The sequence below is a fragment of the Roseibium sp. genome, assembly GCF_048260565.1.
GTDB lineage: Bacteria > Pseudomonadota > Alphaproteobacteria > Rhizobiales > Stappiaceae > Roseibium.
Window position 1 is genome coordinate 111,105 of sequence record NZ_JBLXGP010000014.1, and the last position, 56,294, is coordinate 167,398.

Consider the following 56,294-nt stretch of genomic DNA (forward strand, 5'->3'; position numbering starts at 1 on the left):
TCGCCGAAGAAATGCTCGTGCCGGTCGGTCGACAAGCCGTTCCTGTCAAGCTCTGCGAACAGGGCCGGCACCTCGTTTTTCGGGAAGAAGTAGCACGGGCTGCCACCCTGAAGACGGGCGAGCGCACCGATGACCTCTGCCGTATTCTCGACCGGCTGGCTCAACCCGACCAGTCGTCCATAGAAGGCGAAACGCGGATCGTCGCGGACCAGCGACCAGAGCGCGGCACTCCGCTTCATCGCCGCCACGCTTTCAGGACTTCCGTAATATTCCCCATCGTCGGTCATCGGCCGCCGTCCCCCGTATATTCCGCGCGCAAGCCTAGCCCATGATCGGAAACGGAAAAAGCTTTCCTGCGTTCGGATCGGGACAGTTTATGATCGCCCGGGCGTATTCGAGGACGAAGAACAGCGTGAGGGCAGATCATGAAATTCGACAGGGAACTGATCTCGAATGGAAACCCGATAGAGGCTGTTGTCGGTTTCAGCCGCGCTGTCAGGGTTGGTCCATTCATATCGATCGGCGGAACCGCGCCAGTCGGGCCGGACGGCAAGACCGTGGGCGTCGGCGATATTGCCTCCCAAACCCGCCAATGCATCGAGATTATCAAAACAGCTCTCGAGCAGGCCGGCTCGGGCCTTCACGATGTGGTGCGAACCCGCGTGATCCTCACCGACATCGACAATTGGAAAGCCGCCATTGATGTCCGGAAGGAATACTTCAAGGACGTTCGCCCGGTAGACACGATCATGGCGATAGATCGCTTTGTGAACCCGGAATGGCTCGTCGAGTTTGAAGCGGACGCGATCATCGCGGACTGGGGCGAATAACCGGTTGTCGAAGGACAATCGTATGACGGCGAAAGCCAGTTTTTCGCGGATTGCCTCGTAACGGCCACATCCGCGCGGGGTGACTATGCCACCTTGCGCCAGCGCTCCGCGCGTACGAATTCGATCAAGTCGGCCGAAGGCATCGGCGCCGCGAAGGCATAGCCCTGCAGCGTATCGCAGCCGAGGTCGCGCAGGATCGTGACATGCTCCATGGTCTCCACCCCTTCCGCCACCACCTTGATGCCGAGCGACTGGCCGATATCGATGATCGAAGCGACCAGACGGCGTTGGCTTTCGGAGTGGATAATGGGCGTGACCAGCTGGCGGTCGATCTTCAGCCTGGACGGCCGGAGATGGATAAGGCTGACGATCGAGGCATACCCTGTTCCGAAATCGTCTATTTCAATGTCGATTCCCATGTCCCTCAGCCGCTCGAAATTGGTCATGATCATTTCATCGCCATCATCGAGGAAGATCGACTCCAGCAATTCGAACGATACCGTACCCGGCTCGATGGAAAGGCCGTCGAGGCTGCCCATCAGATCGGCGTCGTGCAACCTGCCCGCCGAGACGTTGACCGATAGACGCGGAATCGAGATCCCGACCGCATCCCAGCGCATCTTCTGCCACAAAGCCTGCTCCAGGATCGTCCGGTCGATGAGCGGCACCACATTGAGTTCATCTGCGATCTTGAGGAAGACGTCCGGCGTCAGGATCCCTTTGTCCGGATGCGCCCATCTGGCAAGGGCCTCGACACCGACGATCTCAAGTGTGCGGGCATCGAACTGGGGCTGGAAATAAGGCAGGAATTCCTGGCGCTCCAGCCCGCTCAGGATGTTATCGGCGACCTGCTTGTTGCGGACGATTTCCGCCTTCAGCGTATCGGAGAAGAACTCGAAACGGTTGCGGCCGTTGCTCTTGGCCCGGTAGAGCGCGATATCGGCATCGATGAGCATGCGTTGGCCATAATCGTCCAGACTTCTGTCGGCCATGGCGATACCGATACTCACCCCGAAGCGGCATTCGTGGTTCTCGAAGGGAACCGGCTGGCGCATCTCCTCGATGATACGCCCGGCCAGGGCGGACAATTGATATTCGTTCATCTGCTCCGTCACCGCGATGACGAATTCGTCGCCGCCGATGCGGGCGACGAAATCACTGGCGCCCGTATTGGCCTTGAGAACCGACGCGGCATGAACGAGCATGGCGTCGCCCGCCGCATGGCCCAGCGTATCGTTGATATGTTTGAACCGGTCGAGGTCGATATGCAGAAGGGCCGTGGGCGCCTTTCCGGCTCCGCCGTCCAACAACTGTTGGTCGACGAAACGCCGGTTCGGCAGGCCGGTCAGGCTGTCATGCAGCGAATTGTGCTCCATCTGGGAGCGGGCATCCTCCAGCTCGCTGTTCCTCAGCTCGGCATTCTGTTTGGCGGTTAGCAAACGCGTCTTCAGCTCGATGTCGGACGACACATCCCAATTGACGCCGACAATATAACGCTGACCGCGGATTTTGTTGTGCACGGCGCCGATGGCCCGGATCCACCGGACCGACCCGTCGGACAGAATGATCCGGAACTCGGAATGGTACATGTCGCCGGTTTCGATCGCGTGCCAGTATTCCTGCTCCGCCCGCTCAAGATCGTCGGGATGGAGGCGCTCGGACCATATATTGTAATGCGACGTGTCTTTGCTGGCGGGAATATCGTACAGCTCCCGCATCCGGCTGTCCCAGGTCAGGACGTTCGTATCGAGATTGAGTTCCCAGATCCCGATCTTCGACGTGTCGAGGGCAAGCTTGAGGCGCTGCGACAGGCGCTCCATCTCGTTCTGGCGTTGTTGCATTTCCTGGATGTGGACGCGGCGTTGATCATAAAGCTGCCCGGCAATCAGGATCGGCAGGATGACGAGAAGCCCCCCCGCCAGAATGACCAGCCGCACCACCCAGACGTTTTCGGGCATCTCCGACCAGCCGCCGCGCGGAATCGCGGCGATCCGCCACCGGCCGGTCGGCAGGGACACTTCGGAAATAACCGGGCCGTCGGCAAAAACCTCCCGCTGTCCGAAGAAAACGGTGTTATCCGCCGCGGCAGCATCGCGACCGGAAATGGCGATGTCTATCGGCAGGTCGGGATCGTAAAGGCCGCTGTCGGCGTAGAGACGCTCGACATCGACGACCGCCGAAACCAGCCCCCACAGGTGATCGGTTCCGTCCGGGTTCGCGACGAAGACCGGAAAACGCCCGATGAACCCCTGGCCGCCCTGCAACAGGTTGACCGGCCCGGCAAGCACCATCTGCCCGGTTTCCACTGCCCTCAGCGCCGCCTCGCGCTGTTGCTCGTTCTTCTTGTAGTCGAGCCCGATGGCCTTCTCGTTGCCTTCGATCGGATACATCAGGCTGACGACGAGGCCCGGAGCCGCGGCCACATTGCGAATCTGCGATTGATTGCCCAGGAGGTTGCCGGCGATACGGCCGAACTGCTCCTGATCGATGTCCGGATGGGTGGAGATCACGGCCACGAGGCCGCGCATCAGTTGAAGATTGCTGTTTATATTGCCCTCGAGCCGGGCGCGAACCAGGCCCAGTTGTTCGCTGACAGTTGCCCGCTCGCTCTGCCGGTGAACCGCCCGGTTCTGGACCTCAGCGAAAATACCGGTGACGACGGTTACGGCGAGCGCGATACCGACAGCGATGACACTGGGTCTCGACAAAAGATAACCTGCTTTCAACCGGGAAAAGAAAGTTATTGGCATCGCATCCTGTGAACTCGATAAATCTCCAATTCCCCCGAGCTTGGAGAGCGGACTTCGGTCTACATTGACGATAACGGGGAAATTGAAACAAATACCTAAGGGAAACTTCGCAACGCACAATTCGCCCGAGAAGTCGATCGGTTCGGCTTCGGATCGGTCCGGAACGCCTTCGAACGGAACTTTCCGCGACGGACGATCTTGCCAGCCCGGTCTTCTTCGCCTTAGATCGATTCTGGAAACGAATTTCTTGAAAAGGACAATTGCGATGGCCGGAAAGTTTGAACTCTACCAGGACAAGGCAGGCGAGTACCGCTTCCGGCTCAAGGCCGGCAATGGGGAAATCATCCTCGTCAGCGAAGGCTACAAGCAGAAGGCCAGCGCCGAAAACGGGATCGAGTCTGTCCGCAAGAATGCGCCGACGGATGAGCGCTATGAGCGCAAGGACACCTCGTCGGGCAAGCCGATGTTCAATCTCAAGGCCACCAACGGCCAGGTGATCGGAACCAGTGAAAGCTATTCCAGCGCGTCCGCCCGCGACAACGGCATCGAGTCGGTCAAGAAGAACGCGCCGGACGCCAAGCTGGACGACCAGACCGCCTGACCGCCGGGGCATCCGCCTATCGGCTGATTGCCGCGAGAGACATCCAAACGCCCCGCGGCTGATCCCGGGGCGTTTTTGCGTCTGCGTCTGCCCCGTTCAGGTCGGCTCCCGCTCCCTTTCGCCGGGCCACCCGTGCGGGATTAGGACTTGTGGTCGGCAGAGCCGCCTGAGAAGATGACCTCTCCCGCGCCCGACCCCGCATCGACAGATCCCGTTTCATGTTCCGCCCTCCACGCCACTATCTTTATCTCGATGCCGTCGCGCGGGCCGGGTCGATCCGGAAGGCCGCCGCAAAGCTTGGCGTTGCCTCCACTGCCCTGAACCGGAAGATCCTGGAAATCGAGGAAGAGCTCGGCATGCCGATGTTCGAGCGTCTGGCCAAAGGGGTCCGGCTGACGACGGCCGGCGAGGTCCTGATCGATGCGATCCGGCGAAATCTCTCCGATATCGATGCGGCCAATGCGCAGATCGAGCAGCTTCGCGGTCTGGTACGCGGCAATGTCAGCCTGGCGATTGCCCATTCGGTGGCAAACAGCCTCGTCCCCTCCGCGATCGCCGGCTATCAGGTCCATCACCCCCGGGTTAATTTTCAGCTATTGGTCGGCGGAACGGTGGATCTCGTGGCAGCCCTGTTGCGAGACGAAACCGACCTCGCCCTGGTCCATGACCCGGCGCCGACGCCGGATCTCAACGAGATCGCCTCGATCCGCCAGCCGCTGTGCGCCATCGTCCGCCACGATCATCCGCTCGCCGGTCGCAGCAAACTGCGCCTTGCCGACTGCCAGCCCTATCCGATCGCACTCGGCAACCGTACCTTCGGTGGCCGCCAGCTGATCGACCCCGTCCTCAAACGCACCAATCTCAACCTGAACGTCACACTGGAATCGAATACGGTCCGCTCGCTCATGGTCTACGCCAAGCAGACGGGCGCGGTCTGCTTCCAGTTCCAGATCGGAACGCTGGAAGACACGGCCACAGGCGAGCTCGTAGCGATTCCGCTTATCGACCCTGAGCTGACTAACGGCCGCCTGGTTCTGGTGAACCGGACCGGTCGGAAATTGTCGTTGCCCGCCATCAGTTTCGCTGAAACCCTGAAACAGTACATGGCCCGCGTTTGACCCCCTTGTCTTGGGCTTTGTTTCGGCATGGGGATGCGTATCGAGGGTTGCCGCTGAAGATAAGCACCACCTTCTTCGCCAGTTCGACTGAGATCTTTTAGATCACGAGTGCACACATTTTGCTCTCACTATGAGTGTTTTTTTGACCTATGCCGGGCCGGGGTTTCGCTCCAACCTGTGAGGCGAAACAACACATCAAGTGGGACGGCTTTTCTTGCAGGCGGACGTTTTCAAACTCTCCATGGACCATCCAGGCGATGTCTCGGCCCTGGCGAAGCTGATCGACAGCGGCGAGATCCACGCGGACCAGATCGTGGCCTTCATCGGAAAGACCGAAGGCAATGGCGGCGTGAACGATTTCACCCGCGGCTACTTCACCGACCGGCTGATGACCATGCTGTCGCGGCACCTGAACGAGCCTGCCGATGCGCTGGCCCGGCGCCTGCCCTGCATCCTGTCCGGCGGCACCGAGGGCGTCCTTTCGCCCCATTACCTCGTGTTCTGCCGCAAGCAAACGGATGCGCCCGGAACCGGTGCGCTCGCCATCGGCAAAGCCTTCTCCCCGGTGCTGGAGCACCAGCATGTCGGTACACGAGACCATGCGCTCAGCGTCGCCGAGGCCGTCAAGGCGGCGATTGCCGATGCCGGGATCGAGAGCATTGAGGATGTCCATTTCGTTCAGGTGAAGGCTCCCTGCCTGACGTCGGAGCGCATCGCCGGGCTCAGGGAAAAGGGCGTGCCGCTGCCGGCAACAAGCCCCGGCCAGTCCATGGCCCTTGCACGCGCCGCCGGCGCCTTCGGCGTGGCCCTGGCGCTGGGCGACATCACGTCAGAGGCTCTGTCGGCCTCCCTGTTCCTGGAGGACTTCAGCCGATTTTGCGACCGGGCCAGCGTTTCATCCGGCGTCGAGGTCGAGGCCAACGAGGTCATCGTGCTTGGCAACAGCGACACCTGGTCGGGCAACCTGCGCATCTCCCACCGGGCCATGGGCGATGCCATCGACCTGGCCGCCGTCCAGACCGTTCTCGCCGATCTCGGCCTGTCAGCCAAGTCACAGCTCAGCGCTGCCGAGCGCGACCGGATCCGGGGCGTTCTGGTCAAGGCGGAGCCGGACCGCAGCGGCAGGATCCATGGCCAGCGCCACACCATGCTGAATGACACGGACATCGACCCCCAACGCCACATCCGCGGCGCGGTCGGCGGGGTGGTCGCCAGTGTCCTCGGCGACACCCGAATTTTCGTCTCCGGCGGCGCGGAGCATCAAGGACCCGATGGCGGCGGACTGATCGCCGTGATCGCGGAAAACACGGCAGGGCACACGCCGCCGACACAGGACACAGGAGTATAAAATGCGGGTTGTCATCATCGGAGCAGGGGTTGCCGGATGCGTGGTCGCACGCGGCCTGAACCGTATGCCCGGCCTGGAAATCCACTGCCTGGAACGGGTCGAACCCGGCGACCACGCCGAAAGCGGCACCGGACTGAATATCGGCCCGAATGCGGTCCAGGCCCTGAGGGCCACCGATCCGGAACTGGCCGGCCTGATCGACGAGGCCTCGCTGGAGTGGAAGAACTGGCGCGTCTCGCTGACCGACGGCACCATTCTGTTCGACCTGCCGCTGAACGAGGTCTCGCCCAGCAACGGCTGGCGCCTGCGCTGGTCGGAACTCTACCGGGTGCTGCGGGAGTCCGCCGAAGGCCTGATCCGCTACGGCTGCACGGTTGAGGAAATGGGCAAGACCAGCGACGGCTCCGGCAAAACCTTCGTGCGCTGGAGCGACAAGGACGGCGCCCACGAACTGACCGACATCGATCTGCTGATCGCCGTCGACGGCCGGTTTTCCCAGACCCGCAACATCTTTGCCGGCGGCGTAAATTCCCGCCAGATCGGCGTGGCGATCTTCCGCACACTCATTCCCGACACCAGCGACGGCCTGATCACCGACTACGAACAGTGGTTCAACGGACCGAACCGGCTGCTCGCCTACCGGGTGCCACCGGGTTACATCTACATCGCCGGCACCTTCCCGATCGCCAAGGAAGGGGAAACGCCGGACGAGTTGAAGACGCCGGAAGCGCTGCGGGCGGCCTACACCCCGCGTACGGCCCCTCCCGGCGATCAGGCGAAGTGGATGATCGACACGATCTGCTCGCCCGACAGCGAGCTCCATTGGGCCCGGATCCAGGAATCGGAAGCCCGGCACTGCGAGCCGGACGTCAACGTTCTTTATCTCGGCGACAGTTCCAACGGCATGGTGCCGACGCTCGGTCAGGGCGCGACGCAAGCCATTGAAGGTGCCTGTGCGGCCCTGGCAGCCATCGAAAGCCGCATGGCCGCAGGCGACACCGACGTCCGCAACTGGCTGACCGGCATCGAGGCGTCGCGCGAAGACCGCATCCGCTTCGTCATGGATTTCTCGCTTGAAGCGAGCGACACCCTTCTGGCCGGCTCGGACCCGGTTGAAGGGACACTGAAGAAAAGAAGTCCGGCGTTCCTGGAAAAACTGAAGCGACTTTACAACGACATAGGAACGATCGGCTCGGCTCATCCCGAGGAGGAACGCGCCGCCGGCTGACAGGCCGAAGGCCCGGGGACAGAGACAACTTCCAGATACAGGGACTTCATCATGAACAAGACCAATTCCTTCAAAAGGCTGGTGACCGCCGGTCTGATCCTGGCGGCAACCGCCTGCGGCGCAGTGACCGCCCACGCGGCCGACAAGGTCAAAGTCGGTGTCTTCAGCGCCAGCTCCGCCCTGCCCTATTACGTCGGCCTGAAACGGGGCTATTTCGACGAAGTCGACATCGAGGTGGAAACCGTCGTCATCGGCACCCACCCGCTGATCGTCCAGGCACTGGTGACCGGCGACATCGACGTCGCCTCCAACGTCGTGACCCTGGAAGGCGCCAACATCGTCGCCCGCCGCCCCGGCACGCTCAAGTTCATCGCGCTCAACGGCCAGAACGCCGAATACATAATGGAGCAGTTCGTGGTAGCACCCGACAGCACCGCGAAAACCGTCGCGGACCTGAAAGGCGCGAAACTGTTCTCCGCCCCCGGACCGGCGAACCTTGGCGCCGCCAAGGCGGTTCTTGCAGCCGCCGGCCTGAAGGAAGGCACGGACTTCACCATCCAGGAACAGGGCATGGGCAACCACATGGGCGCCATGAAGGGCGGCACCTTCGATGGCGGTTACACTCTTGAAGCGCTGGCCAGCTCGATGATCGATCAGGGGATCGCGAAACGTCTGGAAGCCGGCGTCATCTCCAAGTACCTGCTCGAGGACGAAGAAGCCGAGGCCTATGCCGCCGGCGCCGCCGTCTCCGGCAAGATGCTCGCCGAGCGCCCGGATGTCACCGCACGCTTCGCCAAGGCCTGGGAAAAGGCGACGGCGGATGCGAACGGCGACCCGACCGCCCGCGCCTATATGGCTGAGGACATGCGGGTCAACCCGAAGCTGGTCGACACGGTTCCGCTGGCTCATTTCGTGATGTCCAAGGACCTGAGCGAAAAGCAGATCGAAGACTTCCAGAAATTCATCCAGATCGGCGTCGACCTCGGCGTTGTTGCAAAACCGGTCAAGGCCGAGGACCTTCTGGAAAAGGAATGAGAGTGCCCATCGAACAACAAGGCATGACAGGCGAAGCGGCGGTGCATCCGGCACCGCCGCCAGCCGACCCGGATCGCTTGCGCTGGTTTCCCAAGGGGACCCACATCACGGTCCGCGGCCTCACCAAGACTTTCGACGATGTCGTTCTCTACCAGGACTTCGACCTCGACATCCCGAAGGCCAAGGTCATCTCGGTCTTCGGCCCCAACGGCTGCGGCAAGAGCACGCTGATCAACATGATCTCCGGGATCATGGATTTTGACAGCGGCCAGATCCTGTTCGATGGCAAGACCGCACGCGAAACCCGTATCGGCTATGTGTTCCAGAACTACCGCGAAGCGGTCTTCCCCTGGCTCAAGGCGATCGACAACATCCGCTATCCGCTGCAGTTCCTGAACCTCTCCAAAGCCGAACGCGACGCACGGGTGGAGCACCTCCTGGAAAGTTTCGACGTCAAGATCGACCTGAACCGCTATCCGTACGAGCTCTCCGGCGGCCAGCAGCAGCTCGTCTCCATCATGCGGGCGCTGGTCGTTGATCCGGAGGTGCTGTTCCTCGACGAACCCTTCTCCGCCCTCGACTATGAAATGACCCTGTTCCTGCGCGACAAGCTGCAGAAGGTCCTAACCGAGCTTCAGGTGACGACCCTGCTCGTCTCCCACGATCTGGACGAGGCGGTTGCCATGGCCGACGAGATCCTGCTTCTGACCAAGAAACCGACCCAGGTCGCAGACCGGCTGATGTTCGATGCGCCCCGCCCCCGGACCGCGGAGACGACCCTGACCGCGGAGTTCATCGACGTGAAGACCCGCAGCCTGGAGATTTTCCAGCGCGAGGTGCGCAAATGAGCCGGAACACGAAATTCGCCAGGTTCATCCGCCAGATCCAGCCGTTGATCGGCGCCGCCTTCCTCGTGCTGCTGTGGTGGCTGGCAAGTGCCGGCAGGCTGATCGATCCGGTGCTGCTGCCCTCCCCGGCGGAATCCTGGCACGCTTTCATTTACGGCCTGACCGAGGGCACCCTCTGGCACGACTTTTCGCAGACCATCGTCCGCACCACCGTCTCTTTCGTCATCGCCATCATCGTGGCGGTGCCGATCGGCGTATTCCTCGGCTCGTCGGAAACGGTCTACCGCTCGGTGGAGTTCTCCGTCGATTTCTTCCGCTCCACGCCCGCCTCCGCGCTGTTCCCCCTCTTCCTGGTGATGTTCGGGGTCGGCGAGGAAGCCAAGATCGCGGTCGCCGCCTTCGGCGCGGCGCTGATCATCCTGTTCAACACCGCCTACGGGGTGATGAACGCCCGCAAGCAGCGCCAGCTCGCCGCCCGTGTCATGGGCGCCTCGAAGGTCCGCATCCTGACGGACGTCACCATCTGGGAATCCCTGCCGCAGACCTTCGTCGGCATGCGCTCCGGCATTTCCATCGCGCTCGTCATCGTGATCGTCGCGGAAATGTTCATCGGCTCCACCGACGGGCTCGGACAGCGCATCATCAACGCCCAGATGATCTTCGACATGCCGGAAATGTACGCGGCGATCTTCGCCTCGGGCGCCCTGGGTTACGGGCTCAACCTGCTTTTCATCATCCTGGAACGCCGCTTCGTCCATTGGGGCGGAAAGTAACGGCATCCCCACCTACGAAAGGACCGAGGCGCAGATGAAGGTCGGCGTACACAAGATCGCGATGGCGTCCCCGAACGACGTTTCCGAACTCATGGCCCTGATTGAAGACGGAACGATCGATCCCAAGGCCGTCGTCGCCGTGATCGGCAAGACGGAAGGAAACGGCGGCGCCAATGATTTCACCCGCGGCTATGCCACCCTGGCCTTCGCCCTGGCGCTTGCCCCTCACCGGGGCCAGTCCGCCGACGAGGTCATGGACGACATAGCCTTCGTCTGGTCCGGCGGCACCGAAGGCGTCCTGTCGCCACATGCGACCGTCTTTACCCGAACGACAACCGGGACAGAGGCAAGCCACCCGGACGGACGCCTCGCCCTCGGCATCGCCATGACCCGGGACATCCGCCCGGAAGAAATCGGCACCCTGACCCACGTTGAAGAAGTCGCCGACGCCGTCCGCCGGGCACAGCAGGATGCCGGCATCCCGGACGGGGCGGATGTGCACTATGTTCAGGTCAAGGGCCCCCTGCTCTCTCCGGAAAAGATCGCCGATGCGGACAGCCGCGGACGGCCTCTCGTCACCCGCGACCCGAACGGATCGAAGCCCTACGCCCGCGGCGCCATGGCGCTCGGCGTCGGACTCGGCCTTGGTGAAATCTCAGGCGAGACTGTCACCGCGGACACGATCGCGAAGGACATGTCGGTCTTCTCCCGCGTGGCGTCTACCTCCGCCGGCGGCGAACTGACCAAATGCGAGATCCTGCTGTTCGGTAACGCACCGAACTCTTCGAGCAATTGCCGGATCGGCCACGCGATCCTGAAAGACGCCATCGACGCGGGCGGAACACGGGCTGCCCTTGCCGATGCCGGTTATACGGACGAGGATGGCCCCGATGCCATCCTGGCCGTCTTCGCCAAGGGCGAGGCGGCCGCAAAGATCAGGGGTCGCCGCACCACCATGATGTCGGATGCCGATATTCATTTCGAACGCCACGCCCGCGCCGCCGCCGGCGCCGTGATTGCCTCCGTCACCGGCGATCCGGCGATCTTCCTGTCCGGCGGAACGGAACATCAGTGCGCTCCCGGAGAGGCGCCGGTCGCGGCGATCGTCAAGGCATGACGGCCCCGCTCTGGCAATTGTCGGCGGCCCGACTGGTCGAAGGCTACCGGGGCGGCGCCTTCACCCCGGTCGACGCGCTCAAGTCGGTCCTGGACCGCTGCGACGCCGTCAACCCGTCCCTCAATGCCGTCATCACCCTGGCACCGGAAACCGCCCTTGAAGCGGCGGAACTTTCCGCCGGGCGCTGGCACGCCGGAGCGCCGCTCGGGCCCCTCGACGGCGTACCGGTCTCCATCAAGGACAATCTCCTCGTCAAGGGTATGCGCGCGACCTGGGGCAGCCGGGCCTTCGCCGACTTCGTCCCCGATCACGACGAGGTTCCGGTGGCCCGCCTGCGGACGCAGGGGCTGGTCATCTTCGCCAAGACCAACGTGCCGGAACTGACGCTTCAGGGCTATACCGACAACCTCATTTTCGGCGCGACCGGCAATCCGCACGCGCCCGACCTGACCCCCGGCGGCTCCAGCGGCGGCGCGGTTGCCGCGGTCGGCTCCGGCATCGGCCCGCTGGCGCTGTGTACCGACGGCGGCGGCTCCATCCGCAGGCCCGCCGCCCACGGCGGTCTGCTCGGGCTGAAGCCCTCCGCCCGCACCGTGAGGCGCGGAAAGGGCTTTCCGGCAATCCTCGGCGAATTCGAAGTGGTCGGCCCGATCGCCCGGACACTGGAAGATGTGGCGCTGATGCTGGAGGTACTCGCCGGAGACGAACTCCCCGGCGGTGACCTCACCGCAAGCCCGCGCATCCTCCATGCCCGGACCTTCGCCGGCCAGCCGGTCGATCCGGAAATCTCCGCCGGTATCGACGACACCGCCCGACGCTTCGCGGAGGCTGGGTGCGAGGTCACGACCGTCGACAGCCTCGAAATCCTGAGCGACATGGATGCGGTCTGGCCTGTCGTCAGCACCTCCGGCGTCGCATGGCTTTTCGACCGGTATCCGGCACTGACCGAAATGGCCGGGCAAGACCTGCAGGCCATGGCGGCAACCGGACGAGGCTTCACCGCGGCGGACTATGCCGGTGCGATCGCCGGTATCGAGACCATCAAGGACCGGTTCCTTGGCCAGCTCGACGGCTTCGATGCCCTGCTGACGCCCGCCATCGCGGCGCTCTCCTGGCCCAAGGCAAAAAGCCATCCGGAAACGATTGCGGGCCAGCCCGTCGGCCCGCGCGGCCACGCCATCTTCACCGCCTTCGCCAATGCCCTCGGCCTCCCCGGCCTCAGCATCCCCGCCGGTGTCTCCGCTGCGGGCCTGCCCTACGGCTTCCAACTCGTCGGCCCCTACCGGTCGGAAAGGCGGCTGATCGCCATCGCCGAACGGCTGAGCCCGACAAGCCCGGACATCCCAACAGGGATCTGAAAGTCCCTATGCTGAACCATCGGCGACGCCTCCGCTGACAAGCGCCGCCGGAAGTCTATCCTCACATCACCGTCACCAGCTCCTCCAGCCGGACCGGGAACTTGCGCACCCGGACGCCGGTGGCGTGGTGGATGGCGTTGGCGATGGCGCCGGCGGTGCCGGTGATGCCGATTTCGCCGACGCCCTTGATGCCCAGCGGATTGATGTGGGCGTCCTCTTCCGGGATCAGCAGCGCCTCCACGGAAGGCACGTCGGCATTGACCGGCACGTGGTATTCGCCGAGATCCGCGTTGCCGATGCGGCCCGTGCGCGGGTCGAGCTCCGCCGCCTCGTGAAGGGCGAAGGACAGGCCCCAGATCATGCCGCCCAGATACTGACTGCGCGCCAGATGCGGGTTGATGATGCGGCCTGCCGCGAATGCCCCGACCAGTCGGCTGACCCGTGTCTGGCCGAGATCCGGGTCCACCTTCACTTCCGCGAAGACCGCCCCGTGGGCCTGCAACGCGTAATCCTCGGCGACCGACGGATCGCGCGCGCCCTTGCCGTTGCCCTCGACGCCCGACCGTCCGGCGCGGGCGAGGATTTCCGTATAGGCCTCGCTGCGGCTGTCGTCGTCGGCCCGGTGGAGCCGTCCATTGCGGGCGACAACCCCGGCATTGCCGGCCCCGAACAGCGGCGAGGCCGGATCGGCGGTGGCGATTTCGGCAAGCTTTGCGACCGCGTCGCTGCCCGCCCCTTCGATCGCCATGCCGGCGGTTGCCGTGTGGCCGGAGCCGCCGGCGATGCCGCCGTCGGGCAGGTCGGAGGCCCCGCCGCGCAGTTCCAGCTTGTCGATGTCGATCCCGAGCGCGTCAGCCGCGATCTGGGCAAGCGCGGTCCAGGCGCCCTGACCCATGTCGATCAGGCTGGTTTCCACCAGACCGGTACCATCGGCGCGCAGGGTGGCGCGGGCTTCCGCCGCGAACATCGGACAGGGGAACACCGCCGTGCCCATGCCCCAGCCGACCAGCATGCCGTCGGTATCCCGCATCTGGCGCGGCGCCAGCGGACGGGTCGACCAGCCGAAGGCCTTCGCCCCTTCCGCGTAACATTCGCGCAGCGCCTTCGACGACCAGGCCTTGCCGGTCATCGGATCGGCCTCCGCGTAGTTGGCGAGACGAAAGTCCAGCGGATCCATGCCGCAGGCCTCCGCCGCCTCGTCGATGGCGACCTCAAGGGCGGCCGTGCCCGACGCCTTGCCCGGTGCGCGCATAGGCCCCGGCGTGCCGATGTTGTTGCGTACCGCCACATGGGTCGCCGACAGCGCCGGGCTGGCATAGGTCGTCATGGAGCTTGCCGCTGCGGGCTCGATGAACGCGTCGAAGCTGCTGGTCGCGGCAATCGTATGATGGGCAAGCGCCGTCAGCCTGCCCTGCCCGTCCATGCCGAGCCGGACCGTCTGCCGGGTCGCGCCCCGGTGCCCTACGGGGCCGAACATCTGCTTGCGGCTGTGGACCAGCTTTACCGGCCGGTCCAGCATTTTCGCCGCCAGGACGGTCAGGATCTGCGGGCCGGTCATGATCGCCTTGGAACCGAAGCCGCCACCGACGAAGGGGGTGCGGATCAAAACGTTTTCCGGTGGGATATCGAACCAGCCGGCAAAGCCCGCCGCCATCATCACCGGCGCCTGGTTGGGCATGTCCAGGGTCAGCCTGTCGCCGTCCCATTCGGCCACGATGGCGTGGGGCTCCATGGCGTTGTGATACTGCGCCGGGGTCTCGTAGGTTTCCTCGATCCGCTGGACGGCGGAGGCAAGCCCGGCCTCCACATCGCCCTTGGCGACGTTCGCAGGCATGCCGATGCCGACACTCTCCGGCACATACGGCTCAAGATCGAGCCCGGCCAGAACCGGCTCCGCCTCGTAGGTCGGGGCCAGCAACGCCGCCCCTTCGGTTGCCGCCTCAAGCGTTTCGGCGACGACCAGCGCGATCGGCTGGCCGGCATAGCGGACGGTATCGTCCTGAAGCACCTCGACCCGGAAGGAGAAGGCGCCCGGCTTGTCGTCCGGATCCTGGGCAAGCGGCGGCCGGTTGGCGGGGGTGATCACCTCCACCACGCCCGGATGGGCTTTTGCCGCCTCCACGTTGAGGCTGGCGACCCGGCCCCGACCGATAGTCGCGGCGGCATAGACCGCATGCAGCAGCCCCTCGGGCCGGGCATCTGCCGCATAAGGCGCGCGACCGGTGACTTTCAAAATGCCGTCGCGGCGGTTCACCGGCTGGCCGGAATTGGAGCCCATGCGCGTCGGCATGGCGGTCGGAAGCGGTGTGATCTCAGGCATGGGCAGGATCTCCATTGGCAACATGGACGGAACCGGGCAGAGCCGGAACGCGCGCCGGGGTCCCGGCGGCGGCGGCTTTCAGGGCGCGGGTGAAGATCCGCCCGGCAAGCGCGATCTTGAAGGCGTTGTCGCCGCCCGATCCTCCGTCTGGCCCGCTTACCGGCCGGGCGTCTTCGAGCGCGGCTTCGGCCGCCCGCCAGAAGGGCTCCGGACCGGGGGCCGCCCCGATGAGCACCCGTTCCGCCGCCTTCGCCCGCCAGGGCTTGGCCGCGACCCCGCCGAGGGCGATCCGCGCGGCGGTGATTTCCCCCGCCTCGATGGTCAGGCAGGCAGCGGCGGAGACCAGTGCGAAGGCATAGGACGTGCGGTCGCGCAGCTTCAGGTAACGGGAATGGGCGCTGAAACGCACCGCATCTCCGGCCAGGCGCAGACCGGTGATCAGGTCGCCCGGTTCCAGCATGGTCTCCATCATCGGCCGGTCACCGGGCAGCAGGTGGAAGTCTTCCAGCGGCACTTCCCGCGCTCCGGTCGCTCCGGCGATTTCCACCACCGCATCGAGGGCGGCAAGCGGCACGCAGAAGTCGGACGGATGGGTGGCGACGCAAGCCTCCGAATGGCCGAGGATGGCGCAGCCGCGCGTCTCCCCGCCGATGGCATCGCAGCCGGAGCCCGGAACCCGCCGGTTGCAGGCGCTCGCCGGATCGGCGAAGTGGCGGCAGCGGGTGCGCTGCATCAGGTTGCCGCCCACGGTCGCCGCGTTTCTGAGCTGCGCGGAAGCCCCGGCCAGCAACGCCTCGGCCACCGCCGGAAAGCGGGACGCGAACTCGGGATCATGGGCAAGATCCGCATTGCGCACCAGCGCACCGATGCGCACGCCGCCGTCGGAGAGCCACTCAACGTCGGAGAGGCCCGGAAGATGGGTCAGGTCCACCAGACGGTCCGGACGCAGGGCCCCGGTCTTCATCATGTCAATGAGATTGGTGCCGGCGGCAAGGAAGGCAGAGCCCGGCTCGGCGGCAGCGGCAATGGCCTCGGCCACGGTGGCCGGGCGGATATAGTCGAAGGAATTCATGCGCGTTTCCTCCCCTGTTGGGTTTCGGACAACTGCTGTTGGGCATCGAGCACCGCCTCGGTGATGCCCGCATAGGCGCCGCAGCGGCACAGATTGCCGCTCATGCATTCGCGCACCCGCTCCGGATCGCCGTCCGTCTGGCCTTCGGAAATCAGGCCGACGGCGCTCATGATCTGGCCCGGCGTGCAGAAGCCGCATTGCAGGCCGTCATGGGCGATGAAAGCTTCCTGCACCGGATGCAGGCTGTCGCCCTCGGCCAGTCCTTCAATGGTGGTGATGTCAGCGCCGTCGAGGCTGACGGCCAGAGCCAGGCAGGAGTTGATCCGCCGGCCGTCGACCAGCACGGTGCAGGCGCCGCACTGGCCCCGGTCGCAGCCCTTCTTGGCGCCGGTCAGGCCGATGCGTTCGCGCAAAAGATCGAGCAGGGTGACCCTGGGATCGTCGAGCGCGATCTCGCGCGGCGTTCCGTTCAGGGTCAGATGGATGGTATAGGTCATGGATGGCTCCGTTCGTGGCGAGAGCTAAAGACAAGAGCTGATGAGCCGCGTGGCTCGAATGTTGGACAAAAGTCGACGCCGTCGGTGACGCTGTGCGGTCAGTCGGAGAAACGGTTTGAGGATGTCGTTTAAAAGGGGCCGTTGTCAGGCGGTTTTGGGGTAACACAGCATCGGCGTACGGCGTTACTATACGGAGGCACCCTCCGTTTTGCAAGACCCGAACGAAAATTCATGCGAGAATGACGGAGTACATCAGGGAATATGGCGCAGAAACCGGCAAAGGCACCCCGCAAACCCCGCGCGGATTCCAAGCGCAACCGCGAGCTGTTGCTGCAGGCCGCCCGTGAGGTGTTCAGCGCCGGCGGCCCGGGCGCGAGCCTGGAAGGCGTCGCCCGCAAGGCCGGCGTCGGCATCGGCACGCTCTACCGCCATTTCCCCACCCGCGACGCCCTGTTCGAGGCGGTCTACCGGAGCGACATCGACAGGCTCGCCGACCTGGCGGAGCAGTTGTCAAAGGAGGCCGGCCCGGTCGAGGCCCTGCGCCTGTGGCTGCGCGAGGGCGTCGAGGTGGTCGCCACCAAAAAGGGCATGATGGCAACGCTTGCGCTCGCCACCGACGGCAAGCAGGATCTCTTCGCTTATTCCCACCAACGCCTGACCGCCGCCACCACCGCCCTGCTCTCCCGCGCGGTCGAGGCGCACGAGATCCGCGACGACATCACCCCGGAAGACCTGCTCCGCGCCCTCGTCGGCCTCTGCCACGCCCCCGACCGCCCCGGCTGGCGGCCGTCGGTGGCAAGGTTGGTGGATGTGCTGGTGGATGGGTTGAGGCGGGGGAACGGGTGAGTGGTGTTTGTCGCTTAGAGGTCGGAGGATCGTTTGGGCGGGAAGTGTGAATTCGCTGCGGTCAAAACGAATGTCCGAAGTGCGGACCTTTCAGTCTTTCGCTGCAGCGCACCCCCCTTGAACCAAACGGTTTGCATCGAATAAACCCTTGCCTAGCATGCTTACATAGCGCAACTTTCGCATGCACATATAAACTTTAAGGAACCGGCATGCTTGGTTCAGCACTTTATTACCCTCACATTGACATTCATGACGGCAATTGGTTGCGCTCAGCAGTTTTGTTTTGGGACGAAATTAGGACAATAGCACCGCGCGCGATTGACCAGCCATATCAGAATTCTGACACAAGCATTCTTTCGAGAGAAGGATTCATTGAGCCACTGAGATGTGACCTGCATCCCGATTTGCTCGATATTCTAGGCAAACGGGTTGTAGGGCTCATGGACAGGGGCTTTTTCCGAAGAGATTTGGACTCTGACGGAATGAAAAGAGACCCTAATCGTTACGCGCTGATGCATGCGGATAAATTTGGAATGAGCATCGAAGATCAATTTCATTACGCTCATATTCACCCCGAAAAACTTTCGCCAACGCTTAGGAGCCTAGCGATGCGTGCTGGTTTAGCGCATATGCATCCAGATAAGGTTACTCCAGATTTGCGCCATCTACTTGAGCGCATGCAATTTGCCTCAATGCATCCCAGCAAGATGTCCCAACATTTGCAAGACATCGTGCGCCATTCCAATCGGCGTTTTAACAACGACGGTGAATGGCTGCTTGTCGATAGCCAGTTTGCAGAAGTCTACATGGCGGCTTTAGCCGCCTTGTTGTCCAAAGAAACGGAGCTGGCTGCACTTACAAACAATGAACCAGCTATGGGCGTAAACCTTCACACGTTACTGGACGAAGTGAAACCTTCTTCGGACTCAGACAAAAAAGGGGCACTTATCTCATTCGTCATGGAAACACTTCGCGTCGATCCAGAAACACGCGTTGATAAGCTGCTAGCATTCCGACGTGCGCGCAAAGTTCAACTAGCTGAGTTAACTGGGCATTTCGAGATGCTTTCTTCAAAGATCGGCTCCTGTGAAAATGGCAAAGAACTTGAGGAAAAGGCAAAGCAAGTCTACAAAGCACATATTCGCCCCAAATTAGAGGCACTGAAAAGCGAGTTAAATGACAACTCGATCCAGGCCGTTTGGGAAGGCGTCCAGCGTGCTGTAACTGTTTCAGTCCCAGCTGGTGGAGCTCTGGCATATTTCACCGGCTTGACCGGAACAACACTCCTTGCAGCGGGAGCAGCAATCGCGATCACAGATGTATCTGTGAAAACGCATCTTGCTCGAAACAAGGCGCGCCGAGCTTCGCCGTTCACCTATCTGCTCGACGCTGAGCGCAAGTTCTCGTCGCAATATTTTTGACGAGTGATTTGAACGGTCCATTCCGAACGAATGTTTTTGCATGCGCTGAAAGCTTGCCCAGCTCAAAGTCCGGCTTGGGCTCGATCCGGACCTTTACCGCGCTGAGCACCAAGGTCGGCTCCGAGCCGTTTTTGACCAATGCTGCAAGATTTTCTAATGGTAGATTTCGAGTTGCGCTTCGATACTGAAATGCCGTTCACACAGGAGGTTGATCGTCACGTGTTACATCAGAAAAGGCACAGGTTATTCAATTTGAGAATCATATTTTGGTGTCGCTGGCCTCTTGATCCGCTGTATCGTGTTGCTCGATAGCAAGCTGCGTCACTTTCTTTCGCCGCGCAAATCGCTCAATGAGCTCGTTGAAGTTGATCCCAATGCCAAAGAAATTCGGTTGAAGCAAAAGCGCGCGCGATGCACCCGCAATCCCCCCTTCTGGTGCACTATCCTCTTTCGCTTCAAAAGTTGCGGCCCCTTTTGCAGCGGTCTCGGTTACCCGCACCAGAAGGTTCAAGCGCCGCTGGTCAAAAAGTGGCTCTGATGCTTTCAACGCTCTGAGCCAGCCCTTTGCCTTTTCTAACATTTCGATTCTTTCGCTCCAAATGGATACTGCCGAATACGTGAAGATAAAGTCCATTTTGCCCGGCTCATCTAGTTCCTCGATAGGCACGGACTCAATTTGGCGTACCGCCTTCTCGATCTTCTTTTGATACAAGAAGCACTCTGCCAAATGAACACGGCAGATTATTCTGCCATCTAAAGCAATAGCCGCCTCATAGGCATTAATTGCCAGCTCCCACTCGCGCGCGTATCGGTAACAATCACCCATCTGAGAATAAAGGTTTGAACGCCCATGATCGGTCCAGCTGCCGTCTTGCATCGCTGACGACAGCTCTGAAGCGGTTTGGCGAAGCAAAGCATCATCATCAGTGATGGTGCCGAGCATCTCTTGAACATCGTAGAGCTTGTGCCTCGCATAGGCCGATAGCTGTTTTTTACTTCGATACTGATCAATTAAGTCGCTTAGCTGCGTCTTAGCTGCCTTAGGGTCACCATGCAGTAGAAGGTCAGTAGCCTTACCACCGCGATATTGGATTTGGCTCTCTGCGGACTTATCAAGATCAAGAATGCGATCAAAGAATGCTGTGCGCTCCGAGAACGACGCATCTCGCAGTTCAAGGTCGATAAAGATTTGCAAAATCTCTATATCATCTTCGGCAGGCGTGATTGGACCTAGTTTAGCCAGTTCTTGGCGCGCCTTGGATCGACTACCTCCGGGAGCCAGATGCAGCACGGCCCGTTGGTACATTATCTTCTTCCGCCACCGTTCGTGACCGATGTTTGTGCTCAAACGCTCAAGGGTTGCTGGCCAGCTTTTCCAATTTCCAGTGTTGAAGTAGAGCCATGAAAGTCTTTCAACATATTCCCCAAGTGCATTAACGTCGATCTGTAAAAGTTGCTTTATCGGCTCACCGATATGGAGCATGGGCGCTGTATTTGTCTTGTGCCAAATCGTGTACTGGGTGACATCGGCACGCGCAGCGATAAGCGCTCGTCCAAGATTTTTCTCTTTACATGCTGCTGTGTAGGCTTTGCCAATGTCGAAACCGGGGAGCCGGTTCCAACAGCAATCCTTATACTTTTGCCCTGATCCGCAAGGGCACAAATCATTTAGCTTCGGCTTCCAAAGCTTTCGGCGCACTTTTCGCCGTGTCCCCTCCATTTTTTCCTCTTTCTTCAATAACTCATTTTAAGCGTATTGAACCGACCTTCATTTCGACTGGACACCCAAGCAGTCAGGATTTGATTCTAATAAAATTGCGGAGCGTTCGTCATCAAGGATCGCGAGAGTATTCTCTCACCATAGTCTTCAACCTTTTTTTCCATCAACCGCATTCCGACATTGGTAGATGTTCGGAAAGTGCCGTTGGCGCAGATGCAGCGCAAGCCCGCTTTGTCGCACAGCCGCCATCTTGCAGCTATGGTCTTCGACGGTGCAACGAATGGCTGGTTCGGCGGTTTGCGCCACAGCTGCGTATCAGAGAGTGAATGACCGGTTAGGGCCGGTAGCTACCCTATATAATCCACTCATTCCTGCTGCGAACCGATCTTTCCTGCAAGTCACTCGGAAATCACCCTTGGATCGAGCGATTACAGGATCCGGAATAAGACACGAGAAAAGCTGTCTTCATCCCCCCTCACCACATCATCACCACCGTATCGCCTTCCGCCCGGCAGTCATAAAGCCGGATGCGGAGCTTGTATTTGCGGCCCTTGATCAGGCAAGCGGGCGTTGCGGTCGGAGCCGCTGTCGCCCTTCATGGTGACGCTGTCGCCGTCGATATCCTCAAACAGCACCATCACCGTTTCTGACCAGCCAATGGGGAAGACGGTGCCGTCACGCAGGTGGTCGGGTCTCGCAAGCCAGCCTAACTTGAGGTCAGTAGGCCCGGCGCAGTTTTGAGGTTAGACAGATGCTGCATCGATTGCGGGTGGACAATACGTCCTGACAGCCGGTCTGTTGTCCTGATGCAAGTCGACGAACGTTGCATTTCCTCCTCCCAAACACTTTACTCGCAATACTTGTGCTCCTACCACCGACGACAGCACCTCAGCATCCATGACCTTCCCCCGCCTCTTCATCGCCGTCGCCCTGCTGATTGCCGCCGGATACCTGCAGGATCCTCCGGTTCCGGAGAGCCTATTCACCCGCTCACATGAATTCTCGCTGTCCGATTTGCCGGCCTTGCTGACCCTGTACGCGGTGGCCTTTGCCCCGCTCGTGCCTCTGGTGCTCGCACTCATCCGCGGGCTGACGCACTTCCGTCTGCATCGCGGACTGGCCTTTGTTCTGGCGGGTCTGACGGGCCTGTTCGGATTTGTGATCACCCTGTTTGGGGGTGCGTTCTCGGGTGGAGGAGCTCCAATAGTCTGGCTGCAGGGCTTTACTCTGACCATCGCGGTCTGCGCCTCTTTGCTGCTCGCTTCCCGGAAGGAGGGGGAAGTCAGCGAATTCCGCAGGTTTTCCTGGAAGCTGCTGATGCTGCCCGCCGCTGTCGCCCTCTGGTCTCTCGTCTCTGCCGGCGGCGTTATGCTGAGCGCGAACCGGATCGCGGGCGACCGGCCCTTCTGCCTCGCCCCGCACACCGGGAAAACGGAACCAGTCCGGTCCTTCGCCCAGCTCAGGGGGCTTTCGTTCTATACGACCGACTCGGGATACAAGGTGACGTCCATGTGGTACTTTCACGGCCTGTTGTTCGTCGCGCAAGAAAGTGGAGGCGTATTCTACAACTGGTCTCCCCGCCGCATGCGCTTTGATCGCATCCCCCATCCGACACGGATGTTTGTCAGTCCGGTTGGAGCCTGCAGCCCGCGCCAGGATTTCTGGAGAACCTTGTCGATCATTTGAGCGCATGGCATTCGTGACATTTCAGGACCGCCCTCCTCTCTCACGAGAAGTGGGAAAGGGGAGAATGTGTCGTCGCGCGAGTGGTCGGGGATCACCGCGAAATCCTTCTGTTCGCCGGGCTGTAGTGCGAGCCGTTCGGATTCGAAGGGTTTGAGCTGCGGCAGCACCTCCGACACGCTGATCGACGGATAGAAGCGCCGGCAATGCGATCATTTCTGACCGTTGGCAGATCACAGGCAAAGGAAGTCCCGGTACAAAGACCGGATCCTGGAACCCCATGCGAAATGAGGTCACGGAGGTCCGCCGGCGTGGCGCCGTCTGTTGCCGTGCAGCCAATTAGGGCTTCGTCAGCTCAATGGGGTCTCTGCAACTTCGACCGGATCGAGCCCCTTATCAGTCAGCGCGTGAAAGATTTTGTCACAGGTAAACGTCGTCCAATACGGGATCCTGCAAGAGCCGGTATCTTTCTGAAAACTCAGAAGCGCCTGACTGCTGAGGTTTCCGAAGTCTCCATCGTCTTGTGATGGACCAAGATTATACCCCAATGCAATAAGTGCGCGTTGGCGCGGCTTTGGCATCCAGAAAGGAGACCAGATGTCCGGGATACTCGGATCATCATAAATTTCTCGAAGTAATCGAGCGAACGGAAAGCCCGTGACATCCTGCTTGTATCCAGGGCAGATATCGTGGTGACCGTGATGATCACGCCAGCCAATGTGCGGCCACCGATCAATAATCTCTTTCCCGACAGCGACCATCATCTTGAATTGTTCGTCCGGCCAGGGCTCGATCTTCATTATCCACTTGCTGTCGGTATTGACCGCCTCAATCCAATCGGGTCCCGCAGGATGACCGGGTCGCTCATAACCCACATTGCACGTCTCTACTCCGATGCACGCCCTCGCACCCTTTGTGTTATTGGTGGACGCTTTCCCGTCCCATCTGATCTGCTGACCTATTCCGGCGTGCCAGGAGCGGTTTTCAAGGGTGACGTACCGATCGACGCCATCGGTAAATGCCTGGCCCACACAATAGTGCGATGAAACTTTTGAGGCCTTTGTGGCAAGGCCACCTAAAATACCTCTGCAATCCTTCAGAGACCTCAGCGCCGTCCAGTGCCAGGTGACGCCGCGAGGTTTATGACCGGTGGCGGATGTCCATCCCGGACCCACAGCATGGCCTTGATTAAGCGGGATCAGGTCGTCGTTGAATTGAAAGCTCATCGTATCTGCTCCGAGGCTGGAACTGAAACTGGAGTAGGATCAAAGAATCGCTGAAAAGCTGAACTTCTTTAGAGGCTGTCCATATATTCTTCTGCGAGGGCAGCAATCTCATGGGCCTTGTTCGTGCCGTTGATGACGCGGCGTGCGTTCACGAAATCGGTTTTGTTTCGCGTAATGTAGTCTTCCAGTTTCCGACCCGTGAAACCTCCCATTTTCATGCCGTGTGCGATAACGAAAAGGGAAACGTCATGCCGCAAGGCAAAATCAGGGTCGTCAACCAAGTCTAATCCCAGAATACCTCTGTAAAGGTCATAATTCCGGTCCCAGGTAAGTTGAACGTATCCACGTCCGTAATATGGATAGTAACGGAGATTTTTCTTTCGCCAGCTCTCGGACAACCAGTAGGCCTCCTTGACGGGCTTAAACGTGTGGTTGGTCTCCCACTGCGTTGTCGCCAGTCCGTAGGCAATGTGCGCTTTATAAGGTAAGCCTATCAATCGAAAGGCTTCTGCAATTCGTTCTTTTACAACTTCCGAATTGTCGGCGGGTTTGTCCAACAGTGTCCGCATGTTTTGAACTTTGGACTTCATGTGATCGATAACCTGTTCCGAAACGAGTTCCGGGTCACCAAGGCCTTCGTCGTTCACCAGTTCCGCAAATGCATTGCGTGTTTTTGGTCCATGTGATCCATCGACATATCCAACCGGATATGCGCATACAGCCAAAGCGCGCTGTACTGCGGTCAATCTCGTTTTTGTCAGGTCAACGAGCCGTGTCCCCGGGTCGATTTGATCAAGTGCTTTTACGTCCAGCATATCAATTCTCCGAAAAGGTTGACTTGCAATTCTCGCCGCTGGCCCAAGAAACGCATTTTATCGAAAATGCAACTACACCGCGAACAAGAGCCCCACGACCATTTTTGTATCGATTACGATTTGGACAGCCGTTACTTCGGCCTCATTGTGATGAATCCAACGAATGTCGGAGCCAACAGCGTTGAATCTCTTCTTCGATAAAAAGTGGCACGCCCTTCCGACCACCGTGTATGCGCGGTACGAGATGGACCGAACACCGCCGTTAAACGCGGTTGAGAGACGGCATCATCATCCGACATGTTGCATTGATTGCCGTCGCAACCGATCCCAGCACATGGTTCTTAAAAGAGTCGCCGTTGCTTTCCAGATCGCCGGCGGCAGCTGAACTGCTAAAATGGAATGCTTCACGATGGGGCGCATATAATGTCTCCACCAGAAATTTCTATTTTTTGATGTATTTTATATATTGACTACTATTTTAGATTTAGTCCAGCCTTCATCTCAAGATGTGTTAAATTCTGCCTCCCGCCACAATGGCTTTGGCGGGACGCTCTACTATTGGCGAGCTACGTTCCCGCCAATATCCATTCAAGAGCAAAGGGCTCGAAGCTGTCACCACATCATCACCACCGTATCGCCTTCCGCCCGGCAGTCATAAAGCCGGATGCGGAGCTTGTATTTGCGGCCCTTGATCAGGCAAGCGGGCGTTGCGGTCGAAGCCGCTGTCGTCGTCGCCCTTCACATAGACGCTGTCGCCGTCGATATCCTCAAACAGCACCATCACCGTGTCGGACCGGCCGAAGGTGGAAAAGGTGTCGTCACGCGAATGGTCGGGTCTTGCAAGTCACCTGAACTTGAGGTCAACAGCTTGGTCTGGGATTTGAGGTCGGACAGATGCTGCATCGATTGCGGGTGGACAATACGTCCTGACAGCCGGTCTGTTGTCCTGATGCAAGTCGACGGCGTTGCATTTCATCTGCCCACCCCCTTTACTCGCAAAGCTTGCATTTCAATTTTCTCACTCTTCTAAACCATCGGCGACAACACCTCAGCATCCATGATCTTCCCCCGCATCTTCATCGCCGTCGCCCTGCTGATTGCCGCCGGATATCTACAGTTTCCGATCCTGCCAGAGGGTGTCGAGCTGATTCCCAAGGATTTCTCCGCACTTGGACTTACGATCTATCTGGCTTTCTACGCCACTGCCTTCGCACCCTTCATTCCCCTGGCCATGGCGCTCTTGCGCGGGCTGACGGCGTTTCGTCTGCCACGCGGCCTGGCATTGCTTCTGGCCATACCGGCGGGAGGGTGCGGGCTGATTTTCACTTTGGGAGGCGCGATGATTTCAGGGGCAGGCGCCAAGATGGTCCTGCTGCATGGCGTCACACTGACCATCGCTGTCAGCGCCTCGATCACGCTCGCCTCGACGTGGCGTTGGGAGGCAAGTGAATTCCACAGACAATCTTGGAGGAACCTCACGCTGCCCTTGGTCGTTGCCCTCTGGTCTCTCGTGTCGGCGGGAAGTGTCATTCTCGGCGCGAACCGGATCGCAGGAGACCGTCCATTTTGTCTCGCACAGCATACCAGCCAGAGGCAGGCAATCAGGTCCATCGCCGAATTGCGCGGGCTTTCTTTCTACACAAGTCTGTCGGGATCCAAGGCGACGTCCGAGTGGGATTTTCATGGTATGCTGATCGTCGAGGCGGACGGCGGGCGTGAAGTCTATTACTGGTCGCCCCGATACATGCATTTCTACCGCGTTGAAAACCCCGAAGGGATGATTGCCAGCCCGATGGATACCTGCATCCCGCGCAAGGACTTCTGGGGAACCTTGTCGATCATTTGAGCGCACGCACTGTGCGACCTGGCAGAGCTTGTTCCCTCTCCCATTGGGAGAGGGTTAGGGTGAGGGGCTACAGGTTCTGTGGGATACGGGGAGTTTGCCCCCCTCACCCGGGCCGTTGGCCCGACCTCTCCCCATGGGAGAGGTTATTGGAGCTCTACCGAGGCCCCCTCACCACATCAGCACCGCCGTATCGCCTTCCACCCAGCAGTCATAAAGCCGGATGCGGAGCTTGTATTTGCGGCCCTTGATCAGGCAAGCGGGCGTTGCCGTCGAAGCCGCTGTCGTCGTCGCCCTTCATGGTGATGCGGTCGCCGTCGATATCCTCAAAAAGCACCATCACCGTGTCAGACCGGCCGAAGGTGGAGAAGGTGTTGCCGCGCGCGTGATCGGCTCTCGCCGGCTGTGTCACACCTGCCGCTGTCTGAGCTCATCGAACAGATCGGACCTCCGGTAATCGGTGATTTCCGGCGTCCATCCGGTCTCGCTTCGAAGTTTTGCAGCGGACATCTGCTGATCCAGTGTCGGCCCGATGGCCCAGGCACCGTGGCGGGAAACAAGGTCATTTGCGGACAGCGTCACCGGGGTCAGCGTGTTGTCAAACGCCCGCGCGATGGCGTCCATGATGTCTCCCGCCCGCACGCCTTCCTCCGATACGACGTTGAAATGCCCGGCCAGATCGGGCCGTTCGAGCAGGCCGCAATAGGCACGCGCCAGGTCGGAGCGATGGATGAGCGGCCAGCGGGTTTGCCGGTCACCCCAGATCTCCATGGGCCGGCATTCCCGAGCGGGCTCGATGAAGCGATCGAAGACGCCGCCGTCTGCGTGATAGACCATCGCCGGATGGAGGATTGCGGCGGAGAACTCCGGTGTTGCCAGAAAACGCGCGGCATTGCCGACCATCCACGAAAATGCAGGGATGGGATTGAAACGGCTGTCCTCGGTCGCGACCGCATCGCCGGTCTCGCCATAGAGCCAGCATCCGCCGGTGTAGATCAGGCGCGGTTTGTGCCGCGTCTGCTTCGCGGCCCCGATAAGCGCCGAAACAACCTGCGTATCGACGCCCCCCATATCGTCGGAAAAGGTCGCCGCCGCATGAATGATGGCATCGTGGCCGACGGCCTCCGCCGCCCAGCCTGCCGGCGCGCGCAGGTCACCGCGGCTGGGATCGGCCCCAAGCCGGCGAAGCTTGTCATCAGCCACGCCGGAGCGGCTGAGCGCCGTAACCTCATGGGATCGCCGGCACAGCTCCGCCGTGACCGCCGTCCCGATCGACCCCGTTCCGCCCAGTATGAACACCCGCATGCCGTACGCTCCCCGTTGGTGACGGCCTGCTGATAGCAGCTCACCTTAACTTGAGGTCAATACGCCTTTCGCGCGCGCCCTCACCGCCCCGCAAACCGCGCCTTCGCCGCTTCGGTGACCGGCGTGTAAAGCGCCACGATGGTGCCCTCCGGGTCGCGGAACTGGGCGGAGCGGTTGCCCCAGGGCAGGTTTTTAGGCGCATGCACCACCTCGGCGCTGTCCTTCAGCCGCTCGAACGCGGCATCCACGTCGTCCACCATGAATTCCAGGATCGCGCTGCGGTTGGCCGCCGGTTCCGCGCTGCCTTCCTTGAACAGGGCCACGGTCTCCGCGCTGCCCACGGCAAGGGCCGCCGAGGGCGTGACGATTTCGGCGAATTGGGGCGCGAGCCAGTCGGCCGCCAGTCCGGTCACCAGCTCGTAGAAGCCGACAACGGCCTTGATGTCGCCGGCGATCAGGCGGGTGGAAGCGAATTTCATGGGGCTTGTCCTTTTACCTGGACCGCAGGAGACGCGATCCTGGATGGACACATCCCACACCCTTCCTGACAACCTTCTGTCAGCAGCAGTTGCCTTGTTGAGAGATCTTTCCCGCGCGCAGAACACAGGTCTCCCGAGACATCGGATCAGGCCGGGTGCCGTTTTTCAGAGCGGCTACGGTGTCGAAGGGAGTTTCCTTGCCCCGGCCGGTTTCGGCAACGGGAACCCTGCAAGGCCCGGAGGGAAGGATACGGCAGGGAAGCAGACAGACCCCGGACTGACCGGCCCCGCGAGGGCGGAGGTCCGGGAAGGCGGGGAACCATGAAGACGCGGAGACCGCGGCTTCACTATCTGGTCGGCGCGACGTCGGGCGCGCCGGCGGTCGGTCAGGTGTTTCCGGTCAACGCGGAAAGGCAGGCTTCCGCGAGCGCGCGATCGGGCTTTTCCGCGCCAAGCGGCGTCGCCCAGCCGGTTTCCTCGACCATGTTGCGCCGCTTGTAGCTGCTGGCCTCCTCGATTTTCGCCATGAGATCGGCCGAATTCGGATCGTCTTTCGATTTCCGGACGCAATAAGGCGTCAGCGCGGTGACCGTGGCGGCCATGGACTGCTTTTTCGACATTTCCATCGCGGAACTGCCGGTCATCCATCCGCCCCAGCCGAATCCGACTATCGCCAGGGCGACAGCGCCCGCTCCCGCGCCCACGAGCGCAGGTTTCGTCCATTCGGGAATTTGCATGATAATGTCCAATCAGTGTTGGGAACAGGCAGGCAAGATTGCGCGCCGGTTAACCCTTGTAGCACGTATACGGAGAAAAGCCTGCATAGTTTCTCGCAAGACTAGAATTCAGCGCCGCCAGCCACGGCATTGCAATGGCAAGTATAGAGCCTTCTCCGGCTAACCAATTTGCCCTCCGGCGCAGGTTCCGGCGGACACCAAAAAAAGACAGTGACTCGTTCACGCCGGTGGACCGCGGGCCACCCACTCAAAACCAATAGATGTACGATCGGATTATACTTTGCCACCTGCGGTCGGCTCTGCACGCGGGGCGCCGGGCGCGCGCATGGCGGCGCGTTCCATCATGTATTTTTCCGCCTCGATCATGTGGCCGCGCATGATCATGCGGCAAAGCTCCGCATCGCCCGCCTTCATCGCCCGCAGCAGGCGCACCTGATAATGCAGGCCGGTCTCGCGCAGCGCCGGGTTGGGCTCCTTGTAGATCTGCCGGCACACGGTCATGTCGCGCAGAAGGCTGAGCAGGAACGAACAGGTGAAGGCGAGGATCGGGTTCGGGCACTGGCGGGCCAGTTCCTCATGGAAATCCAGTTCCGCCAGCCGCTGGGCATATTCCTCTTCCGCCGTCTTCGGCTCGTCCTCGTAAAGGCGGATGCAGCCCTGCAGCGCGTTGAAGGACGCCTCCGACAGATGCCCGGCGACGGAGGCCGCCAGTTCCGGCTCCAGCTGCTTGCGCAGGGTGTAGATGTCGGCAATCGACGGCGGATCGAACAGGAACAGGTTGTCGAGCAGGCGGATCGCCTCCCCCGGTTCCACCGAGGCGACGAAGACGCCGCCGCCGGGCCCGCTCTTGGTGGAAATCAGCCCCTGGTATTCCAGCACCTTCAGCGCCTCGCGCAGGGTGCCGCGCGACACTTTCACGGTTTCGGGCGACAGCCAGTCGTTGGGCACCCTGTCCCCCGGCCTTAAACCCGCATGGACGATCTGTTCCCGGATCTGCTGGGCGACCATGTCGGTGCGGCGCAGCCGCCGGGGCGTCTTCGGGTCCGTATCGCCCTTTCGAAGTTTCATTGGCCGACTCATGCGCAGGTCCATCCGGTAATTCGCCTATGCCCGCGCCAGCGGATGATGGCAAGCCGCAATATGACCGGTTCCATCGCCTTTGGCCTCATCCGGAGCGGGATGAACTTCAATGCAGAGCGCCGTTTTATTGGCGCAACGGGCGGCGAAGGCGCATCCGGGCGGCGGATTGTAAGGGTCGGGCAGTTCGGCGGAGGCACCCTCGGCCAGAAGCTCATGGCGGCCGGGCGCGGGCGCGGAGCGCATCAGAAGCTCCGTATAGGGGTGGAGCGGTGCGCGGAACACCTGCCGCGCGGGGCCCAGCTCCGCCATGCGCCCGAAATACATCACCGCGACCCGGTCGCTGACGCTTTCCACCACCGACAGGTCATGGCTGATGAAGATATAGGTCAGGCCGAACCGGTCCTTCAGGTCGTCGAGCAGGTTCAAAACCTGAGCCTGCACCGAAACGTCGAGTGCCGAGACCGGCTCGTCCAGCACGATCAGCTCAGGCCCGGCGGCCAACGCCCGCGCGATACCGATCCGCTGCGCCTGCCCGCCGGAAAACTCGTGCGGATAACGCTCCAGGAACTCCGGCGCCAGGTTGACCGCGTCCAGCAGCTCATTCAGCCGCTGTTCCCGGCCGTTGGCGTCCAGGTTGGCCAGGTGGCGCAGGGGGGCTTCCAGAATGGTGCGAATGGTCTTGCGCGGATTGAGCGAGGCGACCGGGTCCTGGAACACGTATTGCACCTTGCGCGCCAGCGCCCGCCGGTCTCGTCTGGCCAACTCCGTCAGATCCTCGCCGCCGAAGGTAATGGACCCGGACGTCGGCAGGTCGAGGCCGACCACCAGCCGGGCGAGCGTGGACTTGCCGCAGCCGGATTCCCCGACGATGCCCAGTGTTTCGCCCTTTCTCACGTCCAGGCTCAGCCCCTGCACCGCGTGAACGGCCGGCGTGCGGCCTCCGAAGAGGGTGCGCGCGCCGCCGAAAATCCGTTCCACGTCGGAGATCGCAAGCAGGGTCTCACCGCCACTCCTTTTGACTGCCTCATTCATGCCGCGCCTCCTTCGTTCAACGGATAGAGGCAACGCACGCCACGCTCCGGCGAAGACATGACAAGATCCAGCTCGCCGGACCGGCAATCGGCCCGGACACGGGGACAGCGGTCGGCGAAGGCGCAGCCGTCGGGCAGGTTGTTGACCACTGGCGGGCGACCCTCGATGGCATCGAGCCGCCGCTCCGGTTCGCCCAGCACCGGCACGCATTCGATCAGCTTGGCCGTATAGGGATGCTGCGGGCTTTCCAGGATCTCTTTCGTGGTACCCGTCTCCACGATCCGCCCCGCATACATCACCGCCACCCGGTCGCAGATTGCCGAGACGACTCCGAAGTCATGAGTGATGAACAGGATCGCCGCGTTGCGCTCCCGGCGCAGGCCGTTCATCAGGGTCAGGACCTGCGCCTGCACGGTCACATCCAGCGCCGTGGTCGGCTCGTCGGCAATCAGCAGCTTGGCGTCATTCGCCAGCGCCATGGCGATGCAGACCCGCTGGCGCATGCCGCCGGAGAGTTCGTGCGGATAGGCCGACAGCCGCTCCCTGGGGTTGGGAATACGCACCAGAGAGAGAAGCTCCAGCGCCTTTTCCTTCAGTTGCGCATGGGAAAGCGGCTGGTGCGCCTTGATCGCCTCCTTGAGCTGGTCGCCGACGGTGAAGAGCGGATGCAGGGTCGAGAGCGGATCCTGAAACACATAGGCCACCGACCCGCCGCGCAAGTTGCGAATACGCCCGTCGCTGGCGGCGAACAGATCCTCGCCCTCCAGATAGGCCGCGCCACCCGCGATCTTGCCGGGCGGTGTCGGCACCAGCCCCATGACCGACATGGCGGTGACCGACTTGCCGGAGCCGGATTCGCCGACAACGCCCAGGCACTCGCCTTGCCTGACATGAAGATCGACCCCGCCGACCGCCTTGTAGACCGAACCCCCGATCTGAAACTCCGTACGCAGGCCCTTCAGGTCCAGCACACCGGGCGCTTCGGACGGCGGCGGAATATCGGACCCGCCGCGCGCGACTGCCGTGCGCGCCACCGGCCGGCTCAGCGATCCCGCCCGCAGACGCGGATCGAGCACGTCGCGGACCCCGTCGCCGAAAAGATTGATGCTCATGACCAGCGCGAAGATCATCAGCCCGGGAATGATCGACACATGCGGCGCGGTGAACAGGATCTTGCGCCCCTCGCCCAGCATGGAACCCAGATCCGCCTGCGGCGGCTGCGCGCCCAGCCCCAGGAACGACAGGCCCGCCGTTTCCAGGATCATCCAGCCGACGGTGGTCGACATGGTGATCACGATCACCGGCAGCACGTTGGGCAGGATTTCGATGAACAGGATCTGCACCGGCGACTTGCCGGAAAGCCGCGCCGCATCGACGAACTCGCGGCGCGCAAGACCGGAGGTGATGCCGCGGATGTTGCGGGCAAAGAAGGGAATGTTGACCAGCGCGATGGCATAAAGTGCGTTCAAAAGCCCCGGCCCCAGCACCGCGACGATGGCGAGCGCCAGCAGGATGTAGGGAAAGGCCATCACCATGTCGATGCCGCGCATGATGACCGTGTCCGCCCGCCCGCCCGCATAGCCGGCGACGAGCCCGAACAGCGAGCCGAAGAAGGCCGCAATCAGCGTCGCGGACACGCCGACAGCCAGCGACACCCGCGTGCCCCACAGGAGCCGGGAGAGCAGATCCCGGCCGAGATGATCGGTCCCGAGCAGATGGCCCGCGCTGAAGACCGGCAGCAGCCGGTTTGCGGGTGCCGTCGCATCCGGATCGGGAAGCGGCAGCAGCGGTGTTGCCAGCGCGATAAGACAGATCACCGCCAGCACGATCAGCCCGCCGGTCGCAAGCGTGTTGTTCAAAAGCAGCGCCACAGTGCCCGGACGGGCGGATTTCGGCGCCGGCTTGGCCTGCGTGTTTCCAGCCGTGTCGGTCATCAGCGCAGCCTCGGATCGAGCATGGTCTGGACCACGTCGGCCACCAGGTTGAACAGCACGTAAGCCGCGGCCACCACCAGGACGCCGCCCTGCACCAGCAACAGGTCGCGGGTGGAAATGGCGGTCACCAGCATGGAGCCGATCCCCGGCCACTGGAACACGGTCTCGATATAGACCGCCCCGCCGATGACGAAACCGGCCTGAATGCCGATCACCGGCACGACGCTCACAAGGGCTGCCTTGAACGCGTGCTTGTAGATCACCTTGCGTTCCGAAAGGCCTTTGGCCCGTGCGGTGCGGATATAGTCCTGGCGCAGCACCTCCAGCATGGCTGTACGGGTCAGGCGCGCGATCACGCCGGTGGCAACCACGGAAAGCGTCAGCGCCGGCAAGGCCAGGTGGCGCAGGAGATCGGGAAGGTCCCCGCCGCCGTAGATGGCGAACATGCCCGAGGCCGGGAACAGGCGCAGCTTGACCGCAAAGGCCAGGATCAGCAGAAGGCCCAGCCAGAACGACGGGGTCGAGATGCCGATCAGGACGAGAAAGGTGATGATCTTGTCCGCCCAGCCGTATTGGCGCACGGCCGAGACGATGCCCGCCAGCAGACCGAAGATGGAGCACAGCACAAGCGACGTGCCTGCCAGGATCAGCGTGGCGGAGAACCGTTCCAGCACCTCGTCCAGCACCGGCCGGTTCAGGGTGTAGGAGCGGCCGAGATCGCCGTGAAAGAGATTGCCGATCCAGATGAGGTATTGCTGGAACAGGCTCTTGTCGAGGCCGAGCTGCTGATTGAGCTTGGCGACGTTTTCCGGCGTGGCGTAGGAACCCAGGATCGCGGTCGCAGGATCTCCCGGGATCATTGCCATGATCAGGAAGACGATCACAGTCAGCCCGAACAACACCGGTATCGCAGCCAACAGCCTCCTGGCGATATAGAAAGCCAAACCTCTCTCCCCTCACTTGCGCAGGACAGTTGAATTCGGCGAGACACTCCGAAAATTCAGAAATCCTCGCCCCTTGCACCCCTCTCCCCCTCAAGGGGGGAGACGGGAGTATGCCGCCCGGCCTTACTGCATATTCAGGCATTTGGCCCTGAGAACTCGTGCCCCTTTATAGAAATCAACCCGGCAGGCCTGAGCCCGCCGGGTCGAAGCCTCAGACTACATGGGCTTTTTCACATGCTGCAGCATCAGGAAGAAGGACGGTTGCAGCTTGAAACCTTCCACGGACGCCTTGGTGACGGCGTTCTGCTTCCAGTTGGCGACGAACACCCAGGGTGCGTCGTCGTGGACGATCTGCTGCATCTGCTTGTAGAGCTTTGCCCGCTCGCCCTGGTCGGTGACCTGTCGGGCCTTTTCCAGCAGTTCGTCCACCTTGGGGTTGGAGTAGTAACCGGAGTTGAAACCGCCGTTATCCGGGAAGGCCTCGGTGCGCAGCGCGAGGAACGGCAGGGTATCCGGATCGTTGGTCATCCAGGCCATTTCGGCCATGGCGGCCTTGCCTTCCAGGCCCGGGTTCACCTTGCCCAGAAACGTGTTCCACTCGTAAGTCTCGATCTTGACCTTCATGCCCACGGCTTCCAGGTCCGCCTGGATGGCGGTGCCCATGGCGACCGGATCGAGCATGCCGGAACCGCCCTGGGTCACGTAGAAGGTGACTTCCTCGCCGTTGTAGCCGGCTTCCTTCAAAAGCGCCTTGGCCTTTTCAGGGTCGTACGGATAGGGCTCCAGGCTCTCGTCATAAGCCCAGGCAAAGGCCGGCGGCGTCGGGCCGGCGGCCACATCGGCCGTGCCCTGCAGCACGTTCTCGACCAGCGCTTTCTTATGGATCGCGTAGTTCGCAGCCTGGCGCGCCAGCTTGTTGTCGAAAGGAGCTTCCTTGGCATTGAGGATCAGGAACCAGACATGAGGTCCGGCCTGCTCCTGCACATTGAAGATCGGATCGGACTTGAACTGCTGCAGGCTGTCGGGCGGCACCTCGACCATGATGTCGAGCCCGCCGGAGAGCATTTCGGCGATCCGGGTGTTGGCGTCCGTGATCGGACGGAAGATCACCGCCTCAAGCTCCGCCGCCCCGTCCCAGTAGTCGTCATTGCGGATCACGACCACCTTTTCGTTGGCCGTCCATTCTCCGAACTTGTAGGCACCGGTTCCCGAGGGATTTCGGCCGAAGTCCTTGCCGTATGTCTTGACCGCTTCCGGCGAGACGATCAGGCCGGTCGGATAGGCGAGATTGGACAGGAACGGCGCATAGGGCGCCTTCAACTGGAAGGTGACCGTGGTGTCGTCGTCCGCCGTAACAGTCTCCACCTGAGAGAAGAAGAAGGCCAGCGGGAACGGTCCGGTATCGTGATAGGGATGTTCCTCGTCGAGTATGCGCTCGAAATTGAATTTGACCGCTTCCGCGTTGAACGGCGCGCCGTCATGGAAGGCGACCCCTTCCCTGAGCTTGAACGTATAGGTCTTGCCGTCGTCGGAAATCGTCCAGCTCTTGGCAAGGGCCGGCTCCACTTCCAGCGTGCCGTCCTTGTAGCGCACAAGGCCGTCATAAATGTTCATCAGGATGCGAAAATCATTGACCGCCGTGACCGCCTGCGGGTCCAGCGACTTGGGCTCGGCGATCTGGCCGACCACCAGCACATTCGGCGGCGTCTGCGCCTGCGCCGTCGGCGAAAACGCCATAAAGGCCGAGGCGAATGCCGCGGCTAGGAACTTTTTCATGACCATTCCCCTCGTTGTTTTCTCCGGGAATATTAATCATGATTAATTGTCATTTCACAATAATTATTTCATATTAATTTTCACCAAGGGGTTGCGACTCCGACGGCAAACAAGGCCTTAATGGCTGAAACCAGGGAGAAATCCGGATGCAGCGGCTCAACGCCAGCATCAATCTCGATCGCCTCAAATCTCTCCTCGACGGCGTCAATCGCTTCGGCTTCGACCCGAAAACCGGCGGCTACAACCGGCTCGGCTTTTCCAAATCGGACATCGACTGCCGCTCCTGGTTCGCCGGGCAGATGCGCGAAGACGGCCTGACCGTATGGATCGACGGCGCGCTCAACGTCTTCGGCCGTTACGGCCCTGAAGACGCCCCCTGCATCATGGCCGGCTCCCATCTCGATACCGTCGCCGACGGCGGCGCCTTCGACGGGTCGCTGGGCGCCTGCGTGGCGCTGGAATGCGTGCGGACAATGAAAGAGGCCGGACTGGAACCGGCAACAGCGATTGAAGTCGCCGCGACATCGGAAGAAGAAGGCCGCTTCGGCGGCATGCTCGGCTCCCAGGCGATCACCGGCGTTCTGACCGCCAACTGGATTGATTCTGCGGCCGATGCCTCTGGCCACCGCCTCACCGAGGTCATGGCCGCCGAAGGTCTCGACCCTTACGCGATCCTCGGCGCAGCAAGGCCGGAAGGCAGTGTCAAAGCCTTCCTCGAACTGCACATCGAGCAGGGTCCCGTCCTGGAAAACGAAGGGCTTCCCATCGGGATCGCCGACCGGGTCTCCGGCGTCTGCTATCTGGAAATGACCATGAGGGGCGTCGCCAATCATTCCGGAACGACGCCGATGCATCTGCGCGCCGACGCCTTCGCCGGGCTGAGCGAACTGGCACAGACGATCCCTGCCCTCATTGCGGAAGACGGCACCGATCAGAGCCGCATCACCATCGGCCACGTCACCCTGTCGCCCAATCAGCCGCACACGATACCGGGCACCGCCCAGTTCTCCGTGATCCTGCGCGACACGTCGGAAACCGTCATGCGCACCCTGCGCAAGCGGCTCGAGGAAAACGCCCACGAGATTGCCGCAAAACACGGATTGGCCCTACAGACCGCCGAACGAAGCTGGCTGCCGCCCGTGCCGCTCGACCCGGCTCTGGCCGACCGGCTCGAGACGCTCGCCGCAAACGCCGGTCTCCCTGCCTGCCGCATGCCATCCGGCGCCGGCCACGATGCCCAGACCATGCAGATGCTGTGTCCTGCGGGCCTGATCTTCGTTCCGAGCCGCGGCGGCATCAGCCACGCGCCCGGCGAATTCAGCGCCTGGCCCGATATCGAAAAAGGCGCTAACCTCATGCTCCATGCCCTGATCGACCTGAGCGGCGCGCGCATGTGACCGGTAAGGGCGGACGAGGTCGGCAAGACGCTCCTTGATCTCCGGTGCCGAGGCATGCAGACAGATGGCGTCGTGCTTTCGACTCATCCCCCGGCATCCGAAATGAGGAGCGTCCCGTGAATACCCCCCAGTCCCGTCTTGAAGGCACCTGCCGGTGCGGCCAGGTTCGTTTCGAGGTTTCCGCCCCGCCAGTCATCACCTCGGCATGCCATTGCCGGGGCTGCCAGCGTATGGCGTCCAGCGCCTATTCCCTCACCGCGATCTTTCCCGCCCCTGCCTTCACGGTCACGGCGGGAGAACCGGTGAAGGGCGGACTGCAAGGGCCGGATCTGGACCATTTCTTCTGCCCAAGCTGCAAGACGTGGATGTTCACGCGGATACCCGCTCTCGAAGGCCTGGTAAATGTGCGCCCCACCCTGCTCGACGATCCGGCGTGGACCAGACCCTTCATGGAAACCATGACCTCCGAGAAGCTTTCCTGGGTCGAAACGCCGGCACGACACAGCTATGAGGGTTTCCCCCCGCCGGAGGAATTTCTCCCGTTGCTTGAGGAGTTCGCGCGACATCAGGTTGATTACCGGTAAGCCCCATGGAATGAAAACGGCAGGCCCTCTCCCGGTCGTGACGGTCCCGGCCCCTTTCTGACTTCTTTTGATATCGTCCGGTCGGTTCCGGCGTGAGGATATCCGGCCCATCGGCAGCGTTGCGCCGCTTGCCCGGACCATGCAGGTGTTGCGCCCCTCGGGCCTGATCTTCGTTCCAAGCCGCGGCGGCATCAGCCAAGCCCCCGGCGAATTCAGCGCCTGGCCCGGCATCGAAAAAGGCGCCAACCTGATGCTCCATGCCCTGATTGGCCTGAGCGGCGCGGGGGTGTGAGCGGAAAAATAGCTGTCTTGGCGGCGTTAGTCTTCGGCGATATGCGCTGCCATCACATCCCGCATGGAAATAGGCTTGCGGCCCAGTAAACGCTCAAGCGTCGGGTCGACATTTGCGAATTCGCCGGCCCGTGCCGCGCGATAAAGTCCGAGCACAATGGCTGCGACAGGACCCGGCGTGCCCCGCTCCGCCAACTTCGCCTGTAACGCGTCATCGGCAACGATCCTGCGGCTGATCGGTTTGCCGGACAGATCGGATGCAATCGCCGCAAGATCGCCAAAATCGAGCGCTTCCGGTCCGGTAAGCGGCGGTGTCGGTCCGCTCTCGCGCGCGGTCTGGGCGAGGATGATCGCAGCCGCCTCTGCCAGGTCCGCATGGGCCGTCCAGGCAACCGGACCGTCCTGGGCCGTTTCCATTACACCGGTCTTGAGCGCCTCGCCCAGCATGGCGATCCCGCTCGAAGCGTAAAATCCATGGCGCAGCGCGGTCCAGGCCAGGCCGCAGTCGCGCAGCATGTCTTCGGTCGCGGCATGGTCGTGCATGGGCGGAAACGCGGATGTGGCACGCGCCGCCATCTGGCTGGTGTAGACGATCCGCTCCGCGCCGGCGGCCCGCGCCGCATCGATCGCGTTCCGGTGCTGGGTAAGGGTATCACCGCCATAGGCCCTGGCATTCGACGATACGATCAGCACCTGACGCGCACCCTCGAAGGCCAGCGCAAGGCTTTCCGGGTCGCCGAAGTCACCCGGCCGGACCCGGACGCCGAGCGCTGCCAGGTCGGCCGCCTTTTCCGGTTCCCGACAGGTCGCGCCCACCTCAGCGGCGGGAACCTGTTCCACTAGCTTTCTGACGATGGCGTGGCCGAGTTGGCCGGTGGCTCCGGTGACGATGAACATGGACAGTCTCCTGAAAGAATGAAAAGTCGTATTATCAGCGATAACAAAAAATCGATATCATTGATTATCATCGATAACAAGTACGGACTATCAACGGAAACAAATTCAGGTTATGGCTGTCTGATGAACGACGCAGAGACGACAAAAGGCGCACCGGCCAGGGATACCGATGTGCGCACGCGCATCGTCGAAGCCGCCGCCGCATTGATCGAGGCCGGCGGCCAGGGGGCTGCGACCACCCGTGCCGTTGCCGCCGCTGCCGGCGTGCAGGCACCCACTCTCTATCGCCTGTTCGGCGACAAGCACGGTCTGCTCGACGCCGTAGCCGAGCACAGTCTCAACGCTTACATCTCCGGAAAATCCACACGTAGGCGGGATCCGGATCCGGTGCAGGATCTGCGGGATGGCTGGGACATGCATGTGGCCTTCGGCCTCGCCAATCCGGGCCTGTTCGCCATTCTCGTCGGCGATCCCGGGGAAGTCCCCGCCTCCCCTGCCGTAGCTGCAGGACAGGAAGTGCTGCGCCAGCGGATCAGGAACATCGCATTGGCGGGCAGGCTCAAGACCAGCGAGGAAAGGGCCATCGACCTCCTGAGAGCAGCGGGCACAGGAACGGTGCTCACCCTCCTCGCCCAGCCGGAAGAGGCCCGCGACCCCGGCCTGTCCAAAGCCGCCCGCGAGGCGGTCATTGCCGCGATCACCGGCGAGCCGGCCATCCGGGACACCCGGGGCCCGGAAGGAGCCGCGGCGGCGCTGCGGGCCTCATTGGACCGCACAACAGTACTCAGCGACGGCGAGCGTCACCTGCTTGCAGAACTCCTCGACCGCATCGCCCGCGGCGGATAACGGCCGCCGTATCCAGATCGGTTAACTGACCACGCCTGCGGATATGGCATAGCGGATCAGTTCCGTTGTGCTCTTGGCGCCGAGTTTTCTCTTGATCGCGGAAGACGCGTTGGCCGCCGTCTTGTAACTGACCCGGAGGGAATCCGCGATCGACTGGAGATCCTGGCCCTCCCCGAGCAGGCGCAGGACCTGGTGTTCGCGTTCCGTGAGCGTGGACAGGGGGTCGGCCTGGCCGCCGATCTTCGCCGTTGCCAGCGACATGGCCATGTCGTGAGGCAGATAGGCCTTCCCCGCCTCCAGGCTCCGGACCGCGTCGAGAAAATCGTCCGGCCCCGAATTCTTGCTCAGATAACCGGAAGCCCCGGCGGCAAGCGCCTTGGAAACGAAGGCTGCCTGTTCGTTCATCGAGAAGATCAGGATGCGTGTCTTTGGCGCCCTGCGCAGCAACGGCTCGATGAGGTTCAGGCCTCCGACGCCGGGCATGCCGAGATCGAGGACGATCAGGCCGGGAAGATACACCTCGCAGAGGGACAGGGCGTCCCGGTCGGTGAGCGCTTCCAGCACCGGATCGTAGTCCAGCTCACGCAGCAACTGGCCGCAGCCCAGATGGGTGACCGGATGGTCGTCTATGACGAGTGCAGATTTCATGAGACTGCCCGCAGTTCCAAGGCGCTATCCGGCGCGGACAGCAGCGGCACGCCGGACACCAGCCGTGTGCCCCCGCCCTCTGCCGGACCGATGTTCAATTGACCGCCGACGGCGTCGATCCGGTCGCGCATGGCGGCCAGGCCGCGGCCGCCAGTCGTGTCATCGCTCATGCCGCCGGTCATGCCCAAACCGTTGTCTTCCACGACGAGCCGCAGAAGCGGGCCGGCGTCCGCATCCTGCTGCCGGAACAGGGAGGCCGTGATCCGTCCGGGCCGACCGTGGCGAAGCGCGTTCGTCACCCCTTCCTGGAAAAACCGGTAGACCGTGAGGTCGACGATCTCCGGCGTGTCGGGCAAGGTTTGCGGAAGATCCACACGCCACTCCACATCCGGATGGTTTTTTCGAAACGTCTGGAACAGATCCAGCAACGCATCGACAAGCGGCAACTGTCCGATGGCCATCGGCCTGAGCGTCGTCAGCAGGCGGCTGTTGGAAGCCTGGATCTGCGCGACGATCGACTGGATGGCGACCGCATCCTGCGCGAGATCCTGATCTTCCAGCCGTTCGGCGGCACGCGCGACCGCGGACGCCTTGACCTTCAGGCCGAACAGGCACGGTCCGAACTCGTCATGCAATTCCATGGCAATGGTGCGCCGCTCGGCGTCGCCGAGTTCCACGATGCGGCGGTTCAGCCGTGTCCGGTCCGCCTCGGCGGCCTCAAGGGCGTCGGACAGGTCGTCAAACCCCTGGAATATGGGAGCGAGGTCGGCACTGGAGCTTCGGCCGAGCCGGACCGAATGCTTGCCGTCCCGGAGCCTGGCGAGGGCCGCGCGCAAGGCATCAAGGGGCCGAAGCGTCCGGTTGACCAGCCAGAACAGGATCAATGCCGACACCACCGCGGAGACGAAGACGATCCAGAAGATGCCGGCGACATTGTGCCAGACCTCGGCGATCTCATTGCCGGGCGCCATGGTAATCGAGACATAACCGTACCGGTTGCCGTTTGCCCCGACCGGTATCCGGATCTCCCTGAATTCCGGTGTCGCAAGCCGCACGAACCAGTCCGGGACCACATTCGCGGGTCCGGCTTCGTCGACTTCGCGCAGCGGCAGAAGTCCGCGACGTGCGTCGACCAGGGCGATATGCACGTGCCGCGGCGCGACCAGCGTTTCCGCAAGCCTCGGCAGGACTTCGGACGGCGCCGTTTCCTGAAGCGTGTAGCCGAGGGTCGCGAGCACGAGCGCCCTTGCGCTTTTAGCCCCCGAATTGACCTCCAGCCTGACCGCATCCCGCGCGTTGATCACCAGAATGGCCGTCGTCAGGGTCAACGCGATCAGGTGAACCAGGCAAATGCTGAGCACGACCTGGTGCTGCAGATGCATCCGTCCGAACACGACTTCCTCCCCAATCCTGACAAGGGATCGTAGCGCCGGGATCGGGATCCGTCGACGAAAGAACGGACCTCGGGAACAATTGGCACCCGATTTGCCGAATGTTCCCAAGATCTTTTGGGAAGCACGGCGTAGGGAACCGGTGCTAGGTTTCGAACCGAAAGATGGGAAGGAACAGGGAAACAGGCGGATCGCCTCGAAGCCGATCGCACCGGAATTCGGGCTCTCAATCCCGGCACAGCGGAACGTTCTATCCAACCTCCTGATGTTTGGGCCAATGCTCCCGGCCCGGGCATCAGATAGTCGGGCCACTGTCCTTCGAGCCGATACCGTCCCCGCTCCTTCCCCTTTTTCCCGTCTGGACCTTTCGCGGGAGGACCGGAGAGGCGTCGTCGCCATGGAGGAAACCGAAGGGGGGAAGAAATTTCGATGAAACGCACATTCGCAGCCTTGGGCATGGCGCTCTTCGCAGTCCCGGCCACCGCCGCACCGCTTTGCGACAATCTCGGCTTCGCAGGCCTTCTGGCGGCCTGCAACCGGGGAGAGCCGATCGAACTGACCCTGGCCTCCGGTCAGCCGCTTTCCAGGGAAGCCAGCTACACCCTCCAGTCGGGTGCCTATTACAAGCTCGAAATCACCGCCGACGGGTCGGCTGAACTTGCCGTTTCGGGTGCCGATTTCTTTCGCGCCATCTGGATGAACGAGATCGTCATCAACAAGATCGAGGTTCGGCCGATGGCCATCGACAGCATCGAGTTCGATGCCGCGGGTACGGCGGAACTGTCCTTCATCGCCATCAAGCCCGGAAGCCATGTTCTGCATATCCCCGGTTCCACGGGCGAGGCTCAAAAAGTTACGTTCAATATTCAGTGACGGGCAATATTCAGTGACGGGCAATATCCAATGACGGGAAACATTCAATGACGGGAAACATTCAATGACGAGGACCCCTTCGATGAAGGCAAAGATCATTTCCCTTGCCGCGGTATTTGCCTTTTGTACCGGAGCGCTTGCCGCCGGAGAATCCGAAGGCAAGGTAGACGCGGAGACGGAAGCCGCGATCATGGCGAAACTCGCCGCCATGGAATGCCAGATGGCTCCCGACGATATCGAGGCGACTGAAGACGGATATGACCTCGACGACGTCATCTGCAAGGGCGGCAAGCAATTCGACATCGAATTCGATAAGGATCTGAACGAGATCGGAAGGCGGGCTGAGTAGACAGGTCCGGGAACCACAAGGCGCGCAACACCTCGCCTCTGTCTGCGGCGGGTCGCGATCCTGCCGAAGTGTCCATGCCGGCCACCGGATCGGCAACTGGACCGCCCCACCCGGTCTCGCGCCTTTTCTCGCCCGCAAATATTTTTAATCGAAAAGCCGGTTTGTTCGGTTCCGCCTTGTTTTCAACATCATCATGGCTTATGTAACCGCTCATCGATATTGTTTGACGAACTTTGTGACAATGCGGCTCACGCCGCCCGAAACGATCTTCCCTATCAACGTCGACCTAACCGCATACTGGCGCGAAACGCGTGGTGTGTATTCTCTGATGACCGATTGTAAGGAAATCGTTATGACCATCGGCACCGTAAAGTTCTTCAATTCCACCAAAGGCTTCGGCTTCATTCAGCCGGACGACGGCGGCTCGGACGTATTTGTCCATGTCACTGCAGTCGAGCGCGCAGGCATTCCCACGATCACGGAAGGCCAGAAGCTGAGCTTCGACGTCGTCAAGGACAGCCGCTCGGGCAAGTCGGCTGCGGACAATCTGCAGATCGTCTGAAGCCTGCCCTGGATCCTGAATCGGGATACACAGGCACGGATCACCAAGGTGAACAGAAAGGCCGGGTTGTAACCCGGCCTTTTTTGTTTTCCTCTGTTTTGAAGGACAGAAAGCCATGACCACTACGGACACCAAAGGGATCCGTTTCCAGTCAACGCGGCAGACTGCAGAAACAAAGGCCGAAACCACCATACGCATTTCCAAGGAAATCGCGCAGACCGAAGCCGATATCCGGAACGCCAAGACCGAAAAGCTCAAGGCCGCCCGTCTGGAAATGCTCGCGCAGGAAGCTGGAGCATCAACAGCCGGAAGCCGGACAGCCAAACGCAAAAGAACGCCCGATTCCATGGATTGATGTCAGGCCCGTGAAGGCCGTCAGGCGAATACACAAGTTGGAAATCATTTGACAACAGTGACTGCCATACACACCGATGCGACAGGACGCGAGCGCTCCTGGGTACAGGTTCTTGCGCCCTACCGGAAACCGAGCGCGCTCAGAAGCACGATCGAAATAGCCGTGACGGTCGTATCGTTTACAGCCTTGTGGGCCCTTGCCGCCGTCGCCATCGTTCACGATCACTGGTGGGGTCTCCTGTTTACGATACCTGCCGCCGGCTTTCTGGTGCGCCTGTTCATAGTGCAGCACGATTGCGGCCACGGCACCTTGTTCGAACGGCGCAGCCTCAACAACTGGATCGGCCGGATCATCGGCATCTTTACGCTCACCCCCTATGACTACTGGCGCCGCACCCATGCGGTTCACCATGCGTCGGCCGGCAATCTGGACCGGCGCGGGGTCGGCGATGTCGACACGTTGACGGTGCGCGAATACCGGGGTCTGTCCTGGTGGGGTCGCGCACGCTACTGGCTTTACCGCCATCCTCTGGTCATGTTCGGTCTCGGGCCTGCGTGGCTGTTCGTTTGCCAGTATCGGTTGCCGATCGGCCTGATGCGCTCCGGGCCTCAGCCCTGGATATCGACCCTTACCACCAATCTGGGCATCGCCCTGCCGGTCCTGATCATGATGTGGCTCGTCGGGATCGGTCCGTTTCTGCTTGTCCAGCTTCCGATCACATGGATGGCGGCCAGCGCCGGGGTCTGGCTGTTCTACGTCCAGCACCAGTTTGAGGAAACCCACTGGTCCGAAGACGGCGATTGGGACTTCCAGCACGCCGCATTGCACGGCAGCTCGCACTACGATCTTCCTCTGCCGCTGCGCTGGATCACCGGCAACATCGGCATCCATCACATTCATCACCTGGCGGCGAAAATTCCGTTCTACCGTTTGCCGGAAGTCCTGCGGGATCACCCCGAACTGCGCAATGTCGGCCGCGTTACCCTTTTGCAGAGCCTCAGATGCGTGAAACTCGTCCTGTGGGATGAAAACGCCGGACGGCTTGTGTCCTTCCGTCAGGCGCGTGCTGCCGGTATCTAGGGTACGGAGACGCCCTAAAGAGGTCCGGAGGGGTCGTAGGGTTCACTCGCGACGCGGACATCAACGTCCATGCCGTGAAACAGCGTACCGAACCGCTGGTCATAGGTGCCGCTGATCGGAATTGCCTGATACGGCGTCCGGGTGACCGCAATGCGGATCAGGTCCGGGCTGCCTATGATTCGATTGGTCGGATCGAACTCTACCCAGCCTTCCTCCGGCAGGTAGACTTCCGCCCAGGCGTGGGTCGATCCGCCTCCGGTGTGCTCATGACCGTTGTCCGCCGCGATATTCAGGTAACCTGTAACGAATCTGGCGGCGAACCCGAAATGCCGCGCGGCCTCCATGAACAGGAAGGCGAAATCCCGGCAACTGCCGGTTCCGGTGTCAATGGTCGTGGCGGCGCTTTGCGTGCCCGTTCTTTCACGGCGGATATAGGACAGCCTGTCGTTGATGGTATCGGACAGGTTTCTAAGAAACGCGAACACCTCATCTGGCCCCTTACCGGCCTCTTCCGCCAACCAGGCGGCCAGTTTTGAACGTTCCTGCGGATTTTCAAGCGCAATGAACGGTGCCAGATCGGTCAGGTCCTCGCTTGAGTAGACGAACGGATAGGCGCTTCCGGGCCGGTCGGGCGAAACAAGGAAATCCTCATGCGAAAACCGCCTGATCAGAAGCTCGCTTCTGATTTCCAGGCTGTCGGCAGGCGCGGGAAACTCCGCCGTGGCGACTGAGTTGCCGAACGTATCGAAGTGCCAGCGCACGCGGGCTTCCGGCGAAATGGCAATCGCCGACGAGACAAGCCGAAGGTCGTGTCCGTCCCTGGGCCGAAGCAAAAGCCGGTGAGGTCCGAATTTTACCGGCTTGCTGTAGCGATATCGTGTAGTGTGTACGACGCGAATGGCATTTGTCATTTGAACCTTTGTCGCCGCCGCATGTCGCCGCCGATTGTCCGAGGCTTTGGAAGCTCTTCAGCTTGGACGCTAATCCCCTCGCACACAAGGACAATCGCCTTGCTCATACGCATTGGCTTCGAAATCACCGTCACGTGCCCCGTTCCGGTCCCGATGCTGCTCGCCCTGTCGGTTCACAGCACGTTTTCCGGAAGAATGATCGGGTCGGATTATGTCCGCAATTCCAGCGTGACCGACCTGTCGGAATATACCGACCTGTTCGGCAACCGCGTGACCCGCGCGACGGCCCCTGCGGGTGTGTCCGTCTTCTGGTCGGATTCGATCGTTGAGGTGGACGGATTGCCGGACAAGGTCCAGCCGGCCCTGCGGCAAGCCCGGCTGCAGGACCTGCCGAACGAGACGCTGACCTATCTGGTCGCCAGCCGCTATTGCGATTCCGACCTCCTGGGAGATTTTGCCTGGAAACAGTTCGGCTGGACCGAAGCGGGATGGCCACGGGTTCAGGCGATCTGCGATTTCGTGCACGCCCACGTCACCTTCAACTACAAATTCGGCCGTCCGGACAAGACTGCGGGAAACGTGCTTGCCGAAAAGACGGGCGTTTGCCGTGACTTCGCCCATCTGTCGATCAGCCTGTGCCGGGCCATGAACATTCCCGCGCGTTATGCCAGCGGTTATCTGGGAGACATCGGCGTTCCCGACGCCGGGTTTGATGACTTCTGCGCCTGGTTCGAGGTGTTCATGGAGGGAGAATGGCACACGTGCGACGCCCGCTACAACGTCCCCAGGATCGGCCGGATCCTGATGGTCAGAGGCCACGATGCCTCCGACGTCGCGATGGTAACCTCCTTCGGCAACTACGAACTCACCGACTTTCGCGTCTGGAGCCATGAGCTGGCGGACGAAGAGGATGAAAGCCTGCTGCTTCAGTCCCTCGAGACCCGCCCCCATCCCCAGCAACGGGGATTGGGCGGACAGGTGGTCACAACCGCATATATGACGACCGCCTGAGGACGCCACCGGAGCATCGATTTCCGGGCAAGGCGGATCAAGCGGCGACAGACCGCCGCGACGACGAACCGGATGAGAGCATCGCCCGATGCTCTAAGATCAGCCCGTAACCGACTTCAGTCGGAAGATCGGGATCATGCCCGCGGACTTGGCGAGTTCCACCATGCCCATGTATTCGCTCTGCACCGACGGATCGCCGGAAAGGGCAAGTGCGCCGGCACAGGCTTCCGTTGCGTAGATGCTGTTTGCCGGCACGATCGGCTCGATCCGGGACGCCTTGGAGATTTCCGCACCGACATAGGTGGTTCTGCCCGTCAGAGGATCCTCGATCCGCGACATGGGGGCTACGTGAAGGCCGATCCGGATCGGCAGGCGGCCGGCTTCCGCCTTGTCGGAGCCGGACAGCGCCTCCAGGATCTCCCGGGGCAGCCGTGCCGCCGCTTCCACAGTGTCGATCACGAGGAAGATACCGTCCCCCCAGGTGTTACGGCAGAGAATGTTTGCCTCGTGCCGCGCCGCCACATCGGCAACGACCGCCAGGCTATGAGACAAGAAAGGCCCGATATCCGCTTCCTTGAGCTTGCTGAAGCCGGCGAAATCCGCGAACAAAACAGCCCGGATTTCGCGATCGGCATCGTCGGCAACAGGGGGCACATCCGGCAAGGCCTCGGGCCGAACGGATTCTCCGCCCGTGGTAAGGATCGTCTGCGGCCGGGACAGGCCGTGCCAGATGAGAATATCATCCAGGGTTCCGCCAGGTTTTCTGACCGGCGCCCCGTTCCAGACCGCTAGCTGATGCAGTTCGGCGTCGGTGGCCTGCGCCTGCAGGGCCGCCACGCCCCGGGTATAGGCGCTGCAATAGCGGAAGCTGGCGCCGTCAGCGGGCTGCCCGCCCGATGCGGCGAACGAAACGCTTTTCGCAGCTGCCAGGCAGACATCGAACCGCTCCCGCCACGTGCTGCCGAACGGCAGCACCGAAGCAGCCAGGAAGTCCTCGACTTCGAACGGCAGAATGACGTGGAGTTCGACGCCGGCCGCAAGCATTGCTTCCGCCGCGAGAATATCGACACCGGCGGCAAGCGCGCCGTAGGCCGTCTCCACCTGCTTTTCGGCTATGAAATCCCTGATCCGCCGCTTCATGAGGGTCTCCGCCGCACCGTCGAGACCCGGCCAGGGCATGTGACCGAGATAGCGGACGATCGGACCGCGCTTCAGCGGATCAAGAATGTCGTCTTCAAGACCGAGGACCTGACAGGTCTTCTTCAATTGCCGCCTCGTAGTCGCCATTTCGGCGCGCCCGGCTCCGAGGTCCGCGGCCCGAACGAGCGTTGCCGTCGTCCGGGCCGTTTGCCGCAGGATAAGAAAGGCCTCCGCCAGGGTGGCGAGCGAATAGTAGTCGGTCTTGCCTTCGCATGCGGTGATGCATCGGGAGGCGAGATCCTCCGCCTTCTCCATCTCCCCGATCCAGCAATAAAGCGCTGCCGCGTTGATGGCCGGATACGCATCGCCGGTCCGTTGGAACACCTCCAGATAGGCATCGGCGGATGCCTGGAAATGGCCCCGCGCCTCTTCGCCTCGCGCCTGCAGGCCCAGATCCTTGTGCAGGCGGGCCCAGAGCGCACCGATGTCGGTTTTCAGCCGCGGATCGTCGACAGGAAGCCCCCGCAGATCGAGATCCCGATAAAGCTCCATCGCCCGCTCCGTTGCGCCGGCCCGCGCGATAGCCAGAACGGCGTTGTAGCTCAGTTCCGGATCCGACGGATAGTGCTGGAGGCCCGAGACCGCCGCGTCATGGGCTGCCAAAACACGACCTGTCGCCATGGTGGCTTTTACTCGACCGATAATTTCCGCCAACCGTTCCGCCACGTTCAAAACGCTTCCACGACTTCGATTTCTGAAGAGAACGGCTCGTCCCGCCTGAACCTCTTCAGCCGGGGGACGAGCCGTCATGATGGGGCTAGCGGAGCGCCTCAGGCCACGACCGTCTCGCCCGGCTTCGGCAGTTTCACCTTCGAGGCGGCAGCCCCCAAAGCGCCGATAAAGGTGTCGGCATTCTGGTCAAGGATCGGGAAGGTGCCGTAATGGCACGGAATAATGGTGTCGAAATCGAAAAAACGGTTGCAGGCAAGCGCCGCACTCTTGCCGCCCATGGTGAACCGGTCACCCACCGGCACGATCCCGACCTTGGGCCCGTAGATCTCGTTGACCAGGGCCATATCCGAAAAGATGTCCGTGTCGCCCATGTGATAGAGCACCGGCTCGCCGGGTGCGGCCACGATCAGGCCGTGCGGGTTGCCCATGTATTTGAAGCCGTCGCCGTCTGCGGCAGAAGCCGACGAATGATGTGCCACGGTCAGGCCGACCTTGAATGGCCCCACATCGAGGAACCCTCCGGAATTCATCGGATTGATGTTGTCCACACCCTTGCCGTTGGCCCACATGCAGATCTCGTAATTCGCGGTCAGCTGGGCGCCGGTCTTCTTGCAGATGTCGAGGCTGTCGCCGATGTGGTCGTCGTGCCCGTGGGTCAGAAGCACATGGGTCACGCCTTCGGCCACCTGGTCGACGCTGAGGTTTTCAGGGAACTTGGGATTTCCGGTGAGGAACGGATCGATCAGGATCGATGCGCCTGCAATGTCCATCTTGAACGCGGAATGACCGTACCAGGTTAGTTTCATATCCGGGTGCCTCCTCGTTGGTTTGGTCCGTTTGCGCACCATGGCCGATCCGGGACGGGAAAATCCAATGAAAATTCGTCAACAGTCCCCGGCGGGGTACCGGATGGCGGAAGACTGGCGCAACCGCCCTCTGCCCGGATCGTTCGAATTGCACGGACCGGATTTATCCTTTGTTCAACACAATGGAAGTTTCCCGTAGGGGTTAAGGAAAATCTGCGACACACGCAGCATAATGGCTTTTCAATCCGTAAGTTACGGAAGAGGGGTCCTCTGGATGAAAATCAGAAGTTTTCTGATTTTGTCGTTCCTTGTTGCAACGCTTGTACCGTCGCTGATCTTCTGCGCGTGGTCCTACCGCGATGGCGTGAACCGGGAATTCGCGGAGGTCAAGGACCGGCATCTTCTGATCGCGCGCAATCTCGGCTTCGCGCTGGAGCGTTATCATCAGGATGTGGTCGCCGCGTTCGAATCCGTCAGCGCGTCCCTGGTGACCGGAACGGAAATGCCCGGCATGACCCGTCTGCTGCGACGGCTCGACATGCTCTGCGTCCTGAACGTCGACAGCACAAACGGGGAAATCCTGGAGAAACTCGAAGTCGACCCCAGCGGCAAGCAGTCGAGGCTGCCTGCCGATCTCTTTTCCGACCTGAAGTCGATCGCCGTACTCGGCCGAACCACCTTCACCGGCGTACGCGCCGATGCAAAAGGCCGGAATGTGATCTTCATGGTCAGGGGCCATGGTTCCTATCTGTCCATCGGCCAGATCAGCACCAGTTACTTCGTTTCACTCGGCCGAAGCATCGCCTTTGGCATCAAGGGACACGCCGCGATTGTCGACCAGTCCGGCAACGTCCTCGCTCACCCGCTGGCGGACTGGGTCGCCAACCGCAAGAACATCGCCAAGGTCTCCGCGGTCCAGCGGATGATGAACGGCGATACCGGCATCGAACGGTTCTACTCCCCCGCCATGAAAGGCGACATGATCGCCGGCCTGACCTCGGTGCATGGTCCGGGCTGGGGTGTCATGGTTCCGCAGCCGGTCTCCGAAATCTACGACAAGGTCTACGCCAACCTGGCCTCCGTCTTTATGGCGATCGCGGCAGGTCTCGGGATTACCCTGCTGCTCGGTTTCGTGCTGGCCCGCTCCATTTCCACACCACTTGAAAAGCTGGTCGAGAAGATGAAGCAAAACGCCCGCAGTCGGCAGCTCAATACCGTCGGTACCGACATCGGCGTGGTCCCCTTCACCGAGATCATCGATTTCCGCAACAGCTATAACGTCATGGTCCGCCGGGTCACCAAGGCTGGCAAGCGGATCGAGACCCTTGCCTATACCGACGCCGTCACCGGCCTGCCCAACCGGCTGCGCCTGCAGGCGCTTGCCGCGCCGATCCTGGAAGATGCCGGTCTGGAAGGTATGGGCAAGTCAGCGCAGGGCGGTGTCCTGATCCTGGTTGACCTCGACAACTTCAAGGAGATCAATGACATCCACGGCCGCGACGTCGGCGATGTCTTCCTGAAAGCCTGCGCCCGGAAACTCACGGTCGTGACCAACGTTCTGCGAGCGGAACGGGCGCTCGCCGGCAAGGACGGTGATCCCCTCCTTGCGCGTATCGGCGGCGATGAATTCATTGTCATTGTGCCGGGTCTCCACGAGGAAGATGCGATCCTGGCGTTTCTCGACGCCCTCCGGACCGAACTGACGACGCCCGTGCCGGAGCTTCCCTTCATTTCCAATTCCAGCGCCAGCATCGGCTGCGCCCGCTTCCCCCGCCATGGAACGGATCTCGAGGAACTGATCAAGCGCGCCGACATCGCCATGTATCACGCCAAGGTCAGCGGCAAGAACAAGTCGGAGATCTACAGTACCGGCATCGGCACCCAGTCGGTCGCGGAACTGCGCCGCAACCTGATCGCCGCCATCGAAAACGACGAACTGGTGCTGGAATATCAGCCCAAGATCTGTTCCCGCCGCCAGAAAGTCTGCGGCGTGGAGGCTCTGGTGCGCTGGGACCATCCCCAGCACGGCCGCCTGCTGCCTGGCATCTGGATCCCCGCGGTCAGCGACTCCCCGGCCATGTCCCGTCTGGGCGAATGGGCCGTGGAGCGCGCCATGACGGATTACAGACGCCTGGCCGGCACAGGCTGCGACCTGTTCATGTCGGTGAATATCGGCTCCAGGCACTTTGTCGCCCCCGACTTCGTCTCCTCCATCGACGCCATCCGCGAGCGCCTGGATTTCGATCCCTCCCGCCTGGAGATCGAGGTGACCGAGGATGCTCTCTTCGTTTCCGAAGACCGAGCGGTAAAGGCTTTCCGTGACCTGCACGAGCGCGGCTATACGGTTTCCATCGACGATTTCGGCAAGGGCTATTCCAACATCGCCCGGCTGGCGCAGTTGCCGGTCGACTTCCTCAAGATTGACCGCTCCATCATCGTCGGTGCTTTCGAGGACATCCGCACCCGTTCCATTCTGGAAGCCATCATGACCATGGCCAGCGACCTCGGCTGCAGGACTGTCGCCGAAGGCGTGGAGACACTGCAGCACGCGGAATTCGCCACCCGTATCGGCGCCAATTGCCTGCAGGGCTACTATTTTGCCGCCAGCATGCCGATCGATACGCTGGTCGACTGGCTGGAACACCAGTCCGACAGGGCCGTGCAGGCCTATCACGAACGGCTGAAGGAGGCCGTTTGAGGCTTTCCGGGCTGGCACAGGTCCGCGACTGCTGATAAAGCCGGACCATGGCATCCGATCCGACCCTTCTCCTCGATGATTTCCTGGCAGCCCTGCCGTCCTCCGGCCGTCTGATCGGCCTCGATCTGGGCACCAAGACCATCGGCCTCGCCCTCTCCGATCTCGGCCGGGGCATCGCAAGCCCGATGGAAACCATCCGGCGCAAGAAATTCACCCTCGACGCCGAACGCCTGCTTCAGATCTGCACCGACCAACAGATCGGCGGCATCGTCCTCGGCCTGCCGCTGAACATGGACGGCACCGAAGGGCCTCGCGCCCAGGCCACCCGCGCCTTCGCCCGCAACCTGGCGCAGAAGACGGACCTGCCCATGACCCTGTGGGACGAACGCCTGTCGACCGCCGCCGTGACCCGCACCCTGCTCGAAGCCGATTCCAGCCGGGCGCGCCGTGCGGAAGTCGTCGACAAGATGGCCGCTGCCTACATCCTGCAGGGATTTCTTGATCGCCTGGGGCACATGGGATCGATCTGAATGGTGATGACGATCCACGCCCTGCTACCGGTCATTCTGGTAATCGCGGCCGGCTATCTGGTCGCCCGCACGGGCCTCATTACCGGCGACCAGTGGCATGGCGTCGAGCGGCTGACCTATTTCGTCCTGTTCCCGGCGTTCCTGTTCAAGACCATCGTGCTGATGGACTTTTCAAAGCTCCCGACCTTGTCCATGGGCGCGACCCTGCTTTCGGCGGTCGCCACCATGGGCGTCCTCTTGCTGGCGCTCCGACCGGTGTTTCTGAGGGTATGGGGCATCACCGGCCCACGCTTTACCTCCATCTTTCAAGGGGCGCTGCGCTGGAACGGCTTCATCGCGCTGGCGGTCGCGGCCGAGGTCATCGGCTCTAACGGGGTCGCACTGATTGCCGTCGCCATGGTGGTCATGATCCCGATCCTGAATGCGATGTGCGTGCTGGTGCTGTCGCGCTATGCCGGCGGCGAAGCGCCGTCAACGGCAAAGGTCCTGCGCGACCTCTACACAAACCCTTTCATCGTTTCCATCCTGGCCGGCCTTGCCATGAACCTTTCCGGCCTGCCAATTCCGGCCATCTTCCAGTCCACGCTCACGATCCTCGGCAGCGCAGCCCTGCCGACCGCCATTATCTGTGTCGGCGCGGGGCTCGATCTTGCCGCCTTACGCCGTCCCGGTCCGGCCCTGACTTCGGGCACCCTGATCCGGCTTATCGGCATGCCGCTGATGGTCGCGGGCTTCGCCTTCGTTTTCGGCGTCACCGGCCCGGCACGCGCCGCCACGGTCATTGCCGCCAGCGTTCCCTGCGCCGGCAGCGCCTACGTTCTTGCCAGACAGATGGGTGGCGACGCCAAGCTGATGGCGGAAATCCTGACCCTGCAGACCGTTGCGGCGATCGTGACCATCCCGCTGATGCTGTATTTGCTGACGTAAAAGCTTCCGGGGCTCTGCCCCTACTCCTCCGGATAAAGCCAGTCCACCAGCGCCCGCGCATTGTGGCGCGGGGAGAGCATGCCGTAGGTGGCGCGCCACTGGCCGGCGAGACGGCTTTCGATAAAGGCATCGCAGATGCCCTGAGGCACGATCTGCTTCAGCGCGGCAGCCGCCCCCGTCAGGGCGAGCTGTTCGATAAGAATACGGCCGTTGGCCGGGTCCTCCACGGCGGCTTTGGCGGCGGCTGCGATCACGTCGCAGGAAGACTTGCCGCCGCTGCCCAGCGCCTCGGTGAATTCGGCAAGCACCGCCTCAAGCGCCTCCGGCGCCTTCTGCAGCGCGCGCAGCACGTCGAGCGCCATGACGTTGCCGGAGCCCTCCCAGATCGCATTGACCGGTGCGTCGCGGTAGATCCGTGCCATGTCGAAATCCTCCACGTAGCCATTGCCGCCCAGGCATTCCATCGCCTCGTAGGTGAGCGGCGGCGTGCTCTTGCAGATCCAGTATTTGATCGCCGGGGTCATCATCCGCACATAAGCCGCATCGCGCTCGCTCGTCCCCATCCGGTCGGCGGCCCTGACCAGCCGAAACGCCAGTGCGGTGGCCGCCGCCACGTCCAGCGCCATGTCGGCCAGCACCCGCGTCATCAGCGGCTGGCCGAGCAGCTTTTCCCCGAAGACCTCCCGGTGGCGGCAATGATGAACCGCACGCGACAGGCTCGCGCGCATCTGCGCCGCCGAGCCCAGCGCGCAGTCGATGCGCGTCGGCACCACCATCTCCAGGATCGTGGCGATCCCCCGTCCCTCATCGCCGATCATGAAGCCCGTAGCGCGGTGGAATTCCACCTCCGAGGAGGCGTTGGAGTGATTGCCGAGCTTGGTCTTCAGCCGCTGGAAGTGCAGCCCGTTGAGCCGCCCGTCGGGAAGCACCCGCGGCACCAGGAAACAGGACGGCCCTGCGGATGTCCTCGCCAGCACCAGGAAGGCGTCGCACATGGGCGCGGAGAAGAACCACTTGTGGCCGGTAATCCGGTGCGTGCCGTCGTTGCCGGCTTCGGCCGACGAGGTGATTGCCCTCAGGTCCGTGCCGCCCTGCTTTTCGGTCATGCCCATACCGATGGTCACGCCCGGTTTCTGTTCCAGCGGCAAAAGGCGGGCGTCGTAGACCCGCGTCTTCAGCTTTGAAAGCCAGTCGCCGAACCGGTCCGGCTGCCGCTTCAAAACGGCACCTGCCGCATTGGTCATTGTGATCGGGCAACAATGGCCGGTTTCCACCTGGGAGGTCAGGAAGTACTTTCCGGCCCTCAGCGTCTGCGCCCAGGGCTTTTCCTCTTCCAGCACCGCGCAATGCAGCCCTGCCTCCACCGAGCGGCGCATCAAGGCGTGATAGGCGGGATGGAAATCGACCCGGTCGGCGCGCCGGCCGTGCTTGTCGTGGGTGATCAGTTCCGGCTTGTGTTCATTGGCGAGCCGGCCCAGATCGAGGATTTCCCGCGTACCGCAAATGGCGCCATGGGTCAGGAATTCGCCTTTCGCGTTTTCGTCCAGAGCCTCGCCTTGGGCGGCGATCAAAACCGGGTCGGTCGCCGCCAGATTGAACCCGCCGTAGTCAGGCGCCTGATTGAACACGTCATGGGTGGCGTATTCCGGCAGGCTGCCGCCCCTTTCTCCCGACGGGTTTCCCGGTTCCTGGATGGCCATCAGCGTCTCCCCCACCCCGCGATTCGCGAACACGTGTGGACAGGGTAACATGAAGGAAAGCGAATGCTTGTAAGCGAATTCGATTCCGCCTATAGCCATGATCTCGATGAGCGCACCAGATCCCCATCGAGCCAGCCTGAAATTCCCACGCATGACGTGGTTTGCCTCCCGGTGGTGTCCGCGGTCTGAAACGCGCGCCGAAACAGGATGCAGAAGACATGCAGGCTGACCTTTTCCCCCACCGACATCTGCTCGGGATCGAAGGGCTTCAGCCCCAGGATATCCTTGGCCTTCTGGACCGGGCGGAAGCCGCCGTCGAACTCAACCGCCAGGTGGAAAAGAAAAAGTCCGTCCTGAGCGGCCGGACCCAGATCAACCTGTTCTTCGAGGCCTCCACCCGGACCCAGGCCTCCTTCGAACTCGCCGGCAAGCGGCTCGGCGCCGATGTGATGAACATGGCGGTCTCCTCGTCTTCGGTGAAGAAGGGCGAGACGCTGATCGACACGGCCGCCACCCTCAACGCCATGCATCCGGACCTGCTGGTGGTCCGTCACCATGCGGCCGGCGCCGTGCATCTGCTGGCGCGCAAGGTCGACTGTTCGGTGGTCAATGCCGGCGACGGCCCCCACGAGCATCCGACCCAGGCCCTGCTCGATGCGCTCACCATCCGCCGGCACAAGGGCAAGATCGCCCGGCTGACGGTTGCGATCTGCGGCGATATCGTCCATTCCCGGGTCGCCCGCTCCAACATCATCCTGCTCAACGCGCTGGGCGCGCGGGTCCGCGTGATCGCTCCGTCCACCCTGCTGCCGAGCGGCATCGAGAAGATG

General features: G+C 61.9%; 54 protein-coding genes (2 of these 54 cut by a window edge). 28 read left to right on the forward strand and 26 right to left on the reverse strand.

Annotated features, from left to right (window positions below; translation table 11 throughout):
* Positions 1–287 carry the beginning of a GNAT family N-acetyltransferase gene (locus ACN0SO_RS22845; protein WP_417681447.1) on the reverse strand. Its footprint begins 523 nt before the window's first position, so the window shows 287 of its 810 coding nt (coding positions 1–287); its start codon is at positions 285–287; the stop codon falls past the left edge of the window.
* Between the two features lie 138 nt (positions 288–425).
* Here ACN0SO_RS22845 and ACN0SO_RS22850 point away from each other — a divergent pair, with 138 nt between their 5' ends.
* Complete coding sequence (locus ACN0SO_RS22850) at positions 426–830, forward strand: RidA family protein (RefSeq protein ID WP_417681449.1); 405 nt, start codon at positions 426–428, stop codon at positions 828–830.
* Positions 831–913: 83 nt separating this feature from the next.
* Here the strand turns inward: ACN0SO_RS22850 and ACN0SO_RS22855 are convergent, their stop codons facing one another.
* Complete coding sequence (locus ACN0SO_RS22855) at positions 914–3,538, reverse strand: EAL domain-containing protein (RefSeq protein ID WP_417681451.1); 2,625 nt, start codon at positions 3,536–3,538, stop codon at positions 914–916.
* 307 nt (positions 3,539–3,845) lie between these two features.
* On the opposite strand from ACN0SO_RS22855, the gene ACN0SO_RS22860 reads away from it, so the two are divergent.
* The 9 genes from ACN0SO_RS22860 (at position 3,846) to ACN0SO_RS22900 (ending at position 13,006) form a co-directional block, all read left to right on the forward strand.
* Positions 3,846–4,181, forward strand: coding sequence for a YegP family protein (locus tag ACN0SO_RS22860; RefSeq protein WP_417681453.1), 336 nt, complete (start codon positions 3,846–3,848; stop codon positions 4,179–4,181).
* A gap of 218 nt (positions 4,182–4,399) precedes the next feature.
* A complete protein-coding gene (locus tag ACN0SO_RS22865) occupies positions 4,400–5,299 on the forward strand; it encodes a LysR family transcriptional regulator (protein ID WP_417681455.1) in 900 nt (299 codons plus the stop codon).
* Between the two features lie 214 nt (positions 5,300–5,513).
* Complete coding sequence (locus ACN0SO_RS22870; RefSeq protein WP_417681457.1) at positions 5,514–6,647, forward strand: ring-opening amidohydrolase; 1,134 nt, start codon at positions 5,514–5,516, stop codon at positions 6,645–6,647.
* Position 6,648: 1 nt separating this feature from the next.
* Complete coding sequence (locus tag ACN0SO_RS22875) at positions 6,649–7,875, forward strand: hypothetical protein (RefSeq protein WP_417681459.1); 1,227 nt, start codon at positions 6,649–6,651, stop codon at positions 7,873–7,875.
* Between the two features lie 51 nt (positions 7,876–7,926).
* Positions 7,927–8,910: an ABC transporter substrate-binding protein gene (locus ACN0SO_RS22880; RefSeq protein WP_417681461.1), complete on the forward strand. Its 984-nt coding sequence runs from the start codon at positions 7,927–7,929 to the stop codon at positions 8,908–8,910.
* Positions 8,907–9,758 carry an ABC transporter ATP-binding protein gene (locus ACN0SO_RS22885; protein WP_417681463.1) on the forward strand — a complete coding sequence of 284 codons (852 nt, stop codon included), beginning with the start codon at positions 8,907–8,909 and terminating at the stop codon, positions 9,756–9,758. The genes ACN0SO_RS22880 and ACN0SO_RS22885 overlap by 4 nt, the downstream gene beginning before the upstream one ends.
* Positions 9,755–10,531 (forward strand): ABC transporter permease, encoded by a 777-nt coding sequence (locus ACN0SO_RS22890; protein WP_417681464.1) that lies wholly within the window; start codon positions 9,755–9,757, stop codon positions 10,529–10,531. Before ACN0SO_RS22885 ends, ACN0SO_RS22890 begins: the two co-directional genes overlap by 4 nt.
* Before the next feature lie 34 nt (positions 10,532–10,565).
* On the forward strand, positions 10,566–11,648 hold the full coding sequence (locus tag ACN0SO_RS22895; RefSeq protein WP_417681466.1) for a ring-opening amidohydrolase: 1,083 nt from the start codon (positions 10,566–10,568) through the stop codon (positions 11,646–11,648).
* Positions 11,645–13,006 (forward strand): amidase, encoded by a 1,362-nt coding sequence (locus ACN0SO_RS22900; RefSeq protein ID WP_417681467.1) that lies wholly within the window; start codon positions 11,645–11,647, stop codon positions 13,004–13,006. Before ACN0SO_RS22895 ends, ACN0SO_RS22900 begins: the two co-directional genes overlap by 4 nt.
* Before the next feature lie 61 nt (positions 13,007–13,067).
* Here the strand turns inward: ACN0SO_RS22900 and ACN0SO_RS22905 are convergent, their stop codons facing one another.
* From ACN0SO_RS22905 to ACN0SO_RS22915, 3 genes are read right to left on the reverse strand one after another with little or no spacing between them, the layout of a single operon-like run.
* Positions 13,068–15,326, reverse strand: coding sequence for a xanthine dehydrogenase family protein molybdopterin-binding subunit (locus tag ACN0SO_RS22905; protein WP_417681469.1), 2,259 nt, complete (start codon positions 15,324–15,326; stop codon positions 13,068–13,070).
* Complete coding sequence (locus tag ACN0SO_RS22910) at positions 15,319–16,398, reverse strand: FAD binding domain-containing protein (protein ID WP_417681471.1); 1,080 nt, start codon at positions 16,396–16,398, stop codon at positions 15,319–15,321. The genes ACN0SO_RS22905 and ACN0SO_RS22910 overlap by 8 nt, the downstream gene beginning before the upstream one ends.
* Complete coding sequence (locus ACN0SO_RS22915; RefSeq protein WP_417681473.1) at positions 16,395–16,895, reverse strand: (2Fe-2S)-binding protein; 501 nt, start codon at positions 16,893–16,895, stop codon at positions 16,395–16,397. The genes ACN0SO_RS22910 and ACN0SO_RS22915 overlap by 4 nt, the downstream gene beginning before the upstream one ends.
* A 261-nt stretch (positions 16,896–17,156) precedes the next feature.
* Here ACN0SO_RS22915 and ACN0SO_RS22920 point away from each other — a divergent pair, with 261 nt between their 5' ends.
* Together ACN0SO_RS22920 and ACN0SO_RS22925 are read left to right on the forward strand one after the other, a co-directional pair.
* A complete protein-coding gene (locus ACN0SO_RS22920) occupies positions 17,157–17,741 on the forward strand; it encodes a TetR/AcrR family transcriptional regulator (protein WP_417681475.1) in 585 nt (194 codons plus the stop codon).
* Between the two features lie 209 nt (positions 17,742–17,950).
* Entirely contained in the window at positions 17,951–19,162 is a 1,212-nt protein-coding gene (locus ACN0SO_RS22925) for a DUF6236 family protein (RefSeq protein ID WP_417681477.1), read from the forward strand.
* 259 nt (positions 19,163–19,421) lie between these two features.
* Here ACN0SO_RS22925 and ACN0SO_RS22930 read toward each other — a convergent pair whose 3' ends face one another.
* Both ACN0SO_RS22930 and ACN0SO_RS22935 read right to left on the reverse strand, forming a co-directional pair.
* On the reverse strand, positions 19,422–20,900 hold the full coding sequence (locus tag ACN0SO_RS22930; protein ID WP_417681479.1) for an SEC-C metal-binding domain-containing protein: 1,479 nt from the start codon (positions 20,898–20,900) through the stop codon (positions 19,422–19,424).
* Between the two features lie 497 nt (positions 20,901–21,397).
* Positions 21,398–21,520, reverse strand: a complete 123-nt coding sequence (locus tag ACN0SO_RS22935) for a hypothetical protein (RefSeq protein WP_417681481.1) — start codon at positions 21,518–21,520, stop codon at positions 21,398–21,400.
* A 259-nt stretch (positions 21,521–21,779) separates the two neighbouring features.
* Here ACN0SO_RS22935 and ACN0SO_RS22940 point away from each other — a divergent pair, with 259 nt between their 5' ends.
* Positions 21,780–22,568 (forward strand): hypothetical protein, encoded by a 789-nt coding sequence (locus ACN0SO_RS22940; protein ID WP_417681483.1) that lies wholly within the window; start codon positions 21,780–21,782, stop codon positions 22,566–22,568.
* A 347-nt stretch (positions 22,569–22,915) separates the two neighbouring features.
* On the opposite strand, the gene ACN0SO_RS22945 is transcribed toward ACN0SO_RS22940, so the two are convergent.
* The 3 genes from ACN0SO_RS22945 to ACN0SO_RS22955 form a co-directional block, all read right to left on the reverse strand.
* Positions 22,916–23,791, reverse strand: coding sequence for an N-acetylmuramoyl-L-alanine amidase (locus ACN0SO_RS22945; RefSeq protein WP_417681485.1), 876 nt, complete (start codon positions 23,789–23,791; stop codon positions 22,916–22,918).
* A gap of 68 nt (positions 23,792–23,859) precedes the next feature.
* Positions 23,860–24,606 carry a hypothetical protein gene (locus tag ACN0SO_RS22950; protein ID WP_417681487.1) on the reverse strand — a complete coding sequence of 249 codons (747 nt, stop codon included), beginning with the start codon at positions 24,604–24,606 and terminating at the stop codon, positions 23,860–23,862.
* A 652-nt stretch (positions 24,607–25,258) separates the two neighbouring features.
* The gene (locus tag ACN0SO_RS22955) at positions 25,259–25,387 is read right to left on the reverse strand and encodes a hypothetical protein (protein ID WP_417681489.1); all 129 of its coding nucleotides are present in this window, start codon (positions 25,385–25,387) and stop codon (positions 25,259–25,261) included.
* A gap of 276 nt (positions 25,388–25,663) precedes the next feature.
* Between ACN0SO_RS22955 and ACN0SO_RS22960 the strand changes: the two genes are divergently transcribed.
* Positions 25,664–26,452 carry a hypothetical protein gene (locus ACN0SO_RS22960; RefSeq protein WP_417681491.1) on the forward strand — a complete coding sequence of 263 codons (789 nt, stop codon included), beginning with the start codon at positions 25,664–25,666 and terminating at the stop codon, positions 26,450–26,452.
* A 208-nt stretch (positions 26,453–26,660) separates the two neighbouring features.
* On the opposite strand, the gene ACN0SO_RS22965 is transcribed toward ACN0SO_RS22960, so the two are convergent.
* From ACN0SO_RS22965 to ACN0SO_RS23005, 9 genes are all read right to left on the reverse strand, one after another.
* The gene (locus ACN0SO_RS22965) at positions 26,661–26,861 is read right to left on the reverse strand and encodes a hypothetical protein (RefSeq protein WP_417681493.1); all 201 of its coding nucleotides are present in this window, start codon (positions 26,859–26,861) and stop codon (positions 26,661–26,663) included.
* Positions 26,858–27,754: an NAD-dependent epimerase/dehydratase family protein gene (locus tag ACN0SO_RS22970; protein ID WP_417681495.1), complete on the reverse strand. Its 897-nt coding sequence runs from the start codon at positions 27,752–27,754 to the stop codon at positions 26,858–26,860. Before ACN0SO_RS22970 ends, ACN0SO_RS22965 begins: the two co-directional genes overlap by 4 nt.
* 80 nt (positions 27,755–27,834) lie before the next feature.
* Positions 27,835–28,233 (reverse strand): VOC family protein, encoded by a 399-nt coding sequence (locus ACN0SO_RS22975; protein WP_417681497.1) that lies wholly within the window; start codon positions 28,231–28,233, stop codon positions 27,835–27,837.
* Between the two features lie 386 nt (positions 28,234–28,619).
* The gene (locus ACN0SO_RS22980) at positions 28,620–28,970 is read right to left on the reverse strand and encodes a hypothetical protein (protein WP_417681499.1); all 351 of its coding nucleotides are present in this window, start codon (positions 28,968–28,970) and stop codon (positions 28,620–28,622) included.
* Between the two features lie 273 nt (positions 28,971–29,243).
* Positions 29,244–30,038, reverse strand: coding sequence for a FadR/GntR family transcriptional regulator (locus ACN0SO_RS22985; RefSeq protein ID WP_417681501.1), 795 nt, complete (start codon positions 30,036–30,038; stop codon positions 29,244–29,246).
* Between the two features lie 36 nt (positions 30,039–30,074).
* Positions 30,075–31,082, reverse strand: a complete 1,008-nt coding sequence (locus tag ACN0SO_RS22990; protein ID WP_417681503.1) for an ABC transporter ATP-binding protein — start codon at positions 31,080–31,082, stop codon at positions 30,075–30,077.
* Positions 31,079–33,016, reverse strand: a complete 1,938-nt coding sequence (locus ACN0SO_RS22995) for a dipeptide/oligopeptide/nickel ABC transporter permease/ATP-binding protein (protein WP_417681505.1) — start codon at positions 33,014–33,016, stop codon at positions 31,079–31,081. The genes ACN0SO_RS22990 and ACN0SO_RS22995 overlap by 4 nt, the downstream gene beginning before the upstream one ends.
* Positions 33,016–33,960, reverse strand: coding sequence for an ABC transporter permease (locus ACN0SO_RS23000; protein WP_417681507.1), 945 nt, complete (start codon positions 33,958–33,960; stop codon positions 33,016–33,018). Before ACN0SO_RS23000 ends, ACN0SO_RS22995 begins: the two co-directional genes overlap by 1 nt.
* A 216-nt stretch (positions 33,961–34,176) precedes the next feature.
* The gene (locus ACN0SO_RS23005; protein ID WP_417681509.1) at positions 34,177–35,736 is read right to left on the reverse strand and encodes an ABC transporter substrate-binding protein; all 1,560 of its coding nucleotides are present in this window, start codon (positions 35,734–35,736) and stop codon (positions 34,177–34,179) included.
* A 146-nt stretch (positions 35,737–35,882) separates the two neighbouring features.
* Between ACN0SO_RS23005 and ACN0SO_RS23010 the strand changes: the two genes are divergently transcribed.
* The 3 genes from ACN0SO_RS23010 (at position 35,883) to ACN0SO_RS23020 (ending at position 38,009) form a co-directional block, all read left to right on the forward strand.
* Entirely contained in the window at positions 35,883–37,133 is a 1,251-nt protein-coding gene (locus ACN0SO_RS23010; RefSeq protein ID WP_417681511.1) for a Zn-dependent hydrolase, read from the forward strand.
* A 116-nt stretch (positions 37,134–37,249) separates the two neighbouring features.
* Positions 37,250–37,717 (forward strand): GFA family protein, encoded by a 468-nt coding sequence (locus tag ACN0SO_RS23015; RefSeq protein WP_417681513.1) that lies wholly within the window; start codon positions 37,250–37,252, stop codon positions 37,715–37,717.
* 145 nt (positions 37,718–37,862) lie between these two features.
* Positions 37,863–38,009, forward strand: coding sequence for a hypothetical protein (locus ACN0SO_RS23020; protein ID WP_417681515.1), 147 nt, complete (start codon positions 37,863–37,865; stop codon positions 38,007–38,009).
* Positions 38,010–38,035: 26 nt separating this feature from the next.
* Here ACN0SO_RS23020 and ACN0SO_RS23025 read toward each other — a convergent pair whose 3' ends face one another.
* The gene (locus ACN0SO_RS23025; protein WP_417681517.1) at positions 38,036–38,905 is read right to left on the reverse strand and encodes an NAD(P)H-binding protein; all 870 of its coding nucleotides are present in this window, start codon (positions 38,903–38,905) and stop codon (positions 38,036–38,038) included.
* 123 nt (positions 38,906–39,028) lie between these two features.
* Between ACN0SO_RS23025 and ACN0SO_RS23030 the strand changes: the two genes are divergently transcribed.
* Positions 39,029–39,751: a TetR/AcrR family transcriptional regulator gene (locus tag ACN0SO_RS23030; protein WP_417681519.1), complete on the forward strand. Its 723-nt coding sequence runs from the start codon at positions 39,029–39,031 to the stop codon at positions 39,749–39,751.
* A gap of 21 nt (positions 39,752–39,772) precedes the next feature.
* Here ACN0SO_RS23030 and ACN0SO_RS23035 read toward each other — a convergent pair whose 3' ends face one another.
* The gene (locus ACN0SO_RS23035) at positions 39,773–40,399 is read right to left on the reverse strand and encodes a response regulator (RefSeq protein ID WP_417681521.1); all 627 of its coding nucleotides are present in this window, start codon (positions 40,397–40,399) and stop codon (positions 39,773–39,775) included.
* A complete protein-coding gene (locus ACN0SO_RS23040; protein ID WP_417681522.1) occupies positions 40,396–41,793 on the reverse strand; it encodes a histidine kinase in 1,398 nt (465 codons plus the stop codon). Before ACN0SO_RS23040 ends, ACN0SO_RS23035 begins: the two co-directional genes overlap by 4 nt.
* A gap of 426 nt (positions 41,794–42,219) precedes the next feature.
* Between ACN0SO_RS23040 and ACN0SO_RS23045 the strand changes: the two genes are divergently transcribed.
* The 5 genes from ACN0SO_RS23045 to ACN0SO_RS23065 all read left to right on the forward strand — a co-directional run bounded on the left by ACN0SO_RS23045 (position 42,220) and on the right by ACN0SO_RS23065 (position 45,009).
* Positions 42,220–42,663: a hypothetical protein gene (locus tag ACN0SO_RS23045; RefSeq protein ID WP_417681524.1), complete on the forward strand. Its 444-nt coding sequence runs from the start codon at positions 42,220–42,222 to the stop codon at positions 42,661–42,663.
* Positions 42,664–42,727: 64 nt separating this feature from the next.
* Positions 42,728–43,012, forward strand: coding sequence for a PepSY domain-containing protein (locus ACN0SO_RS23050; RefSeq protein ID WP_417681526.1), 285 nt, complete (start codon positions 42,728–42,730; stop codon positions 43,010–43,012).
* A 352-nt stretch (positions 43,013–43,364) separates the two neighbouring features.
* Positions 43,365–43,574, forward strand: a complete 210-nt coding sequence (locus tag ACN0SO_RS23055; protein ID WP_417681528.1) for a cold-shock protein — start codon at positions 43,365–43,367, stop codon at positions 43,572–43,574.
* Between the two features lie 115 nt (positions 43,575–43,689).
* Positions 43,690–43,929 carry a hypothetical protein gene (locus ACN0SO_RS23060; RefSeq protein ID WP_417681530.1) on the forward strand — a complete coding sequence of 80 codons (240 nt, stop codon included), beginning with the start codon at positions 43,690–43,692 and terminating at the stop codon, positions 43,927–43,929.
* A 57-nt stretch (positions 43,930–43,986) separates the two neighbouring features.
* Complete coding sequence (locus tag ACN0SO_RS23065; RefSeq protein ID WP_417681569.1) at positions 43,987–45,009, forward strand: fatty acid desaturase; 1,023 nt, start codon at positions 43,987–43,989, stop codon at positions 45,007–45,009.
* A 14-nt stretch (positions 45,010–45,023) separates the two neighbouring features.
* On the opposite strand, the gene ACN0SO_RS23070 is transcribed toward ACN0SO_RS23065, so the two are convergent.
* Positions 45,024–45,920 carry a transglutaminase family protein gene (locus tag ACN0SO_RS23070; protein WP_417681532.1) on the reverse strand — a complete coding sequence of 299 codons (897 nt, stop codon included), beginning with the start codon at positions 45,918–45,920 and terminating at the stop codon, positions 45,024–45,026.
* A gap of 99 nt (positions 45,921–46,019) precedes the next feature.
* Between ACN0SO_RS23070 and ACN0SO_RS23075 the strand changes: the two genes are divergently transcribed.
* On the forward strand, positions 46,020–46,931 hold the full coding sequence (locus ACN0SO_RS23075) for a transglutaminase-like domain-containing protein (protein WP_417681534.1): 912 nt from the start codon (positions 46,020–46,022) through the stop codon (positions 46,929–46,931).
* Positions 46,932–47,030: 99 nt separating this feature from the next.
* On the opposite strand, the gene ACN0SO_RS23080 is transcribed toward ACN0SO_RS23075, so the two are convergent.
* On the reverse strand, positions 47,031–48,752 hold the full coding sequence (locus tag ACN0SO_RS23080) for a tetratricopeptide repeat-containing protein (protein ID WP_417681535.1): 1,722 nt from the start codon (positions 48,750–48,752) through the stop codon (positions 47,031–47,033).
* A gap of 149 nt (positions 48,753–48,901) precedes the next feature.
* A complete protein-coding gene (locus ACN0SO_RS23085; protein WP_417681536.1) occupies positions 48,902–49,609 on the reverse strand; it encodes a metal-dependent hydrolase in 708 nt (235 codons plus the stop codon).
* 274 nt (positions 49,610–49,883) lie between these two features.
* Between ACN0SO_RS23085 and ACN0SO_RS23090 the strand changes: the two genes are divergently transcribed.
* Genes ACN0SO_RS23090 through ACN0SO_RS23100 form a run of 3 tightly spaced genes read left to right on the forward strand, consistent with a single transcriptional unit; the run spans position 49,884 to position 53,764 of the window.
* Complete coding sequence (locus ACN0SO_RS23090; protein ID WP_417681538.1) at positions 49,884–52,307, forward strand: EAL domain-containing protein; 2,424 nt, start codon at positions 49,884–49,886, stop codon at positions 52,305–52,307.
* Between the two features lie 47 nt (positions 52,308–52,354).
* Positions 52,355–52,837 carry a Holliday junction resolvase RuvX gene (gene ruvX / locus ACN0SO_RS23095; RefSeq protein ID WP_417681540.1) on the forward strand — a complete coding sequence of 161 codons (483 nt, stop codon included), beginning with the start codon at positions 52,355–52,357 and terminating at the stop codon, positions 52,835–52,837.
* Positions 52,838–53,764 carry an AEC family transporter gene (locus ACN0SO_RS23100; protein WP_417681542.1) on the forward strand — a complete coding sequence of 309 codons (927 nt, stop codon included), beginning with the start codon at positions 52,838–52,840 and terminating at the stop codon, positions 53,762–53,764.
* A 20-nt stretch (positions 53,765–53,784) separates the two neighbouring features.
* Here the strand turns inward: ACN0SO_RS23100 and ACN0SO_RS23105 are convergent, their stop codons facing one another.
* The gene (locus tag ACN0SO_RS23105) at positions 53,785–55,464 is read right to left on the reverse strand and encodes an acyl-CoA dehydrogenase family protein (protein ID WP_417681544.1); all 1,680 of its coding nucleotides are present in this window, start codon (positions 55,462–55,464) and stop codon (positions 53,785–53,787) included.
* 218 nt (positions 55,465–55,682) lie between these two features.
* Here ACN0SO_RS23105 and ACN0SO_RS23110 point away from each other — a divergent pair, with 218 nt between their 5' ends.
* Positions 55,683–56,294, forward strand: partial view of an aspartate carbamoyltransferase catalytic subunit gene (locus tag ACN0SO_RS23110; RefSeq protein ID WP_417681546.1) — the 5' portion only. It continues 327 nt past the right edge of the window; 612 of the gene's 939 nt are visible here — the first part of the coding sequence; it begins with the start codon at positions 55,683–55,685; the stop codon falls past the right edge of the window.

Bases quoted from the DNA above. Each gene is read 5' to 3' on its own strand.
- ACN0SO_RS22915 (WP_417681473.1), bottom strand. From the start codon at position 16,895: ATGACCTATACCATCCATCTGACCCTGAACGGAACGCCGCGCGAGATC.
- ACN0SO_RS22950 (WP_417681487.1), bottom strand. From the start codon at position 24,606: ATGCTGGACGTAAAAGCACTTGATCAAATCGACCCGGGGACACGGCTC.
- ACN0SO_RS23070 (WP_417681532.1), bottom strand. From the start codon at position 45,920: ATGACAAATGCCATTCGCGTCGTACACACTACACGATATCGCTACAGC.
- ACN0SO_RS23025 (WP_417681517.1), bottom strand. From the start codon at position 38,905: ATGTTCATCGTCACCGGAGCCACCGGCCAACTCGGCCACGCCATCGTC.
- ACN0SO_RS22890 (WP_417681464.1), top strand. From the start codon at position 9,755: ATGAGCCGGAACACGAAATTCGCCAGGTTCATCCGCCAGATCCAGCCG.
- ACN0SO_RS22990 (WP_417681503.1), bottom strand. From the start codon at position 31,082: ATGAATGAGGCAGTCAAAAGGAGTGGCGGTGAGACCCTGCTTGCGATC.
- ACN0SO_RS22925 (WP_417681477.1), top strand. From the start codon at position 17,951: ATGCTTGGTTCAGCACTTTATTACCCTCACATTGACATTCATGACGGC.
- ACN0SO_RS23010 (WP_417681511.1), top strand. From the start codon at position 35,883: ATGCAGCGGCTCAACGCCAGCATCAATCTCGATCGCCTCAAATCTCTC.
- ACN0SO_RS23045 (WP_417681524.1), top strand. From the start codon at position 42,220: ATGAAACGCACATTCGCAGCCTTGGGCATGGCGCTCTTCGCAGTCCCG.
- ACN0SO_RS22980 (WP_417681499.1), bottom strand. From the start codon at position 28,970: ATGCAAATTCCCGAATGGACGAAACCTGCGCTCGTGGGCGCGGGAGCG.
- ACN0SO_RS22860 (WP_417681453.1), top strand. From the start codon at position 3,846: ATGGCCGGAAAGTTTGAACTCTACCAGGACAAGGCAGGCGAGTACCGC.
- ACN0SO_RS22865 (WP_417681455.1), top strand. From the start codon at position 4,400: ATGTTCCGCCCTCCACGCCACTATCTTTATCTCGATGCCGTCGCGCGG.
- ACN0SO_RS23080 (WP_417681535.1), bottom strand. From the start codon at position 48,752: ATGGCGACAGGTCGTGTTTTGGCAGCCCATGACGCGGCGGTCTCGGGC.
- ACN0SO_RS22935 (WP_417681481.1), bottom strand. From the start codon at position 21,520: ATGGTGCTGTTTGAGGATATCGACGGCGACAGCGTCACCATGAAGGGC.
- ACN0SO_RS22880 (WP_417681461.1), top strand. From the start codon at position 7,927: ATGAACAAGACCAATTCCTTCAAAAGGCTGGTGACCGCCGGTCTGATC.
- ACN0SO_RS22995 (WP_417681505.1), bottom strand. From the start codon at position 33,016: ATGACCGACACGGCTGGAAACACGCAGGCCAAGCCGGCGCCGAAATCC.
- ACN0SO_RS22960 (WP_417681491.1), top strand. From the start codon at position 25,664: ATGATCTTCCCCCGCATCTTCATCGCCGTCGCCCTGCTGATTGCCGCC.
- ACN0SO_RS23090 (WP_417681538.1), top strand. From the start codon at position 49,884: ATGAAAATCAGAAGTTTTCTGATTTTGTCGTTCCTTGTTGCAACGCTT.
- ACN0SO_RS23050 (WP_417681526.1), top strand. From the start codon at position 42,728: ATGACGAGGACCCCTTCGATGAAGGCAAAGATCATTTCCCTTGCCGCG.
- ACN0SO_RS22920 (WP_417681475.1), top strand. From the start codon at position 17,157: ATGGCGCAGAAACCGGCAAAGGCACCCCGCAAACCCCGCGCGGATTCC.
- ACN0SO_RS23100 (WP_417681542.1), top strand. From the start codon at position 52,838: ATGGTGATGACGATCCACGCCCTGCTACCGGTCATTCTGGTAATCGCG.
- ACN0SO_RS22945 (WP_417681485.1), bottom strand. From the start codon at position 23,791: ATGAGCTTTCAATTCAACGACGACCTGATCCCGCTTAATCAAGGCCAT.
- ACN0SO_RS23035 (WP_417681521.1), bottom strand. From the start codon at position 40,399: ATGAAATCTGCACTCGTCATAGACGACCATCCGGTCACCCATCTGGGC.
- ACN0SO_RS22885 (WP_417681463.1), top strand. From the start codon at position 8,907: ATGAGAGTGCCCATCGAACAACAAGGCATGACAGGCGAAGCGGCGGTG.
- ACN0SO_RS22985 (WP_417681501.1), bottom strand. From the start codon at position 30,038: ATGAAACTTCGAAAGGGCGATACGGACCCGAAGACGCCCCGGCGGCTG.
- ACN0SO_RS22895 (WP_417681466.1), top strand. From the start codon at position 10,566: ATGAAGGTCGGCGTACACAAGATCGCGATGGCGTCCCCGAACGACGTT.
- ACN0SO_RS22975 (WP_417681497.1), bottom strand. From the start codon at position 28,233: ATGAAATTCGCTTCCACCCGCCTGATCGCCGGCGACATCAAGGCCGTT.
- ACN0SO_RS23055 (WP_417681528.1), top strand. From the start codon at position 43,365: ATGACCATCGGCACCGTAAAGTTCTTCAATTCCACCAAAGGCTTCGGC.
- ACN0SO_RS23005 (WP_417681509.1), bottom strand. From the start codon at position 35,736: ATGAAAAAGTTCCTAGCCGCGGCATTCGCCTCGGCCTTTATGGCGTTT.
- ACN0SO_RS22905 (WP_417681469.1), bottom strand. From the start codon at position 15,326: ATGCCTGAGATCACACCGCTTCCGACCGCCATGCCGACGCGCATGGGC.
- ACN0SO_RS22955 (WP_417681489.1), bottom strand. From the start codon at position 25,387: ATGGTGCTGTTTGAGGATATCGACGGCGACAGCGTCTATGTGAAGGGC.
- ACN0SO_RS22900 (WP_417681467.1), top strand. From the start codon at position 11,645: ATGACGGCCCCGCTCTGGCAATTGTCGGCGGCCCGACTGGTCGAAGGC.
- ACN0SO_RS23085 (WP_417681536.1), bottom strand. From the start codon at position 49,609: ATGAAACTAACCTGGTACGGTCATTCCGCGTTCAAGATGGACATTGCA.
- ACN0SO_RS22850 (WP_417681449.1), top strand. From the start codon at position 426: ATGAAATTCGACAGGGAACTGATCTCGAATGGAAACCCGATAGAGGCT.
- ACN0SO_RS22910 (WP_417681471.1), bottom strand. From the start codon at position 16,398: ATGAATTCCTTCGACTATATCCGCCCGGCCACCGTGGCCGAGGCCATT.
- ruvX (WP_417681540.1), top strand. From the start codon at position 52,355: ATGGCATCCGATCCGACCCTTCTCCTCGATGATTTCCTGGCAGCCCTG.
- ACN0SO_RS23030 (WP_417681519.1), top strand. From the start codon at position 39,029: ATGAACGACGCAGAGACGACAAAAGGCGCACCGGCCAGGGATACCGAT.
- ACN0SO_RS23105 (WP_417681544.1), bottom strand. From the start codon at position 55,464: ATGGCCATCCAGGAACCGGGAAACCCGTCGGGAGAAAGGGGCGGCAGC.
- ACN0SO_RS22970 (WP_417681495.1), bottom strand. From the start codon at position 27,754: ATGCGGGTGTTCATACTGGGCGGAACGGGGTCGATCGGGACGGCGGTC.
- ACN0SO_RS22940 (WP_417681483.1), top strand. From the start codon at position 21,780: ATGACCTTCCCCCGCCTCTTCATCGCCGTCGCCCTGCTGATTGCCGCC.
- ACN0SO_RS23060 (WP_417681530.1), top strand. From the start codon at position 43,690: ATGACCACTACGGACACCAAAGGGATCCGTTTCCAGTCAACGCGGCAG.
- ACN0SO_RS22875 (WP_417681459.1), top strand. From the start codon at position 6,649: ATGCGGGTTGTCATCATCGGAGCAGGGGTTGCCGGATGCGTGGTCGCA.